At 62.0% G+C, this 56,641-nt stretch carries 51 protein-coding genes and 3 tRNA genes (2 of these 54 cut by a window edge); 30 read left to right on the top strand and 24 right to left on the bottom strand.

The window, feature by feature from the left end:
• The 8 genes from JFN93_RS15740 to JFN93_RS15705 all read right to left on the bottom strand — a co-directional run.
• Positions 1 to 34: the start of a hypothetical protein gene (locus JFN93_RS15740; RefSeq protein ID WP_199385052.1), read on the bottom strand. The gene continues 488 nt to the left of window position 1, outside the view; 34 of the gene's 522 nt are visible here — the first part of the coding sequence; its start codon is at positions 32 to 34; its stop codon lies off the left edge, out of view.
• Between the two features lie 283 nt (positions 35 to 317).
• On the bottom strand, positions 318 to 1,163 hold the full coding sequence (locus JFN93_RS15735; RefSeq protein ID WP_199385051.1) for an FAD/NAD(P)-binding protein: 846 nt from the start codon (positions 1,161 to 1,163) through the stop codon (positions 318 to 320).
• A gap of 91 nt (positions 1,164 to 1,254) precedes the next feature.
• On the bottom strand, positions 1,255 to 2,259 hold the full coding sequence (locus JFN93_RS15730; protein WP_199385050.1) for a 4Fe-4S dicluster domain-containing protein: 1,005 nt from the start codon (positions 2,257 to 2,259) through the stop codon (positions 1,255 to 1,257).
• A gap of 71 nt (positions 2,260 to 2,330) precedes the next feature.
• The gene (locus JFN93_RS15725; RefSeq protein ID WP_199385049.1) at positions 2,331 to 3,248 is read right to left on the bottom strand and encodes a 4Fe-4S dicluster domain-containing protein; all 918 of its coding nucleotides are present in this window, start codon (positions 3,246 to 3,248) and stop codon (positions 2,331 to 2,333) included.
• An 81-nt stretch (positions 3,249 to 3,329) separates the two neighbouring features.
• Positions 3,330 to 3,830 carry a hydrogenase iron-sulfur subunit gene (locus JFN93_RS15720; RefSeq protein WP_199385048.1) on the bottom strand — a complete coding sequence of 167 codons (501 nt, stop codon included), beginning with the start codon at positions 3,828 to 3,830 and terminating at the stop codon, positions 3,330 to 3,332.
• A gap of 190 nt (positions 3,831 to 4,020) precedes the next feature.
• Complete coding sequence (locus tag JFN93_RS15715) at positions 4,021 to 6,018, bottom strand: CoB--CoM heterodisulfide reductase iron-sulfur subunit A family protein (RefSeq protein ID WP_199385047.1); 1,998 nt, start codon at positions 6,016 to 6,018, stop codon at positions 4,021 to 4,023.
• A 9-nt stretch (positions 6,019 to 6,027) separates the two neighbouring features.
• Positions 6,028 to 6,915, bottom strand: coding sequence for a CoB--CoM heterodisulfide reductase iron-sulfur subunit B family protein (locus JFN93_RS15710; protein WP_199385046.1), 888 nt, complete (start codon positions 6,913 to 6,915; stop codon positions 6,028 to 6,030).
• Positions 6,912 to 7,496, bottom strand: coding sequence for a 4Fe-4S dicluster domain-containing protein (locus JFN93_RS15705; RefSeq protein WP_199385045.1), 585 nt, complete (start codon positions 7,494 to 7,496; stop codon positions 6,912 to 6,914). Before JFN93_RS15705 ends, JFN93_RS15710 begins: the two co-directional genes overlap by 4 nt.
• A gap of 504 nt (positions 7,497 to 8,000) precedes the next feature.
• Here JFN93_RS15705 and JFN93_RS15700 point away from each other — a divergent pair.
• The 4 genes from JFN93_RS15700 (at position 8,001) to selB (ending at position 14,084) form a co-directional block, all read left to right on the top strand.
• Positions 8,001 to 9,710, top strand: a complete 1,710-nt coding sequence (locus JFN93_RS15700; protein ID WP_199385088.1) for an ABC transporter ATP-binding protein — start codon at positions 8,001 to 8,003, stop codon at positions 9,708 to 9,710.
• A gap of 69 nt (positions 9,711 to 9,779) precedes the next feature.
• Positions 9,780 to 10,016 carry a GxxExxY protein gene (locus JFN93_RS26225; protein WP_199385044.1) on the top strand — a complete coding sequence of 79 codons (237 nt, stop codon included), beginning with the start codon at positions 9,780 to 9,782 and terminating at the stop codon, positions 10,014 to 10,016.
• A gap of 154 nt (positions 10,017 to 10,170) precedes the next feature.
• On the top strand, positions 10,171 to 11,943 hold the full coding sequence (locus JFN93_RS15690; RefSeq protein ID WP_199385043.1) for an ABC transporter ATP-binding protein: 1,773 nt from the start codon (positions 10,171 to 10,173) through the stop codon (positions 11,941 to 11,943).
• 233 nt (positions 11,944 to 12,176) lie between these two features.
• The gene (selB, locus tag JFN93_RS15685) at positions 12,177 to 14,084 is read left to right on the top strand and encodes a selenocysteine-specific translation elongation factor (protein ID WP_199385042.1); all 1,908 of its coding nucleotides are present in this window, start codon (positions 12,177 to 12,179) and stop codon (positions 14,082 to 14,084) included.
• Between the two features lie 231 nt (positions 14,085 to 14,315).
• Here the strand turns inward: selB and JFN93_RS15680 are convergent, their stop codons facing one another.
• The 4 genes from JFN93_RS15680 to hemH form a co-directional block, all read right to left on the bottom strand.
• The gene (locus tag JFN93_RS15680) at positions 14,316 to 16,265 is read right to left on the bottom strand and encodes a TraB/GumN family protein (protein WP_199385041.1); all 1,950 of its coding nucleotides are present in this window, start codon (positions 16,263 to 16,265) and stop codon (positions 14,316 to 14,318) included.
• A 194-nt stretch (positions 16,266 to 16,459) separates the two neighbouring features.
• The gene (locus JFN93_RS15675) at positions 16,460 to 17,278 is read right to left on the bottom strand and encodes an AAA family ATPase (RefSeq protein ID WP_199385040.1); all 819 of its coding nucleotides are present in this window, start codon (positions 17,276 to 17,278) and stop codon (positions 16,460 to 16,462) included.
• A gap of 109 nt (positions 17,279 to 17,387) precedes the next feature.
• Positions 17,388 to 17,567 carry a hypothetical protein gene (locus JFN93_RS15670; protein ID WP_199385039.1) on the bottom strand — a complete coding sequence of 60 codons (180 nt, stop codon included), beginning with the start codon at positions 17,565 to 17,567 and terminating at the stop codon, positions 17,388 to 17,390.
• The gene (hemH, locus tag JFN93_RS15665; protein ID WP_199385038.1) at positions 17,567 to 18,523 is read right to left on the bottom strand and encodes a ferrochelatase; all 957 of its coding nucleotides are present in this window, start codon (positions 18,521 to 18,523) and stop codon (positions 17,567 to 17,569) included. The genes JFN93_RS15670 and hemH overlap by 1 nt, the downstream gene beginning before the upstream one ends.
• 231 nt (positions 18,524 to 18,754) lie before the next feature.
• Here hemH and JFN93_RS15660 point away from each other — a divergent pair, with 231 nt between their 5' ends.
• Positions 18,755 to 19,540 carry a C1 family peptidase gene (locus JFN93_RS15660; RefSeq protein WP_199385037.1) on the top strand — a complete coding sequence of 262 codons (786 nt, stop codon included), beginning with the start codon at positions 18,755 to 18,757 and terminating at the stop codon, positions 19,538 to 19,540.
• Positions 19,541 to 19,747: 207 nt separating this feature from the next.
• Here JFN93_RS15660 and JFN93_RS15655 read toward each other — a convergent pair whose 3' ends face one another.
• Positions 19,748 to 21,292, bottom strand: coding sequence for a bacteriohemerythrin (locus tag JFN93_RS15655; RefSeq protein ID WP_199385036.1), 1,545 nt, complete (start codon positions 21,290 to 21,292; stop codon positions 19,748 to 19,750).
• Positions 21,293 to 21,584: 292 nt separating this feature from the next.
• On the opposite strand from JFN93_RS15655, the gene JFN93_RS15650 reads away from it, so the two are divergent.
• A complete protein-coding gene (locus JFN93_RS15650; RefSeq protein WP_199385035.1) occupies positions 21,585 to 24,113 on the top strand; it encodes a cation-translocating P-type ATPase in 2,529 nt (842 codons plus the stop codon).
• 32 nt (positions 24,114 to 24,145) lie between these two features.
• On the opposite strand, the gene JFN93_RS15645 is transcribed toward JFN93_RS15650, so the two are convergent.
• Positions 24,146 to 24,349: a hypothetical protein gene (locus JFN93_RS15645; protein WP_199385034.1), complete on the bottom strand. Its 204-nt coding sequence runs from the start codon at positions 24,347 to 24,349 to the stop codon at positions 24,146 to 24,148.
• Between the two features lie 279 nt (positions 24,350 to 24,628).
• Here JFN93_RS15645 and JFN93_RS15640 point away from each other — a divergent pair, with 279 nt between their 5' ends.
• The 10 genes from JFN93_RS15640 (at position 24,629) to JFN93_RS15595 (ending at position 34,497) form a co-directional block, all read left to right on the top strand.
• Positions 24,629 to 25,657 (top strand): energy-coupling factor ABC transporter permease, encoded by a 1,029-nt coding sequence (locus tag JFN93_RS15640; RefSeq protein WP_199385033.1) that lies wholly within the window; start codon positions 24,629 to 24,631, stop codon positions 25,655 to 25,657.
• A gap of 254 nt (positions 25,658 to 25,911) precedes the next feature.
• Positions 25,912 to 26,724 carry a cobalt ECF transporter T component CbiQ gene (gene cbiQ, locus JFN93_RS15635; protein ID WP_199385032.1) on the top strand — a complete coding sequence of 271 codons (813 nt, stop codon included), beginning with the start codon at positions 25,912 to 25,914 and terminating at the stop codon, positions 26,722 to 26,724.
• Entirely contained in the window at positions 26,721 to 27,479 is a 759-nt protein-coding gene (locus JFN93_RS15630; RefSeq protein WP_199385031.1) for an energy-coupling factor ABC transporter ATP-binding protein, read from the top strand. The genes cbiQ and JFN93_RS15630 overlap by 4 nt, the downstream gene beginning before the upstream one ends.
• A 124-nt stretch (positions 27,480 to 27,603) precedes the next feature.
• Entirely contained in the window at positions 27,604 to 29,055 is a 1,452-nt protein-coding gene (locus JFN93_RS15625; protein ID WP_199385030.1) for a carbohydrate porin, read from the top strand.
• 190 nt (positions 29,056 to 29,245) lie between these two features.
• Positions 29,246 to 30,088 carry an SCO family protein gene (locus JFN93_RS15620; protein ID WP_199385029.1) on the top strand — a complete coding sequence of 281 codons (843 nt, stop codon included), beginning with the start codon at positions 29,246 to 29,248 and terminating at the stop codon, positions 30,086 to 30,088.
• Complete coding sequence (ctaD, locus tag JFN93_RS15615) at positions 30,085 to 31,701, top strand: cytochrome c oxidase subunit I (RefSeq protein WP_199385028.1); 1,617 nt, start codon at positions 30,085 to 30,087, stop codon at positions 31,699 to 31,701. The genes JFN93_RS15620 and ctaD overlap by 4 nt, the downstream gene beginning before the upstream one ends.
• Positions 31,698 to 32,300 (top strand): cytochrome c oxidase subunit 3, encoded by a 603-nt coding sequence (locus JFN93_RS15610; protein ID WP_199385027.1) that lies wholly within the window; start codon positions 31,698 to 31,700, stop codon positions 32,298 to 32,300. Before ctaD ends, JFN93_RS15610 begins: the two co-directional genes overlap by 4 nt.
• A 160-nt stretch (positions 32,301 to 32,460) precedes the next feature.
• Positions 32,461 to 32,748 (top strand): cytochrome C oxidase subunit IV family protein, encoded by a 288-nt coding sequence (locus tag JFN93_RS15605; RefSeq protein ID WP_199385026.1) that lies wholly within the window; start codon positions 32,461 to 32,463, stop codon positions 32,746 to 32,748.
• 25 nt (positions 32,749 to 32,773) lie between these two features.
• Complete coding sequence (gene coxB, locus JFN93_RS15600; RefSeq protein ID WP_199385025.1) at positions 32,774 to 33,679, top strand: cytochrome c oxidase subunit II; 906 nt, start codon at positions 32,774 to 32,776, stop codon at positions 33,677 to 33,679.
• Positions 33,676 to 34,497, top strand: a complete 822-nt coding sequence (locus JFN93_RS15595; RefSeq protein ID WP_199385024.1) for a protoheme IX farnesyltransferase — start codon at positions 33,676 to 33,678, stop codon at positions 34,495 to 34,497. The genes coxB and JFN93_RS15595 overlap by 4 nt, the downstream gene beginning before the upstream one ends.
• A gap of 405 nt (positions 34,498 to 34,902) precedes the next feature.
• On the opposite strand, the gene JFN93_RS15590 is transcribed toward JFN93_RS15595, so the two are convergent.
• From JFN93_RS15590 to JFN93_RS15580, 3 genes are all read right to left on the bottom strand, one after another.
• Positions 34,903 to 36,093 carry a glycine C-acetyltransferase gene (locus JFN93_RS15590; RefSeq protein WP_199385023.1) on the bottom strand — a complete coding sequence of 397 codons (1,191 nt, stop codon included), beginning with the start codon at positions 36,091 to 36,093 and terminating at the stop codon, positions 34,903 to 34,905.
• 226 nt (positions 36,094 to 36,319) lie between these two features.
• Entirely contained in the window at positions 36,320 to 37,363 is a 1,044-nt protein-coding gene (tdh, locus tag JFN93_RS15585) for an L-threonine 3-dehydrogenase (RefSeq protein ID WP_236021760.1), read from the bottom strand.
• A 251-nt stretch (positions 37,364 to 37,614) separates the two neighbouring features.
• Positions 37,615 to 37,938 carry a panthothenate synthetase gene (locus JFN93_RS15580; RefSeq protein ID WP_199385022.1) on the bottom strand — a complete coding sequence of 108 codons (324 nt, stop codon included), beginning with the start codon at positions 37,936 to 37,938 and terminating at the stop codon, positions 37,615 to 37,617.
• Positions 37,939 to 38,124: 186 nt separating this feature from the next.
• Here JFN93_RS15580 and ovoA point away from each other — a divergent pair, with 186 nt between their 5' ends.
• Together ovoA and JFN93_RS15570 are read left to right on the top strand one after the other, a co-directional pair.
• Positions 38,125 to 40,230 carry a 5-histidylcysteine sulfoxide synthase gene (gene ovoA / locus JFN93_RS15575; RefSeq protein WP_199385021.1) on the top strand — a complete coding sequence of 702 codons (2,106 nt, stop codon included), beginning with the start codon at positions 38,125 to 38,127 and terminating at the stop codon, positions 40,228 to 40,230.
• The gene (locus JFN93_RS15570; protein WP_199385020.1) at positions 40,227 to 41,363 is read left to right on the top strand and encodes a MalY/PatB family protein; all 1,137 of its coding nucleotides are present in this window, start codon (positions 40,227 to 40,229) and stop codon (positions 41,361 to 41,363) included. Before ovoA ends, JFN93_RS15570 begins: the two co-directional genes overlap by 4 nt.
• Before the next feature lie 320 nt (positions 41,364 to 41,683).
• Here JFN93_RS15570 and JFN93_RS15565 read toward each other — a convergent pair whose 3' ends face one another.
• On the bottom strand, positions 41,684 to 42,718 hold the full coding sequence (locus JFN93_RS15565; RefSeq protein WP_199385019.1) for a GMP reductase: 1,035 nt from the start codon (positions 42,716 to 42,718) through the stop codon (positions 41,684 to 41,686).
• A gap of 380 nt (positions 42,719 to 43,098) precedes the next feature.
• Between JFN93_RS15565 and JFN93_RS15560 the strand changes: the two genes are divergently transcribed.
• The gene (locus JFN93_RS15560) at positions 43,099 to 44,400 is read left to right on the top strand and encodes an MFS transporter (RefSeq protein WP_199385018.1); all 1,302 of its coding nucleotides are present in this window, start codon (positions 43,099 to 43,101) and stop codon (positions 44,398 to 44,400) included.
• Positions 44,401 to 44,597: 197 nt separating this feature from the next.
• On the opposite strand, the gene JFN93_RS15555 is transcribed toward JFN93_RS15560, so the two are convergent.
• The 3 genes from JFN93_RS15555 to JFN93_RS15545 all read right to left on the bottom strand — a co-directional run bounded on the left by JFN93_RS15555 (position 44,598) and on the right by JFN93_RS15545 (position 46,726).
• Positions 44,598 to 45,578: a tRNA dihydrouridine synthase gene (locus JFN93_RS15555; protein WP_236021759.1), complete on the bottom strand. Its 981-nt coding sequence runs from the start codon at positions 45,576 to 45,578 to the stop codon at positions 44,598 to 44,600.
• 90 nt (positions 45,579 to 45,668) lie between these two features.
• A complete protein-coding gene (locus JFN93_RS15550; RefSeq protein ID WP_199385017.1) occupies positions 45,669 to 46,151 on the bottom strand; it encodes an FKBP-type peptidyl-prolyl cis-trans isomerase in 483 nt (160 codons plus the stop codon).
• A gap of 101 nt (positions 46,152 to 46,252) precedes the next feature.
• Positions 46,253 to 46,726: a hypothetical protein gene (locus JFN93_RS15545; protein WP_199385016.1), complete on the bottom strand. Its 474-nt coding sequence runs from the start codon at positions 46,724 to 46,726 to the stop codon at positions 46,253 to 46,255.
• A 236-nt stretch (positions 46,727 to 46,962) separates the two neighbouring features.
• Here JFN93_RS15545 and JFN93_RS15540 point away from each other — a divergent pair, with 236 nt between their 5' ends.
• From JFN93_RS15540 to JFN93_RS15530, 3 genes are all read left to right on the top strand, one after another.
• Entirely contained in the window at positions 46,963 to 47,613 is a 651-nt protein-coding gene (locus JFN93_RS15540) for a YceH family protein (RefSeq protein WP_199385015.1), read from the top strand.
• A 108-nt stretch (positions 47,614 to 47,721) separates the two neighbouring features.
• Complete coding sequence (locus JFN93_RS15535; RefSeq protein WP_199385014.1) at positions 47,722 to 48,024, top strand: DUF2288 domain-containing protein; 303 nt, start codon at positions 47,722 to 47,724, stop codon at positions 48,022 to 48,024.
• 13 nt (positions 48,025 to 48,037) lie between these two features.
• Positions 48,038 to 48,760: a DUF1847 domain-containing protein gene (locus JFN93_RS15530; RefSeq protein ID WP_199385013.1), complete on the top strand. Its 723-nt coding sequence runs from the start codon at positions 48,038 to 48,040 to the stop codon at positions 48,758 to 48,760.
• 163 nt (positions 48,761 to 48,923) lie between these two features.
• On the opposite strand, the gene JFN93_RS15525 is transcribed toward JFN93_RS15530, so the two are convergent.
• Complete coding sequence (locus JFN93_RS15525) at positions 48,924 to 50,156, bottom strand: multiheme c-type cytochrome (RefSeq protein ID WP_328754114.1); 1,233 nt, start codon at positions 50,154 to 50,156, stop codon at positions 48,924 to 48,926.
• A 133-nt stretch (positions 50,157 to 50,289) separates the two neighbouring features.
• Positions 50,290 to 50,838: an RNA 2',3'-cyclic phosphodiesterase gene (gene thpR, locus JFN93_RS15520; protein ID WP_199385011.1), complete on the bottom strand. Its 549-nt coding sequence runs from the start codon at positions 50,836 to 50,838 to the stop codon at positions 50,290 to 50,292.
• A gap of 129 nt (positions 50,839 to 50,967) precedes the next feature.
• Here thpR and serS point away from each other — a divergent pair, with 129 nt between their 5' ends.
• The 8 genes from serS (at position 50,968) to JFN93_RS15480 (ending at position 55,980) form a co-directional block, all read left to right on the top strand.
• Positions 50,968 to 52,236 (top strand): serine--tRNA ligase, encoded by a 1,269-nt coding sequence (serS, locus tag JFN93_RS15515; protein ID WP_199385010.1) that lies wholly within the window; start codon positions 50,968 to 50,970, stop codon positions 52,234 to 52,236.
• Between the two features lie 6 nt (positions 52,237 to 52,242).
• A tRNA-Ser gene (locus JFN93_RS15510) sits at positions 52,243 to 52,328 on the top strand.
• 30 nt (positions 52,329 to 52,358) lie between these two features.
• Positions 52,359 to 52,451, top strand: a tRNA-Ser gene (locus JFN93_RS15505).
• A 69-nt stretch (positions 52,452 to 52,520) separates the two neighbouring features.
• Positions 52,521 to 52,988, top strand: a complete 468-nt coding sequence (locus JFN93_RS15500) for a DUF2155 domain-containing protein (RefSeq protein ID WP_199385085.1) — start codon at positions 52,521 to 52,523, stop codon at positions 52,986 to 52,988.
• A 113-nt stretch (positions 52,989 to 53,101) separates the two neighbouring features.
• Positions 53,102 to 53,178: transfer RNA gene (locus JFN93_RS15495), tRNA-Arg, on the top strand.
• 286 nt (positions 53,179 to 53,464) lie between these two features.
• Positions 53,465 to 54,187 (top strand): SRPBCC family protein, encoded by a 723-nt coding sequence (locus JFN93_RS15490; RefSeq protein ID WP_236021757.1) that lies wholly within the window; start codon positions 53,465 to 53,467, stop codon positions 54,185 to 54,187.
• Between the two features lie 87 nt (positions 54,188 to 54,274).
• Positions 54,275 to 55,468, top strand: a complete 1,194-nt coding sequence (locus JFN93_RS15485; protein WP_199385008.1) for a zinc-dependent alcohol dehydrogenase — start codon at positions 54,275 to 54,277, stop codon at positions 55,466 to 55,468.
• A gap of 38 nt (positions 55,469 to 55,506) precedes the next feature.
• The gene (locus JFN93_RS15480; protein WP_199385007.1) at positions 55,507 to 55,980 is read left to right on the top strand and encodes a hemerythrin domain-containing protein; all 474 of its coding nucleotides are present in this window, start codon (positions 55,507 to 55,509) and stop codon (positions 55,978 to 55,980) included.
• A gap of 146 nt (positions 55,981 to 56,126) precedes the next feature.
• On the opposite strand, the gene JFN93_RS15475 is transcribed toward JFN93_RS15480, so the two are convergent.
• On the bottom strand, positions 56,127 to 56,641 hold the end of the coding sequence (locus JFN93_RS15475) for an amylo-alpha-1,6-glucosidase (protein ID WP_199385006.1). Its footprint extends 664 nt past the window's final position; 515 of the gene's 1,179 nt are visible here — the last part of the coding sequence; its start codon lies beyond the right edge, outside the window; its stop codon occupies positions 56,127 to 56,129.

Here is a 56,641-nt window from a genome sequence, read left to right as displayed (position 1 = left end):
GCGATTTAAGAGAGTCGATCTTGGTTTGTTCCACGGTGGCAACCTCCATATCTGTGGGACCGATAGATGCGACCGGGCGCGTCAAGTATCTGCTGCCAATGGGAGGTTCCCACGGGAGGTCCGGCAGAAGGGGAACCCGGAGCGGATACCATTATCTGGTAAAGACCGATGATGTCAATTGGAAAATGCTAATACTGTATGCGCAGCGGATGGTGAAAACGGGGAGGGGGCAAAGCGTGTAGGAGCGACATTCCTGTCGCGGTTTCACACCGAGTATCGGACGGCGATGTCGCTCCTACAGAACGAGAGATGTGGAACTAGAACTCCTGCGGCATCGCCTTCACCTGGGCGGCCGTGAAGACCGGGCCGTCCTTGCAGACGTAGACGTTGCCGACGTTGCAGCGGCCGCACTTGCCGATGCCGCACTTCATCCGGTTTTCCAGGGTGGTGTAAATCCGGTCGTCGGAGAAGCCGAGTCGCTCGAGAACCGGCAGGGTGAACTTGATCATGATGGGAGGCCCGCACACCAAGGCGACGGTGTTTTCTGCCGAGGGTGCCGCTTCTTCAAGGACGTTGGGCACGAAGCCGACCTTGCCGTCCCAGGCGGGGGAGTTTCCACCCGGATCGACGCACTTTACCAGGCGGACGTCGCTTCGTTCGGCCCATTCGGCAAGCTCCCGCTTGTAGACGAGATCGGCTTCGGAGCGGGCACCGTAGACGATGGTGATCTCGCCGAATTTCTCGCGCAGGTCGAGGCAGTTCCAGATCACGGTGCGCAGCGGGGGAAGGGCGATGCCGCCGGCGACGAAGACCAGGTTCTTCCCGTAGAACTCCTCGATGGGAAACGAGTTGCCGTAGGGGCCACGGACGCCGATCGCTTCGCCGACTTCGAGGCGGCGCAGCGCCTCGGTTACCCGGCCCACGCTGCGGAAACAGCACTCGATATACCCCTTGCGGGTGGGGGCGGAGGCAATGCAGAAGGTGGACTCCCCGGCGCCGAAGGCGGAGTACTCGGCAAACTGGCCGGCCCGGAAGGCGAAACTCTCCCGGGTGGCCTCGTCCTGAAAGACCAGCCGAAGGGTCCGGACGTCGGGAGTCTCGTCCACGATGGCGTCGATAGTGGCAAGGTGGGGAAGGTAGACATTTTTTCCGTTATCGCACATGGGGAACCTTTGTCAGGGCATGGTTGCGCCGGGTCGGATCCGACCGATCCGGCAGATCGGTCGAATTGGACCGGCGCAGTAGCCCAGTGAGTTACTTGGCGTCGATTTCCGCCAGGATGCCGGCGATGTCGATCCCCACCGGGCAGGCGCGGACGCAGCGGCCGCAGCCGGTGCAGAGGGTCTTGCCGAACTTGTCGTTGTAGTACTTGAACTTGTGCATGATCCGGTTGCGATAGCGCTTGTTCTGGACATCGCGTGGGTTGTGCCCCGAGGCGTGGTTGGTGAACTTGCCAAACCCGCAGGCGTCCCAATGTTTGCGCCGGGTCCCCTTTTCGCTGCTCCCTTCGTCGTTGATGTCGAAGCAGTGACAGGCGGGACAGACGAAGGCACAGGCACCGCACCCGGCACAGATATCGGCGAACTTCTCCCAGAGCGGGTCATCGAAATGGGTATCGAGCCAGTTCTTGATCCGCTCCAGGTTGAGTTGCTTCATCTCCTGCTTCGGCGCGGGCAGAGGATCGACGGGGCTCTGTTCGTGAAACAGCCCGGGGTAGTCGGCGGTCAGGCTGCGCCCCTTCTCCGTGATCACCTGGCAAGCGTATTCGTCTCCGGGCAGCGGCGTCAGGAACAGGTCGCTCCCGGCGACGGAGTCGGGAGCCAGGCCGACGGCGGAACAGAAACAGGCATCGTCACCGCGGGTGCAACCCATGCCGATGATGGTGGTCTTCTTCCGGCGCTCCAGGTAGAAGTCATCGAGGTAGTCCCAGGAAAATACGGAATCCAGGATCGCCGGGGAGGCGGCGTCGCACGGTGGCGCGCCCACCAGCACCGTCTCAGGATAATGGGCCCGGTCGACGTCACGAACGGCCATCTTCCCCTCTACCCGCTCGTAGGTGAGGATGTCCTCGCAGACCGGGAAGAAGAGCTCCTTCGCAGAGCGGCGGGGAAGGGCGTCCAGGGTCAGAGCCTCGCCTTTGGAAAGGGGCTCGTAAAGGACCATACTGCCGGAGCGTCGCGGCCCGACGACGAAGATCCCGTCCTGGATCAGTTGATCGACCAGCAGACGCAGGTTGGTTTGAGATATTGCAAAGGTCATAGTCGATTCTCTCTACAAAAGCATTAACCACGTGTCCCCCTCCCGGGGGGAGAGGGTGGTATCGGTGCGAACTACTTGATGAACGACTGGTCGTCGTCTTCCCGGTACTGGTTGAGCGGGCCTTTCTCTTGGGGCGTAGTGCCCGCCTCGTACTGGTACTGCTCCTTCAGCTCCTGCGCCATGCGCCGGTTCAGGAGATTGAGCGGGATGTCCATCGGGCAGGAGCGCTCGCACTCCGCGCATCCGGCGCAGCGTCCTGCCAGATGCATGGCGCGGACGATATGCCAAGCCAGGTTCCCTGCCGGCCGCGGCGACGATTCCACCGCCTGGGGGCGGTTTCGATCGCATAAGCACTGCTCACAGTAGCAGAAGGGGCAGATCTGGCGGCAGGCCATGCAGCGGATGCAGCGGGAAAAATGCTCCTTCCAGAAGGCCCAACGCTCTTGCGGTGTCATCGCTTCGAGGCGGGCCAGTTCCTTCGCCTCCACCGGGTCGAAATCGGGGAGCTGCGGCAGGGTACCGGCAACGACATCGACCCCTTCGGGAGTGTGGATGGTGCATTCCCGGCACTTGGCGGCGATGTTGGCGTCCGAAAGCGGCAGCGAGCGCTCCCCGGCGGCGCTGAAGACCCCGGCGCAGGCGACGCCGATCACCACCAGGTCCTCGCGGTTGAGTTGCGATTCCCCGATCAGCCCGGCCAGGGCGCGCAGGTCACAACCCTTGGCTACAATGGCGGTCTTTCCTTTGGGCACGATCCCCTTTTTCGCCTTGGACAGGAAAAGGGCGAGGTTGTTGACGCAGGCGGGGGAGAAAACGAGTTTCTCGGCATCCTCAGCGCTTTTGGCTACAGCGGGAGAGGCCGTGCCGGGTCGGCGCCCGGCGACATAACCCACCACGGCGGCCACCGTCTGCTCTTGCAGCAGCTTGGCGGCTTCACGGCGGATCGCCTCGGTGACACTGTCGTAGCAATTTTGGTTGATCGTAGTCATTTCAGGCGGTTCCTTTTCTGCTGCACGGCGCCGATCAGACTGATCGGACCGAACCGACGGATCAGTCCGATCCAAGCCGCGTTAGATGCTCTCATAAGCCTGTTGCAGCTCCGGAGTGGTCAGCGTGGCCGACCACTGTTCTTCCTGCTCGAGCTCCTTGAATTCGCGCATCGGGCCCATGGCGCGGACCCGCTCGGTGAGTTCCGTAACCACCTCGACCCACTTCCCACCCTCGGCCGCGGAAACCCAGGAGAACTGGAGCCGGTTCAGATCGACGCCGACGAAGCCTAAGAGCACGCGGAACGCGGCGAAGCGGCGCCGGGCGTGGAAGTTGCCGGCCATGTAGTGGCAATCGCCCGGATGGCATCCCGAAACCAGTACCCCGTCGGCTCCCTTCTGGAAGGCGCGCAGGATGAAGACAGGGTCGATTCGCCCGGTACAGGGGAACTTGAGGACCCGGACGTTGGGCGGGTACTGCATCCGGCTGGTGCCGGCAAGGTCGGCCCCGGCGTAGGTACACCAGGTACAGACGAAGGCAACCACCTTCGGCTCGAAATCGTGTTTTTTCTCTGCTGAGTGCATATGAGTTCCTTACCTAAACGCGCCGACTGCCGAGACCACAAGACCCTTATAAGTCCCCCTTTGCGAAGGGGGATTTAGGGGGATTTGCCTTTGTAAACCGGAGAGGCAAATCCCCGGCCCCCCCTTTTCAGAGGGAGGAGGTACTAGCGGTTCTCGTTGTCAATTGTCCATTGTCAAATGCCCATTACCGCTACAGCGCTTCGATCATCGCCATGATCTGCTCGTCGGTGTAGCCGTCAAGTTCCACGGACTTGGACGGGCAGGTGGCCTGGCAGGTGCCGCAGCCGCCGCAGACACCGGCGTTCACGTTGGCGACGACCTTGACCAGGTTCCCCTGCCGGTCGCGGATCTCCTTCTCCTCCACGGCACCGTAGGGGCAAACCTTCTTGCATTGCAGACAGCCCACGCAGTACTTCTCGTTCACCTTGGCCACCACCGGGTCCCGCTCCAACTGGTCCTTGGAGAAGAGGGTGATCACCTTGGCCGCGGCGGCCGATGCCTGCGAGACGGTGTCGGGTATGTCCTTCGGGCCCTGGCAGGCGCCGGCAAGATAGATCCCCGCGGTGGCGCACTCGACCGGCTTGAGCTTCGCGTGCGCCTCGGAATAGAAGTTGTACTTGTCGTAGGAGATCCCGAGCTTTTGCGCCAAAAGATCTGCGCCGTCCTGGGCCTGGACCGCGGTCGCCAGGACCACGAGGTCCGCCTCGATCTCAACCTGCACTCCCACCAGGGTGTCGCTTCCCATCACCACGATCTTGCCGTCGCGCTGGTACAGGCGCGAGACCATCCCCCGGATGTAGACCGCATCTTCCACCTCGACCGCCCGGCGCCAGAATTCGTCGTATCCCTTACCCGGCGTCCGCGCATCCATGTAGAAGACGTACGCCTGTCCGTCGTGCACCTTGTGCCGGTACAGCATGGTGTGCTTGGCGGTGTACATGCAGCAGATCTTGGAGCAGTAGGAGATTCCCTTTTCCCGGGCGCGGGAGCCGACGCACTGGATGAAAACGACTTGGCGCGGTTCCTTGCCGTCGGACGGACGCAGTATCTTGCCGCCGGTGGGGCCGGAGGCCGAGGCGAGCCGCTCGAAGGTGAGCCCGTCGATGACGTCGGGGATCAATCCGTAGCCGAATTCGCCGTAACCCTTGATGGGGCTCTCCTCCGGCTTGCGATCGATGGAATAGAGCTTGAACCCGGTGGCGACCACCACCGCGCCGACCGCCTCCACGACCAGCGTGTCCTGCTGCTCATAATCGATCGCCTGCGGGCCGCAGACCTTGGCGCAGACCCCGCATTTGCCGCTTTGAAACATGGTGCAGTTTTCCCGGTCGATGACCGGGGTGTTGGGAACGGCCTGGGGGAAGGGGACGTAGATGGCGCTGCGCATCCCGAGGTTCTGGTCGAACTCGTTGGGGATCTTCTTCTTCGGACACTTGGAGGTACAGACACCGCAGCCGGTGCACTTGTCTTCGACCACCGAGCGCGCCTTGCGCCGGATGGTCACCTGGAAGTTCCCGATGTAACCGTCGACCTTTTCGATCTCGGCGTAGGTGTAGAGAGTGATGTTCGGGTGGTTGGCGACGTCGACCATCTTCGGCGTCATGATGCACTGGGAGCAGTCCAGGGTCGGAAAAGTTTCGGAAAGCTGGGCCATGTGGCCGCCTATGGACGGTTCCCGCTCGACGAGGATGACCTCCTTGCCGGCGTCGGCGATGTCGAGCGCCGCCTGGATCCCGGCGATGCCGCCGCCGATGACCAAGGCGCGCTTGGTGACCGGCACGGTGATCGGCGCCAGCGCTTTCCCCCGTTTCACCCGCTCCACCATGAGTTTCACGATGTCCGATGCCTTGGCGGTCGCCGCCTCGCGATCCTCGTGCACCCACGAGCAGTGCTCGCGGATATTCCCCATGTCGCAGAGATATGGGTTCAGCCCGGCGCTCTGGGCCGCCTTGCGGAAGGTCTTCTCGTGCATCCGGGGGCTGCAGGCCGCGACCAGGACGCCGTCGAGGTTGTGCTCGGCGAGCGCCTTTTTCAAAAGGTTCTGCCCCGGATCCGAGCACATGTACTTGTAGTCGCAGGAGTAGGCGACGCCGGGGAGTTGCGCGGCTTCGCCCGCCACGCGTTCGACGTCGACGGTGCGGGAGATGTTCTCCCCGCAGTGGCATACAAAAACACCGATTCTGGACATAGCTTCCTCTTAAATCAATTCCTTATCCATCAGCATCGGCCGCGGATCGACGATGACGCTGTCGAAGCCGAGCTTGTCGTCATCGACCCCCATGGCCAGGGCGGCGAGCTGGGTAATGTAAAAGATCGGGAGGTCGTATTTCTCCTGGCTCCGGTTCTCGATCGCTTCCTGACGGATGTCGAGGTTCCCGTGGCACAAGGGACAGGCGACCATGACGCAGTCGGCTCCGGCGGCCTGGGCCGATCTCAGGATGGCATCGGAGAGATGCAGCACGACGTCGGGACGCGACAGGGTGAAGTTCGCGCCGCAGCACTCCATCCGGTGCGACCAGGAAACCGGCTCCGCGCCCAGCGCCCGCAACAGGTCCTCCATGATGCTCGGGTCCTCGCAGTCGTCGAGCTCGGGGACCTCGGGAGGGCGGGTGAGGAGGCAGCCGTAGTAACAGGCGACCTTGAGGCCGAAGAGCGGCTTTTTCACGCTCTCCTCCAGCTTGGCCAGACCAAGGTCGCGCACCAGGATCTCCAGGATGTGCTTCACCGGCTTCGCGATAGTTGCCGGCCCGGCAATCGCCTTTTCCACCTGGGCCCGCTTTTCGTCATCGACCTTCAGGTGGTGCTGCGTGGTCTTGAGCCGGGAAAAACAGGCCGCGCAGGCGACTGCGAGATCCCCCTCTACCTCTTCCGCCAAAACCAGGTTTTTCGCACAAAGCGACAGGGAGAGGAGCTCGTCCACGTTGTGCGCCGGGGTCGCCCCGCAGCAGAACCAGTCCGGGACCTCTTTCAGCCCGATATTGAGCGCCTTGAAAAGGGCCCGGGTCGAGATGTCGTACTCGCGGCCGGAGGCGTGCAGTGAGCATCCCGGATAGTAGGAGTAGTTTTTCAGCTTCTTGGGCGTCACAGCGCCTCTCCTTTCTTGCGCATCTCCTCGATACGGGAGAAGATCGCCTCGATCTCGTCCAGGTTCCGGTTCTTCTGGTGGAACACCTTGAGCTTGCCGCGGGAGATGAGTTTCGGCCCGAGCAGGAAGTCCTTGAGCAGCCTTCCGCTCCTGAGGTTGAAGACCGCGCCCAGCCGCATTTCGTACTGGCGGCCGTAGGTGCGGATGTTCTCGATGAAGAGACGGTTGGCGAGCTGAACGTAGCTTTCCTTGGAAGGGCCGTCCGCGTCCCAGGAGAGCTTGCGCAGCGCATCCATGATCGCGGCTAAGTTCACCGTGTTCGGGCAGCGGGTGGTGCAGGTCTCGCAGGAGGCGCAGTACCAGATGGAGCGGCCGGCCAGGATCCGTTTACCCTGGCCGAGCTGCAGCAGGCGGACGATGCGGTTGGGCGGGTGTTCCATGAAGGTCGCCATCGGACAGCCGGCGGAGCATTTGCCGCACTGCATGCAACGGCGTACCGACGAGCCGGACAGCTTCTCCACCTTGTTGACGAAGTCGAGGTTGATCGTCTCGTTGGAGAGGTGCATCAACTTGTTTTTCACGTGGACCCTCGTGGTGAGGTGCCGGTCTGCCAGTCTCGCAAGGGGACGGCATCGGCCCCGGTTTGGCTGCTTTTCATGGAAATGCCTGGGGCCGGGGAGGTGGGACGAATGCGGTGGGGACTCCGGCGATGCAGGATGAATCCGTGTTCGTTACGGGCAGCGCGGAAAAAACTGTCGCGGAGTCTACTCCATTTTAAAACAAAAAAGCAAGCACTCTTTTATAAAGGAAGTCTTTGAAAAAGCGCATGTTTTGCGAGAGTAAACACTTTTGTGGCGTAATTAACGCATCGGGATGCCGATTTATTTTAAAACAAACAGCGGTTTGTTTTAAAAGGAAACGGCCGCCGTCAATATTAAGAGCGGTTGCTTTTTGCCGTCGTCTCTGGCAAGCTCCGTCCCGCCCGGTACGGTGGCAAACCCTTTGACAGGGCAAACCAAAACAAATACTATCGGGCCTTTAGCCCGAGGTGCGCTATCGGAGAGATGACCAGACTATACGCCTACATGCGGGGGCTCAAGGGAACCTACCTGTTCGGCGCCCTGCTGCTTATCGCCACCAACTGGTGTGCGCTTGCCATCCCGTGGCTTTTGAAACTCGCCGTGGAGGAGCTGCAGCACCCGCACGCGAGCCGGTTCACCCCCGGCCAGTACGGCCTGATGATTGCCGGCGCCGCCGTCGCGCAAGGGGTGATCCGCGTCTTCTCCCGGACCACGCTCCTCAATGCCGGACGCCAGATCGAATACCTGCTGCGCGACGATCTCTACGGCAAGCTCCTCACCCTGGACCGGGCCTACTACTCGACCTGGCGCACCGGCGACATCCTTTCCCGGCTGGCCAACGACCTCACCAACGTCCGGATGCTGCTCGGTTTCGGCATCCTGAGCCTGATCAACACCGTCGTCGTCTACGCTTCGGCCGTTTTCCTGATGACCCGCATCTCCCCGTTTCTGACCCTGTACGCCATCGTCCCGTTTCCGTTGATGGTGTACATCGTCAAGAAGATCAGCGGTTCCATGTTCCGCCGCTCCAAGGCGGTGCAGGAGTCGCTGGCCAAGCTGAGCACCCGGGTCGAGGAGAACGCCTCGGCCGCCTCGGTGGTGAAGGCATACTGCCGCGAGGATGGCGAGGTGGAATCCTTCCGCCAGGTGAGCCGGGCCTACCTGGAAGCGTGCATGGGGATGGCCAAGCTGCGCGGGATGATGCTGCCGATCATGGCGGCGACCGGGGCCCTGGGCACCCTCATCATTCTCTTCATCGGCGGAAGCCAGGTGATCGCCGGCGAGCTCACCCTGGGCGGGTTCGTTGCTTTCAACGGCTACCTGGCGATGCTCGTCTGGCCGACCATCATGTTCGGCTGGATCCTCAACCTGATGCAGCGCGGGGCGGCGTCCATGGCGCGCCTGGGCGAGATCCTCGACGCGCGGCCCGTGGTGTTGGAGCCGGAAAACCCGGTGCGCCCGGAGCGGATCGAGGGGGAGCTCGACTTCCGCGAGCTCACCTTTTCCTACGAGCAGACACCGATGCTGCGCGGGGTGACCCTCAAGATCGCCAAAGGGGAGCGGATCGGCATCGTCGGCGTGGTGGGGAGCGGCAAATCGACCCTGGTGCGGCTGGTGCCGCGCCTTTTCCCGGTGGAGCGGGGGATGCTCATGATCGACGGGATCGACGTGAATGACCTGCCGCTGGACATGCTGCACAACGCGGTCGGCTTCGTGCCGCAGGAAAGCTTCCTGTTTTCCCGGACCGTGCGGGAAAACATCGCCTTCGGCAAGGAAGGGGCGAGCCTGGAGGAGGTTGAGACGGCGGCGCGGGTGGCGGGGCTTTCCTCCGATATTGCCCGTTTCCCCGACGGGTTCGACACGTTGGTGGGCGAGCGCGGGGTGGCGCTTTCCGGCGGGCAGAAACAGCGGGTGGCAATTGCGCGGGCGCTGATCAAGAACCCCTCCATCCTGATCCTGGACGATCCGCTCTCGGCGGTCGATGCGGACACCGAGGAGGAGATCCTGCGGGGGCTCGCATCCTACTATGAAAAGCGGACCGTGCTGATCGTCTCGCATCGGCTCTCGCCGCTGCGCGGTTGCGACCGGATCATCGTACTGGAGCAGGGGAAGATCGTGGAAGAGGGGAGCCACGAAGAGCTCCTGGTGCTGGGCGGCCGCTACGCGGCGATCCACCGCGAACAGCAACTCAAGGCGGAGATCGAAAAACTCTAAAATCAAAGCGCACCGCAGAGGGCGCGGAGGGACGCAGAGAAAACCTTTCTTAGCCTTAGCTTTCCCTTCGTGGGGGCTGCTTGCTTAGTTGAACCTGCGACGGTGGAGAAGGATAATCAGGGGTTTGTGCTGAACTTCCTTTCTGGGGGTAGTGGCTATGGACAGTCGGTGGATGTGTTGCTGCCGATCCACGAGGCACAGCTTTTGTCGTACTTGAAGCTGAGCGGAAAAAAGCTGGGCTTGCTTCTGAATTTCAACGTCCTTCACCTGAAGCACGGCCTCAAGCGACTGGTAAACCACTTGTAATGCTAAGGCGGCTCGCTTTTGCGGCCATGAAATAGTTCGGCTTGGAATGAAGCGCCGTGGGTGCCATGACCTCCGAACACCTCTAAGAAAATAAAAAAGGTTTTCCTCTGCGCCCCTCCGCGCCCTCTGCGGTGGGCTTTTAAAGGTAACTCCTATGCACTTTGGCGGCATCTACGAAGACGAGATCGTCGGGAAGGTCTACGACCGCAGGCTCATGCGCCGCTTTTTCGGCTATGTCCTCCCCTACAAGCGCCTGGTCCTGGGGTGCCTCGTCGTCCTTCCCTTCATCGCCGCCGCACGCCTGGTGCAGCCCTGGATCCTCAAGGTCGCCATCGACGGCCATATCGTGAAACACCAGATGCACGGACTCCCCGCGCTCGCCGGCTGGTTCCTCTTCGTCATCTTTGCCGAATCGCTGCTCAACTTCGCCCAGGTCTACATCCTGTCCTACGTGGGTCAGAAGGTCATGTTCGACCTGCGCATGGAGCTCTTCGCTCACATCCAGCGGCTTTCGGCCCGCTTCTTCGACCACACCCCGGTCGGGAGCCTCGTTTCCCGGCTCACCAGCGACCTCGAGGTCCTGGGCGAGATGTTTGCCGCGGGGATCGTCACCGTGGTCGGCGACATCCTCGTTCTCGCCGGCATCATCGGGATCATGCTCTGGATGAACGTGCAGCTGTCCCTGGTGACCTTCTCGGTGCTGCCGCTGCTGATCTGGGTCGCCTTCAATTTCCGGAACCGGATGCGTACCTCGTTCCGGCAGGTCCGGGCGCGCCTGGCCAACCTGAGTTCCTTTCTCACCGAAAGCATCGGCGGGATGATGGTAGTGCAGCTCTTCAGCCGCCAGCGCGCCGAGGCGGCAGAGTTCCGGAGGCTCAACGAAAGCTACCGCGAGGCCAACCTCCCGGTCATTACCTGGGACGCCGCACTCTATGCGGTGGTGGAAAGCCTCTCCTCGATCGCGGTGGCCCTGATCATCTGGTACGGCGGCGGCGAGATCGTCCACGGCACCCTTACCTTCGGTGCCCTGGTCGCCTTCATCCAATACATCGAGCGTTTCTTCTCCCCGATCCGTGACCTCTCGGCCAAGTACTCGGTCATGCAAGGGGCGATGGCGGCGCTGGAACGCATTTTCGGGATGCTGGACCAGGAGCGGGAGTCCGACGCGGCGGGGGAGCAAAAGGAAACGCAGCTTCCCGCTTTGCAGTCCATTTCCTTCGAGAACGTCTGGTTTGCCTACAAGAGCGAAGACTACGTCCTGAAAGGGATCAACCTCGACATCAAGCGCGGCGAAAAGATCGCGCTGGTGGGGGAGACCGGCGGTGGGAAGACGACGGTGACGCGGCTTTTGGCCCGGCTCTACGAGGTAAACCGGGGCCGGATCGCGATCAACGACCGGGACATCCGGGAGTTCTCCCTCAAGGCGCTGCGCAGCCGGATCGGGGTCGTGCTCCAGGACCCGTACCTCTTTTCCGGGACGCTTGCTTATAACATCTGTCTGGGGGACGAGCAGGCGCGGGCCCGGATGGAGCGGGCGGCGGCCGTGGTCGGGGCGGACCGGTTCATCAACCAGCTTCCCGGCCGGTTCGACTACGAGGTCCGCGAGCGCGGGGTGAACTTCTCGGCCGGCGAGCGGCAGTTGATCTCGTTTGCCCGGGCCGTTGCCTTCGACCCGGAAATCCTGGTCCTGGACGAGGCGACCGCGAGCGTGGACCCGGCGAGCGAGCGGCTGATCGAGGAGGGGCTCCAGGCGTTGATGGAAGGGCGGACGACGCTCGTGGTGGCGCACCGGCTTTCCACCATCCGTGACGCGGACCGGATCGTGGTCATTCATCACGGCGAGAAGGCCGAAGAGGGAAACCACGCCGAATTGATGGCGGCGCAGGGACTCTACTATCGCCTGTACCAGCTGCAGTTCAAGGATTGATGGCTATCGTTTCCAGGGTGGACCTTGGGAACGGGTAAGCCGATTAAGTCCCCCTTTGCGAAGGGGGATGTAGGGGGATTTGCCGTTGAAGGTTTTGCGCCATCTCCCAAAGCTTCAGAAGCAAATCCCCCCAGCCCCCTTTTTCAAAGGGGGGAGTTTGAAGTAACTTCGTTCCCAGGCCAGACCCTGGGAACGAGGAATTCGACCCTATTTCCCCCCTTTCCGAGGACCTCATGAAACACCTCATTCTCGGCACTGCCGGACATATCGATCACGGTAAGACCTCGCTGGTCAAGGCGCTTACCGGCATCGACACCGACCGACTCAAGGAGGAGAAGGCCCGCGGCATCACCATCGAGCTCGGTTTCGCCCACCTGGAGCTCCCGGGCGGCCTGCAGTTCGGCATCGTCGATGTCCCGGGACACGAGCGCTTCGTCCGTACCATGGTCGCCGGCGTCGGCGGGATGGACCTCGTCATGCTGGTAATCGCCGCCGACGAGGGGATCATGCCCCAGACCCGCGAGCACCTGGAAATCTGCCAGCTGCTGGGTGTGAAACGGGGCTTGGTGGCGCTCACCAAGCGCGACATGGTGGAAAAGGACTGGCTCGACCTGGTGACCGAGGAACTGCGCGAGTACCTGGAGCCGACTTTTCTGGCCGGGGCGCCCATCATTCCGGTGTCGTCGCGGACCGGTGAAGGGATCGACGCGCTCAAGGCGGAACTGGCGCGCCTGGGGGCCGAGGCCGAGCAGAAACGGGAGGATGCTCCCTTCCGGCTCCCGGTGGACCGGGTCTTCACCGTCACCGGGTTCGGCACGGTGGTAACCGGTACCCTCCTTTCCGGCGGCATTTCCGTGGGGGACGAGGTGGAAATCCTCCCCTCCGGCATCGCCTGCCGGGTGCGCGGCGTCCAGTCGCACGGCAAGAAGGCCGAGCGGGGCGGGGCCGGCGAGCGGCTGGCGGTGAACCTGCAGGGGGTGGACCAAACCGAGGTGCAGCGCGGCGACGTGGTGGTTCCCAAGGGTATGTTCCGTCCCACCCGCGGGGTCGACGTGCGGCTCGATTATCTCGCCTCGGCGCCGAAGGAACTGAAGCACCGCTCGACCCTGCGTTTGCATTCGGCCACCTACGAGGTCGCCGCCAAGGCAGTTCTTTTGGAAGGCGACGTCCTCAAGCCGGGGGAGAGCGCCTACGTCCAGCTTCGGCTGGCCCATCCGGTCCTGCTTCTTCCCGGCGACCCCTTCGTGCTCCGAAGCTATTCGCCCCAGGCGACGGTCGGGGGAGGGCGGGTGCTCGACCCGTTCCCGCCGGGGCGCCGGCGGCGCTCCCAGGAGGCGCTCCGGCTCCTTTGCGCCTTCGAAACCGGCACCGACCAGGAGCGGATCGAGCTGATGGTGGCCTCTTCGCTGCTTTCGGGAATCTCCATCGAAGAGATGGTGAACCGCTCCGGCTTTGCCGCCAGGCGGATCGAAGCCGCGCTGACGCCGCTGCTGTCGGCGGGGAGCGTGCTGCAGGTGGTGCGCGAGCCGCGCATCTTCCTGGGCCGGGATGCCTTCAATGCGTTGAAGAAGCGCCTGGCAGGGGAGATCCGGAGCTATCTCAACGAAAATCCGCACCAGGAAGGGATCGGCAAGGAGGAGCTCAAGTCGCGCATCCCCAAGCGGAGCGACCAGCGCTTCTTCGGCCCGTTGCTCGCCGCCTTGGAAAAGGACGGCGAGGCGATCGCGGACCGCGAGCTGGTGCGGCTTCCGGGGCGGCAGGCGGGCACCGAGGATCAGGAAGGGATGCTGGAGCGGATCGAGGCGGCGCTGGTGGCGGGCGGGATCGAGCCTCCCACCATCAAGGAGCTGGGCGATGCCGTCGGCTTGGGTGAAAAGAAACTCCTGGAGCACCTGAACGTGCTGAACCGCGCCGGGCGGGTGGTGAAGGTGAAGGGCGATCTATTCTATGCACCAGCCCCCCTGGCGGAGATACGGGAGAAGCTGGTTACGCACCTGAAGGAAACCGGTGAGATCACTCCGCCCCAGTTCCGGGAGCGGACCGGGCTGTCCAGAAAGTACATGATCCCGCTTCTGGAGTACTTCGACCAGGAAAAGGTGACCATCCGCCTGGGAGACAAGCGGGTTTTGCGGAAGGGATAGGATTGTGGAAAGCCCACCGCAGAGGGCGCGGAGGGACGCAGAGGGAAATTTTTGAAATGTCGCCACGTCGTCCCCTCCCCTTCAAGGGGAGGGACAGGGTGAGGATGGTGGGGTACGTAAAAAGCAAATTCTCCCCAGCCCCCCTTCGCAAACAAAGGGGGGAGTTTAAGGTTGATTGCGTACCAGTCGTAGGGTGGGCAGCCCCCTGCCCACCGTCCTTCCTACAGTGACCTACCAGATGTAATCCTTGGCGATGTCCCGCTTGTCGCGGCCGAAGAGGATGTGGAAGATCCGCAGCTTCTTCAGGGTCAGGGGCGAGAGGCTTCCCAGCGGCAGATACACGATTCGCCGGCCCAGCCGGGCCGCGAGCTGCTTGATATAACTCCGGGGCGGCTTCGGCGCGGCATAGATCACGTCCTTTTCCAGGGAGTAGTCGAGCGCCGCCAGCAGAAGCTTCTCCCCCTTGGTCAGCGCGAACCGGTAGTCCGGATCGCTCCAGACGTCGCTCATCCGCCGGGGCGGATAGCTCAGGATGAATCCGCCGTACTCGCAGCGCGATATCCCCGGTCCCACGATGTTCCCCGCCGGCTCGGTAGCATAGAAGGCCATGTCGGACTCCTGGTCGTGCTCGCCGTGCCAGGTCATGCAGTAGGGAAAGCGCGTCCTGCCCCGATCCTCGTCGAAGATCACCACCACGCACCCCACCTCGCTTTTCACCCGCCGGTTCTCCCGAACGTAGATCCTCTTCTCGTGCAGGTTGCGCAGCGTCTCCCGCATGTCGATCCCGTCCAGCATCGACGTGGTGAACGGCTCGCTGCGGCTTTGTTCCTCGCTCAGCTGCCGGGCGCCGACCTTCTTCAGGTTTTTCCCGTAGGCCTCGATGGTGATGTCTTCCGGCGGATAGGAACAGATGCCGCTGGGATCGAAGCCGTCGATCCATTCCCCGGGCCGGGCCTCCCGCTTGCGGTTCAGCATCTTCAGCCCGTTGAGCCCCTTGCTCTTGCGCTGCTCTTTGGGGCGGAACCGGATCTTGCGGGCGCCTCCCCAGAGGTCATCGGCGGAAACCCGCAGCGTCGGCAGGTCGGTCGCGTCCTTTTGCCACGGGTAGAAGGACGCCAGCCGGAAGAAGGCGTAGGCGAAGTTGTCGTCGACGCAGCTTCGCGCCGCGGCGAGCATCTGGAACAGGTCGGGGAGAAGCATGCTGCCAAGGAGCGCGTAGTTGCGGGCAAAACGGAAGAAGGTGCGTTTCTGCCAGAACTGCACCTGTTCCCCGGTCTCCTGGGCGTAGTGGCGGGCCGCCTCCAGAAAGAGGCAGAGGAAGGCGCGCTGGCGGTCCGGCATCACGCCTTCGGGACCTAAATGGCGCGCGCTGCGCTGCACCGATTCGTCGAGGACCGCCCGCTCGGATACCTCCTTCTTCCCCCCAAGGATCAGCTCGAAGGCATGGAAGCTCTTGCGCAGGGTCGCCCCCGAGGGACGTTCCTCTTCGGGAAGCGGAGAGCGGCGCAGCTCGTAGAGCGCGGACAGGAACGGGTGTTCCGCCAGGATTTCATGGCAGCATTCGGGATGGAGATTGGAGAGCGAGACGTCGCCGCGCTTCACCCGGCCGTGCGGGAAGGCGAGCGGCTCGTGGAACAGTTGGGAGATCCGTTCCAGGTGGTACATGCCGCAGATGAAGAGGACCCGTTCGTGGGTGGCGGAGAGTTGCTGCAGCCGGTAGGCCATTCCCCGTTCCCGGCGTTGGTCCTCGATGGCGGGCGGGGTCCGGCGGGCGACCTGCACCACCTCGTCGTAGTAGGGCTTGAGGCCGATCCGCTGAACCGCATAGGAGTCGGGGAAGGACTCGGGATAGCTTGGGTAGCGGTCGATATCGACGTCGACCAGATGCAGCGGGACGTCGTGCTCCAGGGCGAGGCGGGCACCTTCGACGAGCGGGTCGGCCGGCTCGATGATGAGGAACACCGTCTGGCCGCCGGCGCCGTAGGCGAGGATGGAGAGTTCGGGAAGGCGCCGCACGCCGCGCAGGAATTGCGCCTCGATGGTTCCCGGGAGCTCGATGGCGACGCAGTCCGGCCGGACCCGGTCGAAGGCCTCCCGGACCAGGTGGGCGAACTCCATCCGGTAGTGCAGGATGGGGAGCGCGTGGACGTTGCCGAAATTTTCCAGGTGTAAAAGGGACATAGGTTAAATGGTTTGGGCCGGGAAAACCCCATCCTCACCCTGTCCCTCCCCTTGAAGGGGACGGGACCTGAATGGGGCGGAATCTCCACGTTTTGGGATCTTCAGCTTGTCCCGCTTCCCACGCTTCCTCTCCTTCAAACGCCACGCGCGAAAGCGCGAGCTTGCGACGGACAGGGTGAGGATGGGGTTTCCAATTACCGCAGATACCGCAGCGCCTCCTGGCCGAGGACCCGCTCCACGGCGAGCGGCAACAGCTCCTTCTGGCTCCGTTCGGTCGCTACGGTCATCTTCATGGCATAGCGGGCGATGTTGATCCCGTCGCGCACCGAATACGGCTCGTCGGCAGCATGACCACGCTGCAAAAATTCCACGACGTACTTCAATACCGAAGTCGTGGCGAAAGGGAGATTCTCCTTGAGGATCGCCATCTCTTCGTCGGCCTCGGGGAAGTCGATATAGATCTGGGGCTGGAGGCGGGAGTGAATGTATTCCGGTACCTCGAAGGTCGAGGAGTCCTCATTCATGGTGACCACGATCCGGAAATCGGGGTGCGCCTTGATGCGCAGACCGGTGATGATCGATTCCACGTAGCGCCGGTCGTCCAGAAGCGGTGCCAGCGAGGCCCACGCCTTCTCGCTCATCCGGTTCCCCTCGTCCAGGATCAGCACACCGCCGCGCAGCATCGCGGTCACCAGCGAGGATGCCGCGTACTGGATCGAGCCTTCCGGCCCCACGACCGGGGTGATGATCAGGTCTTCCGGGCGGGTATCCATGGTTGCCTGGAACAGGTACACCTCGCGGTTCAGCCGCCGCGCCGCGGCGTAGCCCAGCGTCGTCTTCCCCACCCCGGGCTTTCCCACCAGGCGCGGATTGAACGGGAGGTCCCGCTCGTCGATCACCATCCAGGCTGCCAGAAGCTGCTTCAGCAATTCATCGTTCCCCACCCAGTGCAACGGCAACTCGATCGGGTTGGCGAGGGTCAGGGAGATACCGTCGATCTCGATCTTCTTCATCTTCTCTCCGTAGGAAGGGGACACCGTAAGGGGACAGGCACCTGCGGAGCCAGTCCTCTTCAGATTTCCCTTTAAAAGCGAGCGGCCCCTCACATGGGGGGCCGCAGGTTCAGCGATTCATTTCGTGGCAGTACATCATGGAGAGCCGGGCACGGTTTTCGAGGCAGCTCATGCAGAGCTCACCGGCGTCGTCCCACATCTCCTGGGCGAGCCATTCCCCGGCTTCCCCGTAGAGGGTGCGCGGCTCGTTTTCGTCGAATTCGGCCTTACAGATGGTGCAGGTTTTCACTATTTCTCTGCCTTTTGCACCAGATCGGCCAGGCAGGCAAGGAAGCGGGGCGAGTTGTTCAAAGACTCCGAGCGCACGAAGCGCTCGATGCCGAGCTCCCGTGCCTCTTCCGCGTACTGGATGTCGATTTCGTGCAGGGTTTCGATGTGGTCGGACACGAAGGAGAGCGGGACCATCAGGATGTCCTTGCACCCCTGCGCGGCCAATGATTTCATCATGTCCCCGGTGGAAGGCTCCAGCCACTTCACCTTCCCCACCTTGGACTGGAAGCAGAGCTGGTGGGGGGCTTGGTCGCCGATCCGCTCCATCACCAGGCGCACCGTCTCCTGGATGTGGGCCAGGTAGGGGTCCCCCTCGTCGATGAACGACTGGGGCAGCGCGTGGGCGGAAAATACGATCTGGACTTTCTTCGGATCCGGGAAGGCCGTCAGTCCCTGCTGGACCTTCTCGGCCAGCGCCTCGATGTAGAGCGGGTGGTCGTAGTACCGGTCGATGTAGGTGACCGAGAACTTGACCTTGGATTCCTTCAGGATGCGCTGCAGCTCGTTGACGCTGGAGCCGGTGGTAGCCCGGGAATAGTGCGGGTAGAGGGAGAGGGCGACGACCTTGGAGATCCCTTCCTTCTTGATTGCCGAGAGCGCCTCCAGGGTGGAGGGGCGGGAGTAGCGCATGGCGACGAAGGATCGGTATCCCGGCCCCAAAAGTTCCTGGAGTCCGCGGCCCTGCGCCTCGGTCAGTTCCCGGATCGGGGACTTGCCGCCGATTTCGCGGTAGTACCCTTCGACCTTCGGTGCCCGCTTCTTGACGATGCGCCGGGCGATGAACGGCTGCAGGAAGGCGGGGCCGATCTTCATGATGTCGCGGTCGGTGAAGAGGTTGAGCAGAAACGGCTTCACTGCGTCGATGGAGTCGGGTCCCCCCATCTGGAGCAAAAGGAGGGCGGTCTTCTCGGACATGGGCACCTCTCGGGATATGGAATAGCCCGAATGTAACAGAAAATGAAGTTAAGGAGAACAGGTAAATGGTTATGCACCCTTGAGTGATTGGCGGGGACTGGCATAGCAGATACCGATGCTCCTCCTGTAACTTATGCATTGCAAAAGGTGCGCTCATTTGTAGTATTGGAATGCTTTAATTGCGGAGTTCCCGATTCGGGAGCTTCAGCCCAATGCCCAAAGGAGAGAGCCATGATAACCCAGCGCACCGTTCCCCAAGCCAGAAAATCCCGCTACGGCTGGACTCCCGATCTTCCCGACAATCGCGACAAGATGTACGGGGCGATCCGGCCGCTTCCGCCGCAGCTGCCGACCCTGGTCGATCTGCGTCCTTACTGCTCCCCGGTGGAAAACCAGGGGGAGCTGGGGAGCTGTACGGCAAACGCCCTGGCCGGCGCGTTGGAATTTCTGGAGGTTAAGGACAAGGTTCCCTACCTCGAGATGAGCCGGCTCTTCATCTACTACAACGAGCGGGCCGTGGAGGGGACGGTCAACTCCGACTCCGGTGCCATGATCCGGGACGGCATCAAGACCCTGGCCAAGATCGGGGTCTGCGCGGAGCCAAACTGGCCCTACAACATTGCCAGCTACACCAAGAAGCCGCCCAAGGGATGCTATACCGAAGCGGCCAAACACCAGATCCTCTCCTACGCGCGCCTCAACACCGTCGACGAGATGCGGGCCTGCCTCGCCTCCGGGTTCCCCTTCGTTTTCGGTTTCTCGGTCTACGAGAGCTTCGAGTCGGCGCAGGTGGCGAAGACCGGGACGGCTAACCTGCCGGAGCACGGGGAAAAGCAGCTGGGAGGCCATGCGGTGATGGCGGTCGGCTACGATGACGCGAGCAAGCGGTTCATCATCCGCAATTCGTGGGGGACGGGGTGGGGGATGAAGGGGTACTTCACCCTCCCGTACGCCTACCTCTCGGATCGCAACCTTTCCGACGACTTCTGGACGATACGGAGAGGTGAGCTGATGTAACGAGACGGCGCCGGCGGAGCGGACCGGTGCTGCGGGAGCCCCTTTCCGGGGCGCGATTTGCGTGCCGGTCTAAAGCGGTGGTTTGAAGTCCCCCTTTGGCAAAGGGGGGATCAAAGGACTGATCCAGGTTTGGGGGATAACTGAAAAAAAACGGGGGATGCAGCATCAGCTGCATCCCCCGTTTGCGTGTAAATCCTGCCGGTATTCTTACCTGATCCCGTTCGAGGTCAGGTGACTGGTATAGCGTTTGTCTTCTCCCTTGATATGGCGCACCAGCCAGTCCTGAAGGAAGGTGACCACGTCGTGGGTGAGCAGGGTTTCGCCGGAATTGAACTTTCTCTGGAGCTCAAGCACCTGCTGCACCAGGTCCTTGTGGAGCTGGCAGTGGCGGGATTCCTCGGGGTACCCGGTCCGGCGGAAGAAATCCTCCTCCTGCCCGAAGTGCGAGCCGGTATATTCGATCAGGCGCTGCAGCACGGAGCCGATGGCGTCTTTGGACCTTTTCTGCTGCATGGCATCGCTCAGCTCGTTCACCATGGCAAAGAGTTTCTTGTGCTGCTCGTCGATGGTCGGGATAGAGACGCTGAAGCTGGAGTCCCATACCATGGCGTCGGTGAGCTTGAAGTGGCTCACCAGGTCATGCAGTTCGTCCACCTGCTGGGCGAGTTTGTCGGTGGCGGCGCTGGTCTCGCGGGCGCTGGCGACGTTGTCGCCGACTACCGAGGTGATGAGCTGGATGTTCTGGGTGATCTCGTGGGTGGTCGCGGTCTGCTCCTCCGCGGCGGTGGCGATCTGGCTGATCTGCATGGTCAGGTCGTTGATCATGCCGAGGATCCCCTCAAGCATCTCGCCGGAGCGCTGGGTCTCCGCGGTTCCCATCTTGACCTGCTCGACACCTTCGGACATGGAGCCGACCGCGGTCTTGGTCTCGCTCTGGATGGAGCGGATCATCGAGTCGATCTCTTTGGTTGCCTTCGTGGTCCGTTCCGCGAGGGCTCGCACCTCGTCGGCCACGACCGCGAAGCCGCGGCCGGTCTCTCCGGCGCGGGCGGCCTCGATGGCGGCGTTCAGCGCCAGGAGGTTGGTCTGGTCGGCGATGTCCTCGATGGTCCCGGCAATGGCCCCGATCTGGTCCGAACGCTGGCCCAGCCCGGCGACGGTGGTCGAGGTGGAGACGACGCGGTCGGCGATGTTTTCCATGAGCCGGGAGCTTTTTTGTACCGTTTCGGCGCCGGTGGTGGTTTCCTCGGTTGCCTTGTGGGCGTTCTCGGCGGCAAAGAGGCAGTTGCGCGCGATGTCGCTGGAGGTGGCGGACATCTCTTCGCTGGCGGTGGCGATGGTGCTCGCCTGCATGGCGACATCTTCGGCGGCCTGCGTCATGGCGTCGGTGGTGCTGCGAACCAGGGTGACGGAGTCGCGCACCAGGTCGGTGACGGTGAAGAACTTGCGCATGGTGGTGTTCCAACCGTCCATCATGGTATTGAACGCGGAGCCGAGCCGGGCCACCTCGGGGTTACCGTTCACCTCGACACGTACCGACAGGTCGCCGGCAGCCGCGCGTTCCAGGGCGGAGACCACTTGGCCGAGCCCTTTGCCGGATCTGCCGCGCCCCAAAATCGCGTTGAGCAGAGCGGAAAGAAACAGCAGCACGATCCCGACTCCGAAGGCGACCGGAATGCTGCCACTGTTGAAAACCGTCACGAGAATGACGGCAAGCAGGATGAGAGCACCATTGAAAAATACCAATAACATCAGTTCCTCCTGAAGCCTTACTGGGTTTAGTTCCCTTTACTGGAGGTTTCGACCTGACGAGCATCAAACTTGAGACATTTTTACATTAACGTTTAGTGATAGAATTGGAAAGAAACGTTTTGGCTTTAATTAGTTCAACATCCTCTCATCTTTGTGTTTTTTTGACATACCAGTGACAAATTGTCCCATGCTCTTCTCAACAACTCGTAACTAACAGGAATTAACGCTACGGAAGCGTCAGTTAAAACCTACCGGACCGCCATCTTCCGGTCCGAAAATGCGAGGAAGCGTAATGTCCGGATCGCTCGAAGGTGAAACTGCAACGGGTCTTACCGAGGAGCAGGCGGAGCGCCTGCTGCTGGAAAACGGCTACAACGAGCTCCCTACCGCCGGGAAACGCAGTGTCTTTGCGATCGTTGCCGGGGTTGCCACCGAGCCGATGTTCCTGCTGCTCGTGGCCTGCGGCACCGTCTACCTCATTTTGGGGGACGTGCAGGAAGCCCTCATGCTCCTCGGATTTGTCCTGGTGATCATGGGGATCACCTTTTTCCAGGAGCGGAAGACCGAGCGGACCCTGGAGGCATTGCGCGATCTTTCCAGTCCGCGGGCCCTGGTGGTGCGCGAAGGCAAGCAGCGGCGCATTCCGGGGCGCGAGGTGGTGGTGGGGGACCTGGTGGTCCTGGCGGAGGGGGACCGCGTTCCCGCCGACGGTCTCGTCCTTTCCACCTCCACCCTGAGTGTCGACGAGTCGCTTCTGACCGGAGAATCGGTACCGGTTCGGAAGTTCGCCGAGGAGGGGAGGGGGGCGGAAGAGGCGAAAGTGTATTCCGGTTGTCTGGTGGTTCAGGGGCAGGGGGTGGCGCGGGTAACGGCAACCGGTGTCGATACGGCGCTGGGGAAGATCGGGAAAACCATTGCCGTGCTGGAGGAGGAAGACTCCCCGCTCAAACGGGAAACCGGTCGCCTGGTCCGGCGGCTGGCCATGGTCGGCAGCGCGCTTTGCGTCGTGGTCGCCATTGCCTACGGCATCACCTACCGGGACTGGCCCGGAGGGATCCTCGCCGGGATCGCCTTGGCGATGGCCGTGCTCCCAGAAGAGTTCCCGGTGATCCTGACCATCTTCCTCGCCATCGGCGCTTGGCGCATCGCGCGGCGCGACGTACTGACCCGACGGATCCCGGCGGTGGAGGCGCTCGGTTCGGCGACGGTTCTCTGCGTGGACAAGACCGGGACCATCACCCAAAACCGGATGGCGCTGAGAAAAATCTGCGCCGGAGGGGTCGCGGTGACCCCCGATCCGGAGCGGGCCGAAGGCGATCCGGATGACCGGCACGTGCTGATCGAGTTTGCCATGCTGGCCAGCCAGAAGGAGCCCTTCGACCCGATGGAGCACGCCATCCGGGATTTCGGCAAGGTCTACCTGGCGAGCACCGAGCACCTCCACGACGACTGGCTCCTGGTGCGGGAGTATCCGCTCTCCCGGGACCTGCTCGCCATGTCGCACGTCTGGAGGTCCCCGGAGGGAGAGGACTTTGTCATCGCCGCCAAGGGGGCCCCCGAGGTGGTGGCGGACCTTTGCCATCTGGATGCTGCGGCGACCGCCGGCGTGGTGGCCGATGCCAATGCAATGGCCGACGAAGGGCTGCGGGTGCTCGGGGTGGCCCGGGCCTGCTTCACCGAAAAGACCCTGCCGGCCGGGCAACATGACTACGACTTCGAGTTCCTCGGCCTGGTGGCTCTCTCCGACCCGATACGGCCCCAGGTTCCCGATGCGATTGCCGAATGCTATGCTGCCGGCATCCGCGTCATCATGATCACCGGCGACTACCCGGGTACCGCGCTTTCCATTGCCGAGGAGATCGGGCTGCGGCCGTCGGACCGGGTGGTGACCGGCCCGGAGCTGCAGGAGATGGATGATGCGGCACTCGCGACGGCGGTAAGCGAGGTCAGCATCTTCGCGCGGATGGTCCCGGACCAGAAGCTGCGCCTGGTGCAGGCGCTGAAGTCCCGCGGAGAGGTCGTGGCGATGACCGGCGACGGGGTGAACGATGCGCCGGCCTTGAAGGCGGCGCACATCGGGATCGCGATGGGAAAACGGGGGACCGACGTCGCCCGCGAGGCGGCCGACCTGGTCCTTTTGAACGATGACTTCACCTCGATCGTAGCTGCGGTGAAGCTGGGGCGGCGGATCTACGACAACCTGAAAAAAGCGATGTCCTATACCATAGCGGTCCACGTACCGATCGCCGGCCTGTCCCTGGTGCCGGTACTGGTCGGCTGGCCTTTGATCCTCATGCCGGTGCACATCGTTTTTCTGGAGCTGATCATCGATCCGGCCTGCTCCATCGTCTTCGAAATGGAACCGGAGGAAAGCGATGTGATGTCGCGCCCGCCCCGCGCGCCGGACGAAAAGATCTTCACCCGGCGCACCTTGATCCTGAGCGTCCTGCAGGGGCTGAGCGTCCTGGTGGTGGTGCTGGCGCTCTTCGCTGGGGCATGGTATCGGGGGCTAGGGGAGGCGGAAGCCCGGGCGCTCGCGTTCACCATGCTCATCGTCGCCAACATCGGGCTGATCATGGCCAACCGGTCCTGGCAAAGGACGATCGCGGCGACCCTGGGAACGGCGAACCGGGCTCTTTGGTGGGTGACCGGGGCCGCGCTCGTCTTTTTAGCCCTGGTGCTCTACACCCCGGTCCTGCGGATGTTGTTCCATTTCTCGCTGCTGCACGTACACGATCTGGTGGTCTGCCTGGGGGCGGGGGTGCTCTCGGTACTCTGGTTCGAGCTCTTCAAAAAGTTCAGCCACGACAAGCGTGGCTGAACGAGGTGGGATGCAGATTGCGGCGAATGAAGCTATTGATTGGTGGATTTGGCGAGGCTCTGCAGCACGCGCGGGCTGGGAAGCCAGGTGGGGCGCGCTTTGGCGAGGTGGCGGGGGGCGGGGCGGAAGGTGTCGCGGTCGGCTGCGGCGTGCCCGGCCCTCGATCCCATTTGCATGACGAACCCGCAGGAGAGGATGATCGCAGCCAGTACGATTCGTTCGGATAATCCCTTCATGTCAGCCTCCTTCTTATTCATTTTGGGGGAACAGACAATTAGTATCCTTTCAGAAACGTCCGGTGACAGAAAAGCAGAAAATATTTTAATGTGCAAGCTTTTATAGTCAAGAAAACTTTTTTTTCTCAATCACGCTACTGAACGAGCAATCGACATACTCACCGGAGGGCAGCTCAGACTGCTTTCACCTTGACAGTCAGTACACCCTCTGGATATGCTGTGCCACGGCCGTTTCCGGGACGTTCCCGCGCTCGGCCCGGTGGATGAGGAGAACCGGTCATGCACATGGCGGATGCGCTGCTATCACCGGCGGTCGGAGGTACGATGTGGGCTACCTCGGCGGCAACCCTTGCCTATAGCTCGGCAAAGCTGCGACGTGATTTCGACGAGCGCGTTCCGCCCCTGATGGGGGTGCTCGGCGCGTTTCTTTTCGCGGCGCAGATGATCAACTTCACCATCCCCGGGACGGGATCCAGCGGCCACTTGGCGGGTGGAATCCTCCTTACCATCCTGTTGGGCCCGCACGCGGCGTTCCTCAGCATCGCCTCGGTCCTCGTGGTCCAGGCCCTGTTCTTTGCCGATGGCGGGCTGCTGGCGCTGGGGTGCAATATCTTCAATATGGCTTTCGTCCCGGCCTTCATGGTGTTTCCCCTTTTTCGGAGGCTTGCCGGCAACGCGCCCGGCCGCCTGCGCCTCAACGTTGCGATTCTCGCCGCGGCACTCGTCGCTTTGCAGCTCGGCGCGTTCGCCGTCGTCCTGGAGACCACCTGCTCCGGCATCGCGACGCTTCCGTTTGCTTCCTTTCTCCTGATGATGCAGCCGATCCACCTGGCGATCGGCGTGGTGGAAGGGCTGGTAACCGTTGCGGTACTGGGGCTGGCTCAAAAGGCGCGGCCGGACCTGTTGCGGGGATCGCTGGAGGGACGTTTCGATCTGGGGGGCAAAAGGGTCCTCCTTGCGTTTCTGGTGGCCGCACTCCTGGTCGGGGGCGGGCTTTCCCGTTATGCGTCCGTTCTCCCCGATGGGCTGGAATGGGCGGTCGGGAAGCTGACCGGGAAAACCGAGCTGGAAGCTTCGAGCGGGGTCCACGCCGCGCTGGGCGCCGTTCAAAACAAGACCGCGCTTCTGTCCGGATACCAGCTGCCGGCACCGGCGCGGAAAGAACCGGGCCCGGCATCGGAGAAAGCGACCGCTGCCGGAAGCGGCACCGGAGTGGCCGGCGTCGTCGGCGCCGTCTTGACCCTGGCGGTGGCTTGTTTCTGCCCCTATCTCTTCCGAGGTCGCCGGCGCACCAAACCTGAAATCTAAATCGGCTCCGGCTGCCCTGAGCGCCACCTCTCCTTTTTTTGTGGGAGCGCCATTCCTGGCGCGATCCGCCGGTGGCGGCGGCAGCGGTTGTGGTTGATCGCGCCTGGAAAGGCGCTCCCACAGGGTTGGCCGCAAAGGTCCCACACACCGAAAGAAATAGTCGTTGCGCCACGGATGTAGATCCAGAGTGGGGCTCCGCAAGGTGATGGGTGACTCCCACCCAACTTTTCCGCACGTATACCGGAATCTTCTCTATGACCTCGATTGAGGGGGCTCTCCTCGACTTCAAACGCCTGGACCGGCTGGCCGCCGGCGATACCGCGCTGCACCGGCTCGATCCGCGCGCCAAGGTGATCGTCACCTTCGTGTTCATCGTGACGGTGGTCTCCTTCGGCAGGTACGAGCTCTCCGCGCTGGTCCCCTTCTTCCTCTTCCCGGCCATTCTCGTCGGCCTCGGCAACCTGCCGGCCGGCTACCTCGCCCGAAAGGTCGCGCTCCTCTGTCCCTTTGCGCTGGTCATCGGGCTTTTCAACCCGCTGTTCGACCGCGCCGTGGCGCTCCAGTTGGGGCCGCTGGCGATCAGCGCCGGTTGGATCTCTTGTGCCTCGATCGTGGTCCGTGCCGCCCTCACCGTCGGCGCCGCCTTCGTGCTCCTCGCGCTCACCGGCTTTCCGGCCATCTGCAGCGCGTTGGAGCGGCTGGGGCTGCCGGGGATGTTCGTGGTGCAGCTCCATTTCCTGTACCGGTACATCTTCGTCCTGGGCGAGGAGGGGGGGCAGGCCTCCCGGGCGCTGGAACTCCGTTCCTTCGGGGCCAAACGCCCGTCGCTCGCCACCTACGGCAGCCTGGTCGGGCACCTTTTGCTGCGCACCTGGCTTCGGGCGGAACGGGTGCACCGCGCCATGCTGGCGCGCGGTTTCAGCGGGGCTTTTCCCACCCGCACCGTCGGGCGTTTCGGTATGGCGGAGGCGGCCTTCGTCGCCGGCTGGACCGCGTTTTTCCTTTTCCTGCGATTAAACAACGGCGCGCAGCTTCTGGGCTCGCTTTTGACCGGACACTTTTCATGAGCCACCACATCGTTGAAGTTAAGAATCTGCGTCACGTCTATCCGGACGGAACCGAGGCCTTGAAAGGGGTCTCCTTCCGGATCCATCATGGCGAATCGGTTGCCATCATCGGGGCCAACGGGGCCGGAAAATCCACCCTCCTTCTGCATCTGAACGGCTACCATTCCCCTACCGCCGGCGAGGTCCGCATCGGTGACTTTCTTTTGAGCAAAGGAACCCTGCCCGGCATCCGCCGCACCGTCGGGATGGTCTTCCAGGACCCGGACGACCAGCTCTTCATGCCGACCGTCTACGACGACGTCGCCTTCGGACCGCTGAACCTCGGGCTCAACGGAAACGAGCTGGAGCGCTGCGTCGCCGACGCCTTGGAACGGGTCGGAGCCGCGCATCTGGCCGCAAAGGCGCCGTACCATCTCTCCGGCGGTGAGAAAAAGCGGGTCGCCATTGCCACCGTGCTCTCGATGTCCCCCGACATCCTGGTGCTCGACGAGCCCGCCAGCGGGCTCGACCCGTACGCGCGGCGCCAGCTGATCGGCCTGTTGAAGGAGTTCCGCCACACCAAGATATTCACCAGCCACGATCTGGACCTGGTGCTGGAGCTGTGCCAGCGGGTCATCCTGTTAAAAGAAGGGGAGGTCCGGGCGGACGGCCCGGCCGCGGAAATCCTGCGGGACGAGCGCCTCCTGGCTGAGTGTCGTCTGGAGGTGCCACTGTCGCTGCAGGGCTGCCCCATCTGTGGCAAGCGGCAGGGGTGACGGGAAAGTAGCAGCACGCAGCAACTACCTTATTGATGAGTGCCGGCCCGGTAACCTGTGCCGGCATTTTTTTATTGAAGCTAGCAATGCCTTTGCCGATACGGCAATGAAGGAGGGATTCGCTATGAGGAAAATCGCGGCGGCACTGGTTACCGCACTGACTCTTACTGTTGGTGCCGTAACTCCGGCCTTGGCACTCAAACCAGAACTCACCATTCCCGATAAGGTTTCCCATACTCATAAGTCCTGTCAGGAGATCACGCGGCTGGGGAAGAAATATCATGTGGAGGCCCTCTTTTCGAAAGAGTTCGAAGAGGGAAAGTGCCAGCTCTCCCGGATGGATGTCGCCATCGCGGTTCAGTTTCTCACCGAAAAGATCGCGGAACGGGTTGCCAAGGAGGGACCTGAGGCGGTCGACAAGGAAGACCTGGCCCTGCTTGCCGACCTGCGTGAGGAGCTGCGTTCCGAGCTGATCCTGGCTCAGACCCGCGCCTTCCAGAATCGTTACACCGAGCTCGGCACCAATCTGCATGCCCTCACCAAGAACATCACCATGAGCGGCGGCATGACCGGCGTGGTGCAGGGGTCGGTCGGGAACAATTCCCCCGCCCTTTCCGAAGCTCCCGACTATAACGGAGAGCGCAAAGACCACGTCGACGTCGTCGGCAGGGCCGACCTGGTCTTCAACTTCAAGATCACCGACACCATGATCGCGGTCATCGACGTTGAAGCGACCGGAGGCCGGGGGATCGACCCGCACGTGCCCAACTACTCCATCCTTAACAACGTGCCGATGCTTCCCACCGATACCGTCCGCTTCCGGACCGCGTGGGTGGAGCAGTCGCTTTTCAACGAGCGCTTCGTCTATACGGTCGGCAAGATCAACCTCACCGATTATTTCGACAGCAATGCCGTAGCCAACAACGAAAACACCCAGTTCCTCGCCGGTGCGTTCACCAACGATGCCGTACTGGGCGCTCCACTGCCCGGGCCCGGTCTCCGCGCCACCTACCGGCCCACCGAAAACGTTTCCTTCTCCCTGGGATATGGCAGCGGGACCACGGACAAGGACGGCCAACCCATCGCCTCCGATATCGTCGACCATGGCTATGGCATTGCGGAGCTGGATTACAAACTGAAGCTCGGTTCGCTGGACGGAAATTACCGCGCCTGCGGATTCATGGACGGCTCGGTCGGTATTGCTCCGCAAGGCCCCAACCACGCGCTGGGAACCGGGCTCAGCGTCGATCAGCAGCTGACGGAGAAGCTGACCCTTTTCGGGCGCTACGGCTGGCGGGACCACGACCTCTACCGCACCGTCGCGGCATGGAGCGGCGGACTGCAGTACCTCGGCATCATACCCACGCGTGCCGACGACATCCTCGCCTTCGCCTATGGCCAGATCCAGATCAAGGGCGCTCCGGCTCAGGAAAAGCTCATCGAGGGGTACTACCGGATCAAGGCCACCGAACAGGTTGCGGTATCCCCCCACCTGCAGTACCTCATCGATCCGCTCGGCGACACCACGGTGCACAACGTCCTGGTCGCCTCGCTGCGGGTCCAGCTCACCTTCTAAATGTCCCCGAAGTCGTAGGGTGGGCAGCTCTCTGCCCACCAGTCCCCTCCCGGCCATTCGCCGTGCCGGTGGGGATGGGGTCTCCATCCTGCGATCCGCGATAACCGTCAGGTCGAGCCCGCCTGGACAATACCGAATCATCTTTTATAATTAGCGCCGCACTTGAATACCTCTAATTGGGATAACCAGCATGACTCGCACCTTAAAACTCCTCCGCGCGGCAGTGATGTCGTTGCTGATATTTCCCGGAACGCTCCTTGCGCACGAACATGGCAAAGGCCATCCGGCCGCATCCGGCCCGGCGGCGGCAGCCACCGCGGAGGCCGGGGTAGGGCTGGATGAGAAACTCGGGGCCCGGATCCCGCTCGACCTCACCTTTCGCGACGAAACGGGAAAGCAGGTGCGGCTCGGAGAGCTGATCACCGGGCCGACCATCGTCGTGCCGGTCTACTTCGGCTGCAGCAACGTCTGCAACTTCCTCCAGGGCGGGCTCGCCCGGGTCCTCCCCTCGGTGAACTTCAAGCCCGGAACCGACTACCGGGTGATCTCGGTCAGCATCGACGAGACCGAAGGGCCGGAGATCGCTTCCCGCTTCCAGAAAACCTACCTCACCGCCATGGACGGCGCTTTCCCGGCGGCCGGGTGGCGCTTTCTCACCGGCGATGCGACAAACATCCGCAGGCTGACCGATGCGGCCGGCTACCGCTTCAAGCGCCAGGACCACGATTTCATCCACCCGGTGGCAAGCTTCGTGGTCACCGGTGACGGCATGATCGTGCGCTACCTCTACGGCACCACCTTCATGGCGAAGGATCTCACCTTGGCGCTGATCGAGGCGCAGCGGGGCCAGGTCGGCGCCACCATCCGCAAGATGGTCGGCTACTGTTTCCGGTTCGATCCCGCCACGCGGAGTTACCAGTTCAACCTCTTGCGCGTCAGCGCAACGGTCATCATCCTTTGCACCGGCAGCTTCCTCGCCTACCTCGTGTTCGGGGGCAAAAGCCGCAGACGGAAAATTTCGGGGGAAAAATGAGTTTGCCCGCCACCTCGTCCGACGGGTTCTGGAGCGATACCGGCAAAACCGGCATCGCTTCGTGGATCTTTTCGACCGACCACAAACGGATCGGTCTTTTGTACCTGTACTCGGTGCTCGGTTTCTTCCTGGTGGGGGTGCTCCTGGGAGTCCTGCTCCGCCTGGAGCTCATGGCGCCGGGGCGCACCATCATGGGGCCCCAGACCTACAACGCGACCTTCACGGTCCACGGGGTGGTGATGATCTTCCTGTTCATCATCCCGAGCATCCCGGCCTCGTTCGGCAACCTGGTGATGCCGATCCAGATCGGGGCGCGCGACGTCGCCTTCCCGCGGCTCAACCTGTTCTCCTGGTGGCTTTACGTCATCGGGGCGGTGATCGTGCTGACCGCCCTCTTTACCGGCGGCGGTCCCCCCGATACCGGCTGGACCTTCTACGTTCCCTTCAGCGCCAAGACTGGCACCAACGTATCCCTGGCCGTCCTGGGGGTTTTCGTGCTCGGCTTTTCCTCCATCCTCACCGGGATCAACTTCGTCACCACCATCCACCGGCTGCGTGCCGAGGGGATGACCTGGGGCCGGCTCCCGCTCTTTGTCTGGTCGCTCTATGCCACCGCGTGGGTCCAGATCCTCGCTACCCCGATCATCGCGATTACCCTCGTCCTGGTATTCGTCGAGCGGGTCGTCGGCACCGGGCTCTTCGACCCGTCGCGCGGCGGCGACCCGATCATGTTCCAGCACCTGTTCTGGATCTACTCGCACCCGGCGGTCTACATCATGATCCTGCCGGCGATGGGGGTGATCTCGGAGATCATCCCGGTCTTCTCCCGAAAGCCGATCTTCGGTTACAAGATGATCGCCTTTTCCAGCCTGGCGATCGCGGCGGCGGGCTCGGTGGTGTGGGGGCATCACATGTACACCAGCGGGATGAGCGACACCGCCATCCTGGTCTTTTCCTTCCTCACCTTCATCGTGGCCATCCCTTCGGCCATCAAGGTCTTCAACTGGGTCTCCACCCTCTACAAGGGATCGATTTCCCTGGAGGCCCCGATGCTCTTTGCCCTCTCCTTCGTGCTCCTCTTCTCCATCGGCGGGCTGTCCGGACTGGTGCTCGGGGCGGCGGCGACCGATATCCACGTGCACGACACCCACTTCGTGGTGGGGCACTTCCATTACGTCATGTTCGGTGGCACCGGCTTCGCCTTCTTCGGTGCCCTGCATTACTGGCTGCCGAAATTCTACGGACGCCGCTACGCCGAGAAGCCGGCCCTGGTGGCCTGGGCGCTCATGTTTGTCGGCTTCAACATCATGTACTTCACCATGCAGGTGCTCGGAATCCGGGGGATGCCGCGCCGTTACTACGACTACCTCCCCGAGTTCGCCCGTCTGAACCTGGTGGCGACCATCGGGAGCTGGATCCTGGTGCTGGGACTCATCATTCTCCTGGTGAACCTGTTCCGCGGACTGTTCCGCGGTGAAGCGGTCGGCGCCAACCCCTGGGGTGGGGCGACTTTGGAATGGAGCATTCCGACCCCGCCGCCGACCGAGAACTTCGAGGAGGATCCGGTGGTTACCCACGGACCGTATGACTTCAAGGGGGCGGGCAAACCATGAGCCATCCGGAACACAAAGACTACACCGGCGCCAAGTTCGGGATGTGGCTCTTCCTTTTCACCGAGTTACTCCTTTTCGGCGGGCTGTTCATCCTCTACGCGACCTATCTGACCCGTTATCCGCAGCAGTTCGCCGCGGGTGGCAAAGAGCTCAACGTGGTCTTCGGGACCGCCAACACCGTCATCCTCCTGACCAGCAGCCTTTTTGCCGCGATGGCGGTGACCTCGGTGCAGAAGGGGGACCGGACCACGACGCTGCGCCTTTTGGGGCTGACGGTGCTGTGCGCCGCGATTTTCATGGTGAACAAGTACTTCGAGTGGAGCGCGAAGATCCACCACGGGATCTACCCGGGATCGCCGCGCCTCGGTTCGGCGCCGCTCGGGGAGTCGGTCTTCTTCGGCCTGTACTATGTGACGACGGGGCTGCACGGTCTGCACGTGCTGGTGGGGGCGGGGCTTTTGAGCTGGATCGGGATGAAGGTGAACCACGGGAAGATCCATCAGGGCGATTTCGTCACCCTCGAGAACGGCGCCCTGTACTGGCACCTGGTCGACCTGGTCTGGATCTTCATCTTCCCCCTGTACTACCTGATTCTCTGACCAAGCTGACCTGTCGGAATCAACATCCTTCTCCGCCCTGAGGTCCCCTCCCCTTCAGGGGAGGGACAGGGTGAGGATGGGGTTCGTGGGGTGGCAGGCGTTCCCTCACCCCCACCCTCTCCCGGAGGGAGAGGGCCCAATGGAAAGTAGGAGCACTGACATGAGCACCGAAGCCGCACACCATATCTTGAGCTACCGCAAACTGACCGCGATCTGGGGCGCCCTGCTGGTCCTGACCGCGCTGACGGTCCTGATTACCCGGGCCGAACTCGGCGCGCTGAAGGTCTGGGCCGCGCTGGCGATCGCCTCGGTGAAGTCGGGGCTGGTCATCGCCTTTTTCATGCACATGAAATACGAAAGCCGGCCGTTCCGGATCATCCTCTTCGTGGCCCTGGTCACCCTGGCCATCTTCATCGGGTTTACTTTCTTCGACGTGCTGTACCGCTAGAGGGGCGAGTGTGGAAAACCAGCTGATGACAACCAATCAAGCCATCGACCCCGTCTTCGTCTTCATCCTCGGGGCCTGTCTCGTGCTGCTCATCGGGATCACCGCGGCGATGATCACCTTCGTGATCCGCTATCGCCGGTCGCGGGCGCCGGAGCCGACCTCCCAGGTGGAGGGGAGCTTCTGGCTGGAGATCGTCTGGACCGCGCTGCCGACCGTCCTGGTCCTGGTGATGTTCTACTACGGCTGGTCCGGCTACCTGGCGCTGCGCCGGGTCCCGCCCGGGGCGCTCAAGGTGAATGCGACGGCGCGGATGTGGTCCTGGAATTTCCGCTATGAAAACGGCAAGTCGAGCAACAAGTTGATGGTGCCCGTCGGAAAGCCGGTGGTGGTGTTGCTGGAGTCGCAGGACGTGATCCACGGCTTCTACGTTCCGGCCTTCCGGGTCAAGCGGGACGTGGTCCCGGGCATGAAGAACCACGTCTGGTTCATGGCGCCCAAGGCCGGAAGCTTCGATCTCTTCTGTTCCCAGTACTGCGGCAAGGGTCATTCCGCCATGATCACCACCATCGAGGCGGTGCCGGAGGCGCAGTTCAACCACTGGCTCAACGAGGAAAAAGAGGAAGGGAAAGAGAAGGGGCACAAGCTCGACGGCGCCAAGATCGCCCAGGAAAAAGGGTGCCTTGGCTGCCACTCGCTGGATGGTACGACGGGGGCGGGACCGAGCTTCAAGGGGATTTACGGCACCAAGGTGAAGGTTACCCGGGACGGCAAGCCGATGACGGTCACCGTGGATGACGCCTACCTGCGGGAGTCCATCACCGCACCCGGCGCGGCGATCGTGGACGGCTTCCAGCCGATCATGCCGACCTTCGGCGATCTGACGCCGGATGAGGTCGGTGCCCTGGTCGAATACATCGAGCACGTGAAATGATCGCGACCCTCTCCCGACTGTTCCGAGCCCGGCTGGCCTTGATGAACGGCATCGCCGCGCTTGCCGGGGTGGTGCTCCATCCCCGGCCGGGTGAGGCCGTACTTGCCGCCCTGGTGTTTGCCGGGGTGGCCCTGATGGCTGCCGGTGCCTCGGCGCTGAACCAGTACCGGGAACGCGATCTGGACCGGCTCATGCTTCGGACCCGGTCCCGGCCGCTGCCGACCGGGGAACTGGGTCCCGGCGAAGTCGCGGTCCTCGGTTGCGGGTTTGCCGGGGGCGGCTTCGTGCTGTTGCTGATTGCCGGAGGTACGTTGCCGGCCTTTTTAGCGCTGGCGGTCCTGCTCTGGTACCTGTTGGTCTACACCCCGCTCAAGCGGCGGACCCCGTTTGCCCTGGCCGTCGGGGCGCTTTGCGGCGCGCTTGCTCCGGTCATCGGGTGGAGTGCGGCCGGAGGCAGCCCCGTTGATTTCCCCCCCGTGCACCTTGCGGTGCTGTTGTATCTGTGGCAGGTGCCCCATTTCTGGCTGTTGCAACGCCGGCACGCCGATGATTACCGCCGGGCCGGTTTCCCCCTTTTCGATCCCGCGTCGCGGGGGGTGAACCCGCTGCCGTTTTTCCTGCTCTGGATGCTGGCGCTCATCTGTACCGCGCTGATGCTCCCCGCCTTCGGACTGGTCCGTCACGGTGCGGCTCTCTGCTGCGCCGGGCTTTGTGCCCCCCTCGCGGTCGCCTTGTTCCGGCGCATGGAGCCGGCCCTCTTCGCCTACCTCAATCTTTTTCCCCTCCTCCTCACCGTCGCCTTGTTTGTCGGAAGGTAGATTTCGGCTGTCCTTTTCGGTACCGATTCGACTACAATGGCGAGAACGCCACCACCGCCCGAGGGTTGCACGGCGAAATCAGCGATTACAAGGAGTTAGGATGAGTTCCAAGGGACACGGGCCCCAGCCCGCCGCTCAGAAGGAAAAGATATGCAAGCTGAAGAAAGACGGAAAACTGGAAGAGATAGCGAAATTGTCGATGCGGCCGATTGTATATTGCAGCAAATGCAGGCTCGAAGCAGACAACCCGTCCGTCTTGTGCAACCCACGAGCGCTTAAGCAGAAATGATCGGGACGGGATTGGACCCGTTCTGGAAATAGGAAAAGAGAAAAGGCGGCCCGGAAAACCGGAGCCGCCTTTTTTATCGCGCCTTTTTAGCATAGAGTGGGCAACCCGTGCCCATCCTATGAAATCACCCCGAGCTCTTTCCCTACCTTGGCGAAGATCTCCAGACCCAGGTCGAGATCCTCCCTCGAGTGTGCCGCGCTGATCATCACCCGGATCCGCGCTTTTCCCTGCGGCACGGTGGGAAAGCCGATCGGCATGGCGAAAAGCCCCGGCTCCCCATCGAAGAGCTTTCGGGAAAACTGCTGGGCCAGGCTCGCCTCCCCCAGCATCACCGGGGTGATCGGCGTCGCGCTGGGCCCGGTGTCGAAACCGGCGCGGCGCATCCCCTCCTTGAAGTAGCGGGTGTTCTCCCAGAGCTTATCCACCAGTTCGCTCCCCTGTTCCAACAGTTCCACCGCCGCGAGGCAGGCCGCGGTGTCGGCTGCGGTCACCGCGCTGGAAAAGAGAAACGGGCGCGCCTTTTGCCGGATCCAGTCGATCACCAGTTTTCTCCCGGCGATGACCCCGCCGACCACCCCGAAAGCCTTGGAAAGGGTGCCGATCTCCAGGTCGAATTTTCCGTTGAGCCGGAAGTGATCCACGATCCCGCGGCCGCTTCGACCCACCACCCCTTCCCCGTGGGCATCATCCACCATGGTGATGATCCCGTGCTGCTCGCACAAGGCGTGCAGGCGGTCCAGCGGAGCGATGTCGCCGTCCATGGAGAAGACCCCGTCGGTAATCAGCATGGCCCGGCGGTATTTCCCTTTGTGTGCCTTGATCGCGCGCTCCGCATCCTCCACGTCGCAGTGCTCGTACACCACGATCTCGGCCGAGGAGAGCCGGCAGCCGTCGATGATGCTCGCGTGGTTGAGCCGGTCGGTGAAGATGATGTCCTCTTTGCCGACCAACGCGGGGATCACCGCCTGATTGGCGCAGAAGCCGGACTGGACGTAGAGGGCATCTTCCACCTCCTTGAATGCGGCAAGCCGGGTTTCCAGCTCGCGGTGCAGCTCCAGGGTGCCGGCGATGCTGCGCACCGCCGCCGGGCCGGCGCCCCATTTTTCCAGCGCGGCCTGGGCGGCCGATTTCAGGCGGGGATGGTTGGCAAGACCCAGGTAGTTGTTGGTGCAAAAGTTGAGGACCTTCTTGCCGTCGACCACCATCCATGCCCCGCAGGCCGAACCGATGGTGCGGATGGTGGTCCTAAGCCCCGCCTCCTGCAGAGTCCTCAGCTCATCCTCGATCCAGGAAAACTTGTCGGTCATTTCAGCTCCTTATTCTGTATCATCCAAACGGCTGGTAACTCCCGTCCCCATCGAGACAGCGATGCAACAACCGGTGCCTTGCTTGGGGGAGCGCCTTTCCCGGCGCGAACCGCCGAAGGCGGCAACGGGGTAAATTCGCGCCTGGAAAGGCCCGGTAGGCTGCTACTTGCTCATCAGGACAGACCCTGCCGCGGCAGGAAGGTCGCTCCTACTTTGCAGGCCCAGGTCACGCCCCTTCCGTCCACCTTAAGATCACCTTCCCCGAATTCCCGGTCCCCATCACCCGGAACCCCTCCTCGAACTCGGTGTAGTGGAGCCGGTGGGTGATGACCGGCGTGAGGTCGAGCCCGATTTTGATCAGCGACTGCATGAGATACCAGGTCTCGTACATCTCCCGGCCGTAGATCCCTTTGATGGTCAAGCTGTTGAAGATCACCCGGTTCCAGTCGATGGCCATGTCGTGCTCCGGGATCCCCAAAAGGGCAATCTTTCCGCCGTGGCACATGTTTTCCAGCATGGTGTGGAAGGCGCTTTCGTTGCCGGACATCTCCAGCCCGACGTCGAAACCCTCCTTCATCCCCAGTTCCCGCACCACCTGTGCGACGCTCTTCTCCTTGATGTTCAAAGCCACGGTCGCTCCCATCTTCTTGGCGAGGTCGAGGCGGTACGGATTGACGTCGGTGGTGACGATGTAACGGGCCCCGGCGTGACGGGCGATGGCGGTGGCCATGATCCCGATGGGGCCGGCCCCGGTGATCAGCACGTCCTCGCCCAGCACCGGGAAGGCGAGGGTGGTGTGGGTGGCGTTGCCGAAGGGGTCGAAGATGCTGAGGACGTCGAGCGGAATGGTCGGATCGGCGTGCCAGACGTTGGTAACCGGAATGCTGACGTATTCGGCGAAGGCGCCGGGGCGGTTGACGCCGACGCCGCTGGTGTCCTTGCAGAGGTGCCGGCGTCCCGCCAGGCAGTTGCGGCACCGCCCGCAGACGATGTGTCCCTCGCCGGATACGATGTCGCCGACGTTGAGGTCATAGACGTTGCTCCCCATCGCGGCGACCCGGCCGACGAATTCGTGCCCGATCACCATCGGGACCGGGATGGTTTTCTGCGCCCAGGCGTTCCAGTCCCAGATGTGCAGGTCGGTGCCGCAGATGGCGGTCTGCTCGATCTTGATCAGGACGTCGTTGATCCCGTACTCGGGGATGGGCACCTCGTCGAGCCAAAGGCCCGGCTTGGCAAACTTTTTCACCAAAGCCTTCATCGTCTTCATGACATCCTCCACTTCCCGGGCGGTCCGCAGCCAGCTAGGCAATTGTTCGGCGGATGCATAAAAATAACGCAGAGATAGCATCAGTCAATGTGAAGCGAAAATTTTCATTCTTATTAAAAGTGAGCGGATGTCAGTACCGTCCGTTCCCGGTCAAGGGGAAGCCCCGGAGGGGAAGGACACTAGAAATCAGAAAGGGGCACAGCAAGCTGTGCCCCTAGGCGATTGATCAATTTCGGGCCGGGATCGCTGGCTTAGTCCCGGCCGCTGAGTTCGCCCCATTTCCGGCCCAGGTCGTCGATTCCGGAACGTTTGAGATCGTCAAAGGACATCACGATCCGCAACTCCACGGTCGCGTTGAAATTCAGAAACCAGGGCTCGGCCAGTGCCGGTATCTTGGAAGGTTCGGTCACCTCGGTGACCATGATGACGCTGCGTTGCCCATCCTGCTCAGTGAAATACACCGCCTCGGCGCGGGCCTCTTCGACGATCCGGCTGATGAGGCTTCCGCAATTCCCCTTCCGTACCGCTTGATTGAACTGCTCGTTGGGGAACTTGATGTTTAATAGCATACGCATGGTTGATTCCTCCTTTGCTATCTGCTCCGGTGGGATGCCCGCGGTTCGGCCGGCAGTGACAGCCCACCGGATTGCTGACTCCACTATACGCCCCGACACTAAAAAACGGGGGCGCAATGTAGTACCGGACAATTGTGCTAAAATCGGTGGACGGTGTTCTAATGAGCGGAAGGGAGGCAGCATCTTATGGATCTGCGCAAGACACGCACGACGATTCTAAGCGAAGGCGACCCGGAACAGAAACGCCAGGAAATCCTTGAATACTTCCACAAGACCTTCGACATCGATGAAAAGCTCTACGACACCCTCAAGGAGGACGCGACCTTCTACCTGAGGGCGGACCGGCTCCGGCATCCGTTGATCTTCTATTTCGGGCACACCGCCACCTTCTTCATCAACAAGCTCACCATCGCCCGGGTGATCGACCAGCGGATCAACCCGCGCTTCGAAGCGATGTTCGCGGTCGGGGTGGACGAGATGTCCTGGGATGACCTCGACGCCACCCACTACGACTGGCCGGCGCGCAGCGCGGTGAAGGAATACCGCGACGCGGCACGCACCCTGGTCGACGGCCTGATCCGCAAGCTTCCGCTCTCGCTCCCGATTACCTGGGAGAGCCCGTGGTGGGCGATCATGATGGGGATCGAGCACGAGCGGATCCACCTGGAGACTTCGTCGGTGCTGATCCGGCAACTCCCGATCGACCAGGTGAAGCCGGACCCGTTCTGGGCCATCTGCAATGACACCGGCGAGCCCCCCGCCAACGAACTCATTCCGGTTTCCGGTGGGAAGATCATCCTGGGCAAGCCGATGGACCATCCGCTGTATGGCTGGGACAACGAGTACGGAAGCCATGAAGCCAACGTCGCCTCCTTTGCCGCCTCCAAGTGCCTGGTATCCAACCGGGAATTCCTCTCCTTCGTCGAAGACGGCGGCTATCGCGAATCCCGCTGGTGGACCGAAGAAGGGTGGAACTGGCGCAACTTCCGGGCAGCCGAGTACCCGCTTTTCTGGGTGAAGCGACCCAACGGGTGGGGGCTGCGTACCATGCTGGAGATCATCGACCTTCCGTGGAACTGGCCGGTCGAGGTGAACTACCTGGAAGCAAAGGCCTTTTGCAACTGGATGGCGGCAAAGACCAACCGGGCGATCCGGCTGCCGTCCGAGGACGAGTGGTACCGGTTGCGGGACCTCCACGACATTCCGGACCAGCCCTATTGGGACAGCGCCCCGGGGAACATCAACCTGGAATACTGCGCCTCCTCCTGCCCGGTGGATCATTTTCCCTTCGGGAACTTCTTCGACATCGTCGGCAACGTCTGGCAGTGGACCGAGACCCCGATCTATCCCTTCCGCGGCTTCAACATCCACCCGTGGTACGACGATTTCTCCACGCCGACCTTCGATACCCGGCACAACCTGATCAAAGGAGGCTCCTGGATCTCCACCGGCAACGAGGCGACCCGGGACAGCCGGTACGCCTTCCGGCGCCACTTCTTCCAGCATGCCGGTTTCCGGTACATCGAAAGCGCGGCCCCGGTCGAGGTGCACCAGGATCAGTACGAAACCGACGCCCTCGGGTCCCAGTACTGCGACGCCCATTACGGTGACGGGCACTTCGGGGTCGCGAATTTTCCGAAAGCGGTTGCGGAGATCTGCCTGGATCTGGTAAAGGGAAGGGCGCATCGCGCCGCGCTCGACGTCGGCTGTGCCGTGGGGCGGGCGAGTTTCGAACTCGGCCGCGGCTTCGACAGCGTGGTCGGCCTCGACTTCTCGGCGCGTTTTTTCCAGCTTGCCGTGCGGATGCGAGACGAAGGGTACCTGCGCTACGCCTTGCCGGAAGAAGGGGAAATTGTCTCCTACCACGAGGCCACCCTCGCCGGGCTCGATCTGGAAGCCGCCCGGGAGAAGGTCCGTTTCTTCCAGGCCGATGCCTGCAACCTTCCTGAAAAGTACACCGGCTACGACCTGATCCTGGCGGCGAACCTCATCGACCGGCTCTACTCGCCGCGCCGGTTCCTGGAACTGATTCACGAACGGCTCAACCCGCAGGGCCTGCTGGTGATCGCCTCTCCCTACACATGGTCCGAGGAATTTACCCCGAAAGGGGATTGGCTGGGCGGCTTCAAGGAGGCGGGCGAGAATGTCACTTCTCTGGAAGGGCTGGAGCGGGTGCTTGCGCCGCACTTCCGCAGACTGGGCGAGCCGCGCGAGGTGCCGCTGGTGATCCGCGAGACCCGGCGCAAATACCAGCACATCATCTCCGAGCTGACCGTATGGGAGCTTAAATGACCTACGATTTCGACACCGTCCACGACCGGCGCGGCACCTCCAGCATCAAGTGGGAGCGGTATCGTCCCGACGTCATCCCGCTGTGGGTGGCCGACATGGATTTCCGTTCGCCGCCCGAGGTGATCGACGCGCTCCAGGCGCGGGTGGAGCACGGTATTTTCGGCTACACCTCCGCGCCGGAGTCGCTGGTGCAGGCGGTGCTGGAATCGGTCCGTTCCGAGTTCGACTGGGAGGTGAAAGAGGAGTGGCTGGTCTGGCTCCCCGGACTGGTTTGCGGGCTGAACGTCACCTGCCGTGCGGTGGGGAACCCGGGGGACCAGGCGCTTACCTTCACCCCGATCTATCCCCCCTTCTTGTCGGCGCCACCCCTGGCCGGTCTCGGGCTGGTAAAGGTCCCGCTCGCGGAATCCGAGGGGCGCTGGGGGATCGACATCGAACTCCTGCAGCAGGCAATCACGCCGCAGACCCGGCTGCTCATGCTTTGCAACCCGCACAACCCGGTCGGCAGGATGTGGACCGAAGCGGAGTTGAGCGCCCTCGCCGCAGTCGCCGCGCAGCACGACCTGGTCATCTGCAGCGACGAGATCCATGCGAGCCTCGTGCTGGAGGAGGGGGGCCGGCATCTGCCGATCGCCATGCTATCCGAAGCGGTGGCCCAGCGGACCATCACCCTGATGGCCCCCAGCAAGACCTACAACATACCGGGGCTGGGCTGCTCGTTGGCGATCATCGCCAACGACACCCTGCGCCGCTCCTTCCGCAAGGCGATGGCGGGGATCGTCCCCCACGTGAACCTGCTCGGCTTCACCGCTGCGGAGGCGTGCTATCGGCACGGCGAGCCGTGGCGGAGGGAACTGCTGGAGTATCTGCGGGGGAACCGGGGCCTGGTGGAGCGGGAAGTGGGGCGGATGCCGGGATTTCGGGTCGCCCGGGTCGAGGCGACCTACCTCGCCTGGATCGACGCCCGTGGCGGTGGGATCGACGACCCCGCGGCCTTTTTCGAGCGGGCCGGGGTCGGGCTCAACGACGGGGCCGAATTCGGCCTTCCCGGCTTCGTGCGGCTCAACTTCGGCTGCCCGCGCAGCACCTTGCAGGAAGCCCTGCACCGGATGGTGCAGTCGGTGAACGGGTAAGTCGGCGTCGCACCCCAGCCGGCTTCGCAACAAAAAAGGCCATTCCTGTCCGAAGGAGTGGCCTTTTACATTTGAGGCAATGCCTAGGTTGTAGGAGCGACATTCCTGTCGCGATTATCGGCCCGACGGGCGCAGCATGCTGCGCCCCTGCCATGAGAGTGGCATAAAGCCCCAGAGCGAAATCCCGAGCCGTCTCGGCAGAGGGCGCCATCCCCGGTGGGAGCGCCCTTCCGGGCGCGATGACACCAAGCGCCCCCCCTATATTTTCCAGACCGCGTCGCGTTTCGTCCCTCCACGCGACCTACGAGGTGTCGCAGTCCCTAGTCGAAGATCCGGTTTTCCTGCTCCTGGACGCGGATGAAGGTGGTGCGCTTGGTGAGCTCACGCAGCGCGGCGGCGCCGACGTAGGTGCAGGCCGACCGCACCCCGCCCAGGATGTCCCGCACCGTATCATCGATCGGCCCGCGGTAGGGGACCTCGACGGTCTTTCCTTCGGAGGCGCGGTAGGCGGCCACTCCGCCGGAATGTTTCTCCATCGCGGTCCGGGAGCTCATTCCATAGAAGACCTTGAATTGCCTCCCGTTCCGTTCCAGGATCTGCCCGCCGCTCTCGTCGTGGCCCGCGAACATCCCGCCCAACATGACGAAATCGGCTCCCCCGCCGAATGCCTTGGCCACGTCCCCCGGGCAGGTGCATCCCCCGTCGGACATGATCCTTCCGCCCAGGCCGTGGGCGGCGTCGGCGCACTCGATCACCGCGGAGAGCTGCGGGTAGCCGACCCCGGCCTTGACCCGGGTGGTGCAGACCGAGCCCGGGCCGATGCCGACCTTCACCACGTCCGCCCCGGAAAGCAGCAGTTCTTCCACCATCTCCCCGGTAACCACGTTCCCGGCAACGATGGTCTTGTCGGTGAACTTCTCGCGCACCTTGTAAACGTGCTCCACGAAGCTCTCCGAATAGCCGTTGGCGACGTCGATGCAGATGAATTGGAGCTGCTCGTGCCGTTCCAGAATCTCCGAGAGCAGCTTGAAGTCGGCATCGGAGGTGCCGGTGCTGACCATGATGAAGGGAAGAATGTCCGGGTGGGAGTTAAGGAAGTCGTCCCATTGCTTGATCGAGTAATGCTTGTGGATTGCGGTCAGCAGGCGGTGGCGCGCCAGCGCCTCGGCCACTTCGAAGGTCCCGGTGGTATCCATGTTGGAGGCGACCACCGGAACCCCGGTCCATTCCCGCTTGCTGTGCATGAAAACGAAGGTCCGCAGCAGGTCGACCTCGGACCGGCTTTTGAGGTTGGACCGTTTGGGCCTGATGAGGACGTCGTTGAAACCAAGCTTCACATCGCTTTCGACAAACATGGATGGTTACCTCATAGCAGTAGGTGATCGAGTATGTAGGGAGGCAGCATCCTGCTCCCATCATTTCTTAATTCATCGGATACTACAGACATAGTATGAGCGCCTTTTACAGTATCTGAAAAATACTTTCCAACAAGCTCGACCCCAGTCCATTCTTGTAGGAGCGACATTCTTGTCGCGATTGAGTTTTTCTGGATAAGCAAGATAGCGTCTTACCCTGTGGGAGCGCCTTTCCAGGCACGATCATCCACAACCGTTGTTACCGCCTCCGGCGGATCGCGCCCGGAAGGGCGCTCCCACAACTTTCCCCCTCGCTCTCAACTCCCGCTTTACCGCACCGATCTCCCTATGCTAGAGTGCCGCGCCAAAAGGGGGAGCGAATGCCTGAGCAGTACCGGATGCGTCGCCAGCGCTGGATTATCTTCGGCATCCTTGCGTTGAGTTACATCCTCGCCTATTTCTATCGAGTCTCCCTTGCGGTCGTTGCCGGCGACATCTCCCGCGAGCTGCATCTCTCCCCGCAGCAGCTGGGCTCCCTTTCCAGCATCCTCTTCTATGTCTATGCGGCGGCCCAGATTCCGCTCGGTCCGCTCATCGACCGGCTGGGGGGGCGGCTGGTGATTGGCTGCTCCGGCCTCCTCACCACCATCGGCGGCATCCTCTTCTCCCAGGCCACAACCATCGCAACGGCTCTGGGCGGCCGCGTACTGATCGGCGTTGGCACCGCCTCGGTGCTCATGGCCACGCTCGCGATCTTCAGCCGCTGGTTTTCCCAGCAGGAATTCGGCAAGGTCTCCGGCCTTATGGTCGCGATCGGCAACGTCGGGAACGTCGCCGGGACTGCACCTCTGGCGCTCGCGGTTGCCGCCATCGGCTGGCGGGATTCCTTCCTGACCATCGGGGTGGTGCAAGGGGTAGCGGCGCTGTTGGTGCTCGCTTTCTTGCGCAATCGCCCGCCGGAAGGCATGCATACCGGTGCGGAGCACGATGATGCCGGGCCGGAGGAGATGCTCCGAGCCTGGAAAACGATATTCACCACCTTGGATTTCTGGCTGGTCGGACTTGCAGCTTTTGCATGGTATGGGGCGTACTTGGCGCTGCAGGCTCTGTGGGGCGGGCCGTACTTGATGGAGGTGCTGAAGTATTCGCGGGTGGAAACGGGGCGGATGCTGATGGCCACCTCGGTGGGGTTCATCACCGGCAGCCTGATGATCGACAGCATCGCCCGAAAGGTGCTGTATTCCTATCGGAAAACGCTCCGTTACGGGCAGATCGGTCTCTTCGCATTGATGCTGAACTTCCTGGGAATGGCGGAGCGGCTGCCGGTCGGCGTGCTCTTGGTGCTCTTCTTCCTGATCGGGATCTGCGTATCGAGCGGGGTGATGATCTATCCGATCGTGAGGGGATTGTTTTCGGTGCGGATCGTGGGGACGGCGCTGACGTCGCTGAATTTCTTCGTGTTGATGGGGGCGGCGACCGCGCAGCAGGTGATGGGGGAGATAATCGGGGCGGTTCGGAAGCTGACGCCGGGGGATGCCGCCGCGGCGTTCCATGCCGGATTCAAATTCCCGATCGGCTGCCTGGCGGTGGCGATTGTGCTGTTCTTCTTTTCGAGGGGCGACGAGCCGGTTACCAAACCCCATCCTCACCCTGTCCCTCCCCTTGAAGGGGAGGGGACGTGAGGTCGGCTTCCCACTGCTAGGATGCGGCCTGGTAACGGAGGGATTTCCTCCGGGGCCGTAGGGCGCAGCATGCTGAGCCCAGATCGTTTCCCTCACCCTCGCCCGTAGCAACCCCGCGCTCTTGCGCGCAACCCCGGCGGGCTAGGGGGGAACGGGTTTTGGGTTGTGGATGGTCAACTGTCCATTGTCTATTGAACCTACAGCTCTCCGAACTCCTTTTCGAACGCCTCCAGGGTTTTCGCCCGTTTGAGCTGCTTGAGCTCACGGTCCATTTCCGGATCTTCTACATTGGCGACGACCCCTTTCATCTTGCATAAGACCTGCATGTCTCCGCAGAAGAGCTTCCGGCAGCCCGGGAGCAACCGTTCCAGGTACTGCTTCAGCATCGCCTTGCGCTCGACCAGGTCCGGCTCCACCGTCGCCTTCCCCCGCAGCCGTTCAAAGAGCATCGGCTCGCCGATCGCCCCCCGTCCGATCATCAACCCCGCCGCCTGGGTCCGTTGCAGCACTTCCAGCCCGTGTTTGGCGCTTCTGACGTCGCCGTTGGCGATGACCGGGAGGTTGGTCTGCCGCACCACTTCTGCGGTGATGCCATGGTCCGCGCTCCCGTTGTACGCCTGCTTCACGGTGCGCGGGTGCAGCACGATGAAATCGACCCCCGATTTCTCGAAGAGGGGGAGCAGGGAAAAAACCTGGGAAGGATCGTCGTAACCGGCCCGCAGCTTCACCGAGAAGGTCCCGGTGACCGCCTGCCGCAACGCGGGGATGATCTCTTCCAGGAGATCGGGGCGCTTCAGCATCCCTCCGCCGGTGAGCCCGCTGGTCATCCTCCCGTAGGGGCAACCCATGTTGAGGTTCAGGTGCACCGCCCCCGCCCGCTGGGCGATCTCCGCGGCGCTCACCAGCGCTTCCTTCCCGTGCCCGATGAGCTGGACGACGAGCGGCACGCCATCCTCAACCGCCGCGATTTCCTTGAGGTCCACCGGCGAAAGGCGCTTCTTTGCCGCCACCGGATTCACCCGCATGAACTCGGTGAAGACGACGTCGGGTCTGACCCATGAGATGAAGGTGGCGCGGAGGGCGCGATTGGTGAGCCCCTGCATCGGGGCGAGCATCAGCGGGGTTTCTCCCGACGGCCAGGGGAGGGGGGTGCTGCGCAGGCGATTCGGTTGGTTCATTACGGTCCCACAAATAACGCGAGGCGGCCGAAAGGCCGCCTCTAGGATTCATTTTCCAGGTGTCGCTGTCCAAGGGTGCTGCACCCTGAACTACACGATCTCCACCAGCTCGAAGGTGTAGGTGATGTCTTCGCCGGCCAGCGGGTGGTTGGCGTCGACGGTGATGGAATCTTCGTTTACTTCGACCACGGTCACCTCGACCGGCTCGTCGTCTTCTCCGGTCAGTTCCAGCTCCATCCCGACTTCCGGGACCAGGTCGCCGGTCAGCTGGGAGCGGAGGATGGTGAAGACTTCCTCCTCGTCGTACTCACCGAAAGCGTCTTCGGCGGGAATGACGACGGTTTTCGACTCGCCGGGAGCCATGCCGATGAGTGCCTCTTCGATCTGGGGGAAGAACTCCTCCTCGCCTATGGTGAATTCCAGCGGGCCATGCTCGCAGCCGCAATCGTCCTCACACCCGTCGTCGCAGCAGTCGCCGTGGTCGTGGCCGTCCGTCGTATCGAATACCGAGCCGTCTTCCAAAGTACCGGTGTAATTGATCCGGACCTTATCCCCTTTTTTTGCAGTTGCCATGTGCTAGTTCCTTCTTTTTGAAATGTTTTACCGATGGGTGGAATGGTACGTGTGACCGTCGCCGGAGTCCAGCAAAATCTGCGTTACGAAATGTATACGCGCTACCGGGCCAGCCACTCTTTCATCAGCTTTTTAGCGGCGAAGTTGTAGCACTGGAAGTAGCTGAGGATGGTCAGGATGAAGCTGAAGAAGACGATGCTGAGGATGACCGGCTCGTTAGGCATCCGGTACATGAAGATGATGTAGAAGACCACGATGAACGCTTTTACCACGTCGGCGAAGCGCGCCTTCTTGGTCAGCTTGTTCAGCTCCTCGGCGCTAATGTCCGAGGCGCTGGCTGCGAGGTCACGGTTCGCCTCGGCAAGGGCGAACCGGCGGATCGGGTAGAAGAAGAGGAGCTGAAGCACGAAAGAGATGAGCACCGCATTCATGAAGTTGGAGCCCCGCCCGATCGCCTGCAGTTTGGCCTGGAAAACGACCCCCATATAACCGAGCAGCAGCACCAGCAGTATCTGGACCACCGAATAGATCTTGATCGTATTCGCTATCTTCTTGAAGTTGTGACTCACGGGCATGCGCTCTCCTGTTTGGTTATGGTGTCTGCCCGGCTCCAGGGCGCTGACAACATAGCAAAATAAACGGACATGTACAATTACAAACCCCGTTTGTTACTCTCCCTGCGCTCTTGATGCAGCTTGCCCGGGCGACTTTGCCGGGGAACCGGCACCGAAGCATTAAAAAGCATGCGCGCGACCTCGGTTCTTTGCTATAGTGAGCCCCTTCGAACCGAAGTAGCTGAAAGGAGTGGTGGATGGAGATCATGCTGAATGAGACGGAGGTTCGGGTTCTTGGCTCCCTGATCGAGAAGGAGCTGACGACTCCGGAGTATTATCCGCTTTCCCTGAATGCGCTGGTGAACGCCTGCAACCAGAAGTCAAACCGCGATCCGGTGCTGAACCTGGACGAGGCTGAGGTCATGAAGGCCCTCGACTCGCTCCGTTTCAAGCAGCTGGCGATCCTCTCCGGGGCCGGTGGGCGTGTTTCGAAATACCGGCACGCCCTGGTGGAGAAATTCCGCTTCGGACCGGCGGAACTGGCCGTTTTGTGCGAGCTTCTGGTCCGGGGGCCCCAGACCGTTGGCGAGCTGCGCACCCGCTGTGAGCGCATGGCTCCCTTCCCCGACCTCGCGGCGGTGGAGGCGGTTCTGGACGAGTTGGCCGAACGAACCCCGCCGCTGGTGACCAAACTGCCGCGGCAGCCGGGGCGCAAGGAATCGCGCTACTGTCATCTCTTCTCCGGGGAACCGGATCTGGAGGCGCTGGATGCGGCCGCTTCGGCCGAGGCGCCGCGCCCGCGAAGCGATGAGGAAATCGCGCAGCTGGAGGCCGAGGTGGCGCAACTGCGCCAGGAGATGGCCGAGCTGCGCCAGCTGGTGGCGGATTTCCGGAAGGAATTCGAATAGAAAACCTGCACACGGATTAACGCGGGGAGTGGCGGATGACATCGGGTTCGATCTGGGGGCGATCCGTCGGTTTTCGCCGTTAGCCGTGTGGGATAGCAAAGGAGAGTTATGAAGGTTTCCCAGGAAGAGCTGGCCAAGCAGATTGACGTTACCGACTGGTTTACCCTCCGGGCGCACCTGGAACGCGGGGGGCTGATCCTGGTGGATCGGATGCTGAATCTCACCGAGGTGGGCTTTGCCGTCGCCTCGGACGACGTACAGCTGATCGAGCGCTGGATCGCCTCCGGCATGGTGGGCAAACCGACCGCGGCACAGATCGAGACTTGGGACCTGGAGCGCACCAGAGCTTTCGCCTGCCTGATCACCTCCCCTTATGTCCTGATCCAGGAGGCTCCCACCGAGAACGAGTAGCAAGGAGGGTTGCATGCAAGAGGAACAAGTTCCGCCATCCTGTTCGCGCTGCAGCGCGGTCTGGCAGAAAAACGGCACCACCAACTGCTGGAGCGGGGACCCGGAAACGGCACCGCCCCGGCCCGGCAACTGCCCCGCCGGCAGTTTCACCGAGATCGTCGAGGACGCCTTCGAGGTCATGAAGGGGGAAAACGAGGACGCCAAGATCGCCTTCGTCGCGGCACGGGTGGAAGGGCTCTGCTATCAGCCGGTCCCGGGGACCGACACCATCAACGCCCGGTGGACCCGCGTCGAGGACACCATCGCCTTCGCGCGGCTGATGGGGTATGAGAAGATCGGCATCGCAAGCTGCATCGGACTGCTCGACGAGTGCGAACGCCTGGTGGCGATCCTGAAGGCCCAGGGGCTGACGCCGCTGAGCGTCTGCTGCAAGGCGGGGAGCTTCGACAAGATGGAGCTGGGACTTGCCGAAAGCGACAAGGTCCGTCCCGGAACCTTCGAGCCGGCCTGCAACCCGATCGCCCAGGCGGAGATCTGCAACGAGCTCAAGACCGACATGAACATCATCCTCGGGCTGTGCGTCGGGCACGACATGCTGTTCAACAAGCACTCCAAGGCGCCGGTCACCACCTTGGTGGTCAAGGACCGGGTCACCGGCCACAACCCCGCCGCCGTCCTCTACGGGCAGAACTTCTATTACAAGCGGCTGCAGAAGGGGCCGATGAAGATCGAGTAGCGCACAACCTGATCGGGTCCGTTTCTTATGCCGGGTGCGAGGTTCCTGATCTCCAATATCCAGATAACCCTTCCGCAGCTGCCCGACCCTGTGGGCAACAAAGGTATCAAAAAAAGGCGGTGGCCCACAAAAGCCACCGCCTCTTTTTTTAGCGTTTCCGGCTCTATTTCAGCCGCTTCTCGCGGCGCAGCCGATCGGCGTCGTCCTGGATTCGGGCCGCGGCCTCTTTCATCTTGGCCCACCCGTACCATTGCATGTAATCGGGGTTGCTGTGGAAGGCGCCCTGGAAGGCGCGCTGCCGGTATTCCAGGAACATCAGGTAGAGCTCCTGTTCCGCGCTGCTCTTGGCCTCGTAGAACTGAAGCAGGTCCGGAGCGTACTTCCACCCTTCCGGTTTTTTCAGGAGACCCTCGTCGTAGAGCGCCTTGACCGTCCGGATCGACTCCGCGAAGATCCGGTCGGCATCCCGGATCACCTCGTCGCCGATGTTGAGGTTGGCCTGAGCGAAACTCTTCGAGTGGCACGCGGAACAGGCGGTCAGCATCTTCTCCCGGTCCCGGTCGAACTCCTCCTTGGTCAGCCTGGCTAACCTTGCCTTTTGGATGGCCTCGAACCGTTCGGTAGGTTTGCCATTGTCATCGAGTACTCCAATCGCTTTCAGGATCGTGACCCGGTCGAAGAGCCAATCGCCGTCCTCCTCGGGCATGCGCAAGGCGAGAAAGCCCCAGGCGGTTTCGACCGCGTGGGAGCCGTCCGGCATGTGGCAGGTCTGGCAGACGGGGGCGCGGCCGGTGGTCGGCTCGATGGCCCAGATCGTGCCGTGCTTGGAGGTCTGCCACATCTCCCACTGCGGGTGATCGAATCCCATGTGGCAGGTCTGGCAGGCGCGCGGGTCTCGGGCCTCGGCAACCGAGAAGGAGTGGCGGGTGTGGCACGAGTCGCAGGCGCCGGACCCGTACCGTTTCAGGTCGGCAGCCGGCTTCTCGCCGACCTTGTGGCAGGCAGAGCACCCTTTCATTCCGCCGCCGCCAATGTAGGTGGGCTGGTGGGTGATCATCGGCATCGCCTTCATGGCAAGCCAGGCCGCCGAGTGCTTTCCTTTCCGGTACTGGGCAACCCGCTCCGGATGGCATTTGGCGCAGGTTTCCGGAGTCGGCAGGGTAGCCTTGGCGGCGTCGTTTGCGGACTTGTGCGCTAAGCCGTGACAGGAGGAGCAGTCCAGTTTCTTCCCCATTTTTCCGGAGAGGAACTGTTTGACGATGCCGGGGGTCACCTTTTCATGGCAGGAAATGCATTCGGACTTGGTTGGTTTGGCAGCGGACTGGGCCGAGTAAGCGGTGGGGGACAGCAAAGTGGCAGTGGCCAGGGCAACAAGCAGGGAAAATCTGTTTCTCACTAATGCCTCCTTCATTATCTGATGGCTCCAGGACCGATGGAACCGGTTGTATAGGCGCTGATACAGGCATTAAAGACTAGCTGAGGAGAGGGAACTGTCAAAGACGCGCGGGAAATAAGGGTGACCGTAGCAACTAGGCCGGGGCGGGGGAGGCTTTGAGTACCGCTTCGGGGGTATGAACCGCACCGGTGCGGGAAAGGACGCTGGAGTAGAGAACGAAGCTTTCCACGTTGAAGGGGGGACAGCAAAACTGGCGGTGTTCGGCTTCGAGGGATTCTGTTGCCGACGCAGGAGTACCGTGCAGGCGGGCCAGGGTGACATGCGGCGAGAAGCGGCGTTCTTCCGGTGGAAATCCTGCTTCAGCGAGGGCGCCCTGGATATTTTCGTAGAGCTGGAGCAGGGGAGGGGAGGGGTCGATTCCAACCCAGATGACGCGGGGGTACTTTCCGGGGGGGAAGTGGCCGACGCCGCGCAGCACGAGGGGGAATGGGGCAAAGACGACCCGCTCCAGGCACTGCTTGATTATCGGTACTTCCTTCGCGTCGACCTCCCCGAGAAAGCGCAGGGTCAGGTGAATCTGTTCGGCTGGGACCCACCGCGCGCCGGGCAGCTGCGTGAAAATACCGGCTACCGCTTCTTTTAGCTCCCGGGGAAGATCGACCGCCACAAACAATCGGGTCATCTTTGACTCCAGTTTAGGCAACAATTTCGGTTTTTATTACTCACAGACGCTGCACAAAAAAAGTTGACTAACGAAAAATCAAATGTTAAAGAGTCTATCTTTCGTGAAAGCAAAGTAAAGGCACCTCTCATGCTCGATGCACGTTATCTCCGCGAAAATCTGGAAGCTGTAGAGGCCCGGCTGAAAAGCCGCGGCGAAGGGGTCGATCTATCCGGCTTCCGGCAGCTGGACGAGCGTCGTCGGGAACTGCTCCAGCAGAGCGAGTCGCTCAAAGCACTGCGCAACAAGGTGACTGAGGAAATCAGCCGCCTGAAAGATAAAAGCCAGGCCGAAGGTCAGAAAGCCCAGATGCGGGAAGTTTCCCAGCAGATCAAGGGGCTGGACGAGTCGCTGCGCCAGGTCGAGGAGGAGCTGCAGAATTTCCTCCTGACCGTCCCCAACATCCCGAATCCGACCACCCCGGTCGGCAGGAGTGAAGCGGACAACGTCGTGGCTCGCACCTGGGGCGAGCCGGGCAACTACAGTTTCGCGCCGAAACCCCACTGGGAGATCGGCGAAGAGTTGGGAATCCTGGACTTCGAGCGGGGGGCGAAGCTCACCGGGGCGCGCTTCACCCTGTACAAGGGACAGGGCGCTCGGCTGGAGCGGGCTCTCATTAACTTCATGCTCGACCTCCACACCCAAGAGCACAATTATATTGAAATGCTTCCTCCCTTTATGGTAAACAGGGAAAGCATGACCGGGACCGGACAGCTCCCGAAGTTTGAGGATGATCTCTTCCACCTGGAAGGGGTCGATTACTTCCTCATCCCGACCGCTGAAGTCCCGATCACCAACATACACCGCTCGGAGATCCTGAAGGGATCGGATCTGCCGATCTCCTACGTCGCCTACACTCCGTGCTTCCGAAAGGAAGCGGGGTCCTACGGCAAGGACACGCGGGGGCTGATTCGTCAGCACCAGTTCAACAAGGTCGAGCTGGTCAAGTTCACCTCCCCCGAGACTTCCTATCAAGAGCTGGAGAAGCTGTTGGGCAATGCCGAGGAAGTGCTGCGGCGGCTCAACATCCCGTACCGGGTGGTGGAGCTTTGCACCGGTGACATCGGTTTCTCCTCCGCCAAGACCTTCGACATCGAGGTCTGGCTCCCGGGGCAGAATTGTTATCGTGAAATCTCCTCGTGCAGTAACTTCGAGGATTTTCAGGCCCGCCGCGCGGGCATTCGTTTCCGGCCGGACGAAAAGGCCAAGCCGGAATACGTACATACCCTCAACGGATCGGGCCTCGCAGTGGGCAGGACCGTCGTGGCGGTGCTGGAAAACTACCAGCAGGCTGACGGCACGGTGCTGGTACCGGAAGCGCTCCGGCCTTACATGGGAGGGGTCGAGAAGATCGGCTAGGCTCTTGGAGGAATGGCCGAGTGGTTTAAGGCGGCGGTCTTGAAAACCGTTGAACGAAAGTTCCGTGGGTTCGAATCCTACTTCCTCCGCCATTAGATAGCAGGACTCAGCAGGACACCCGAGGAGAGATGGCCGAGTAGGTCGAAGGCGCTCGCCTGCTAAGCGAGTATACTGGGAAACCGGTATCGAGGGTTCGAATCCCTCTCTCTCCGCCACTTTTTGCTACTCACTTTCCTTTCCGGGCAACCGGAGAGGGGTTAGACCGGACAAAAACTTTGCTTTTCGTGAAACGGCTGTTGAACCTGCTGGTTGTCCTTGCCGCGGCGCTTGCCGTCGCTGGATGCAACGAGCCGAAGAAGCCCGAGCCCAAGCAACAACCTCAGGTAGTCAAAAAAGAATCGACCGTGGTTGTACCTCCCGCCGTAAAAGGGAAGTGGAAGGCGGTCAAGATCGAGATCACCGACAAGATCTCCAAAAAGAGTACCGTTCTGACGGTTGGGATCGGCTCCAAGGAGAAGATCCCGGGATCGGATCTCACCATCGAGGTGGAAAACTTCCTCCCGCACTTCGTGATGGAAGGAACCACCCTCACCTCGGAATCGAACGATCTCAAGAACCCGGCGGTGCAGATGCGCATCAGCCAAGGGGGAAAAGAGATCTACAAGGGGTGGCTGTTCAAGCTTTTCCCGACGATTCACGCGTTTCAGCATCCTCAGTACGGATTTGCCCTGGTCGGATACATTCCGGCCTGAAAAAGCCAAAAATCAAGATGCAGGGCTTGACTTGATACCCTCACTTGTTGTACTATCTGTTTTCTTCAGTCAGCAAAGACTGGATAAAGATTTGCCTTAGTTAACGGTAGTTTGCGCCCGTAGCTCAGCTGGATAGAGCACAAGACTACGAATCTTGGGGTCGGGCGTTCGAATCGCTCCGGGCGCGCCAATTACCAAAACAAAGCGAAAAGAAAGGCCCTTCCCCGCAAGATGGAAGGGCCTCTTTTTTTATTCTGGGCCGGATTCCTCCGCCGGCCAGGTCGCATCCTTTCGACCGGTCCCACCACCACCGCCCGCTCTCTGCGGGCTCTCCGCCCGTTTCTCCCGCACCACAAACCACCATCAGCTCCCAAAACCATGCCTCCGGCGCATTGCATTCTAAAGTTGTTATGTTAGCTTCCTCTAATTGTTTCTGCGGCCAGGGATCCAACCTACCCCAATGAAGGAGGATGAGAATGGAGGCAACCCAGACTCGCCCGATGGGCGGGAAGCAGAAGGAAATCAATGTCGGGCGCACCGAACGGAATGCGTCCATGGTCGGCGGGGCGGCCCTCGCCCTTTCCGGGCTCACCACTATCGCCAAAAGGCGTCTTCTCCCGGGGCTGGCGATGATGGCGGCCGGCGGGATGCTGATGTACCGCGGCAAAACCGGGCACTGCGACATCTACGAATCAATCGGGCTCGATACGGGAGGTTCCGAGGATCACGGCCTCACCGTGGAGAAGTTTTTGACGGTGAACCGGTTGCCCCAGGATGTCTACGAGTTTTGGCGCCACTTGGAGAACCTGCCCAGCTTCATGCGCCATCTCGCGAGCGTGGAGGTCACCGGGGAAAGGACGTCGCACTGGAAGGCGGCCGGACCGGGAGGTATCTCGGTGGAGTGGGATGCGGAAATCGTCGAGGATTATCCGGGCCAGCTGATTCAGTGGCATTCGGTAGGGGATGCGGAGATCCCGAACGAGGGGTTAGTCGAGTTTCGGGAGGCGCCCGGCGGTCGCGGCACCGAGGTGAAGGTGACGATCCGCTACTACCCGCCGGGCGGGGCGGCAGGAAAAATCGCGGCCAAGGTGGCGCATGCCCTCAACGCAATGGAGATCGAAGAAGACCTGAAGCGGCTCAAGCAGATCCTCGAGACGGGAGAGACCGCGACCGCGGCACGGAGTAACGGGCACCACTAGCGGCGCCACAAAGCAGCAATCCTGAATCATTCTCGGGTCCTCAGCGCACTCTGCGGTGCGCCATGAGCAATATGCAAAGGAGGAGCTATGAAGGCGGTATGCTGGCACGGCAAGCACGATATCAGGGTCGACAAGGTCTCCGACCCCGAGATCGTCAACCCGCGGGACGTCATCGTAAAGGTCGCCTTGACCGGGATCTGCGGCTCGGACCTCCACCTCTACAACGGGAAGATTCCGACCATGAAGCCGGGCGACATCCTGGGCCACGAATTCGTCGGCGAGATCGTGGAACTCGGCTCGGCAGTGACCAACCTGCAGCGCGGAGACCGGGTGGTCGTCCCGTTCCCGATCTCTTGCGGCGACTGCTGGTACTGCAAACAGGGGCTGTGGTCGCTGTGCGACAACTCCAACCCCAACTCGTTCCTGCTGGAAAAGATGTACGGCGACACCGGCGCGGGGATCTACGGCTACTCCCACCTCTATGGCGGGTATTCCGGAGGGCAGGCGGAGTACGTCCGGGTCCCCTACGCCGACGTGGGGCTGGTAAAGATCCTGCCCGAGCTGTCCTACGAGCAGGTCCTCTTCCTGACCGACATCTTCCCGACCGGTTACCAGGCTGCCGAGAACTGCAGCATCAAGCCGGGTGACACCGTGGCGGTCTGGGGGTGCGGACCGGTTGGGTTGATGGCCATGAAGAGTGCTACGCAGCTTGGCGCAGCCAACGTGATCGGCATCGACCGTTTTCCGGACCGGCTGGAAAAGGCGCGCGCCAACTGCAATGCCGAGGTCATCAACTACGAGCAGGCCGATGTCGCGGAGACCTTGCACAACCTCACCGGCGGTCGGGGTCCCGACGCCTGCATCGATGCGGTGGGCATGGAAGCCCAAGGGACCGGGCTTGAGGCGGCCTACGACAACGTGAAGCAGACCCTGAGGCTGGAAAACGAGCGCCCGATCGCCTTGCGGCAACTGATCCGGGCCTGCCGCAAGGGTGGAACCATCTCCATCCCCGGCGTCTATTCCGGTTTCGTCGACAAGATGCCGATGGGGGCGGTCTTTGCCAAAGGGCTCACCATCAAGACCGGACAGACCCACGTCCACCGCTACGTGCGCCACCTGATGCAACTCATCCAGCTGGGCGAGATCGACACCACCTTCATCATCACGCACCGGATGGCACTGGAGGAGGCGCCGGGAGGTTATCGCCTGTTCAACGAGAAAAGAGACGGCTGCATCAAGATCGTTTTGAACCCGAAGCTGCAGGCGGGTGCCTCGGCTTAAGGGAAGCGGGAGCGGGGACGCTCCGAAAGGAGGAGACCATGGCACAGCAACTTTTCGAACTGCTGAAAAAAGACCACCGCCAAGCCGAAAAACTGATGACCCAGATCGACAGCGGGTCGGAGGAGGATCGCGAAGAGCTCTTCGTAACCCTGCAGGACGCGCTGGAAAAGCACATGGCAATGGAGGAGAAGCACTTCTACCCGCAGCTCAAGAAGATCAAGGAGATGAAGGACCTGGTCGAAGACGCCCTGGAGGAACACGAGAAGGCAAAGAACTTCCTTTCGCAGCTCGAGGAGATGGATGTCGATGATGACGAATGGATCTCCACCTTCCAGGAGATGCGGGAAGGGATACTGCACCACGTCCAGGACGAGGAAAAGAAGGTATTCCCACGCTGCAGCGACTTCATGAACCAGCAACAGCTCCAGGAGATTGCGGATAAGTGCCTGCAGATGAAGGAAGGGACCATTCCACAGGCCTCCAAGGGGGGCGGCGGTAAAGGGAAGAAGTAACCGAGGCTGAGGCGGGGAGAAAAACCACGTCGCGGCAGCAGTGGAAAGGCGCGGACTAGGTGAAACGGTCGGCGCCTTTTTGCGTCAGCGTGGTGTAAAATCCGGCCCCACCGAGGTGCGATGGAGCTTGCGCCACGACGGCCGTATCAAGCAAAGAGCGGTTCGTTGAACAAAAGCGCCCGATAGGCAAGCACGTACAGGGCGGCATTCCAGGACTGGCGCGCCATCCCCATCGGGACGCCGGTTTTGCCGTGAAACCATTCGTTGAATTCCCACTGGTTGACCTGGCACGCCTGGGCCAGTTTTACCAGTTCGCTCCAGGCGAGCCGCTCCTTGCCGAGCTTCGCGAGCAGCAGGATCCAGAACCCGCCGACAAAGGGCCAGATGCCCCCATTGTGATACTGCCACGGGAGGTTTTGGCGGTGCCGCTGCATGTACTGGCGCCACAGGGGGGAATTGGGCGCGATGGGTTCGCCGACGACGCGGATCGGATACGGTTCGTTCGCCTTCATGGCAACGAGCCGCTGGACTGCGGCCTCGGCGCAGGAGGGGGGCGCCACCCCGGTAAGATAGGCGAGGATGTTGCCGAAGATATCGAGTTCCTCGCCCCAGACGGAGAGGTTGACGAAACTCAGAAAAAAGGGGGTCGGTTTGCAGCGCT

The sequence above is a fragment of the Geomesophilobacter sediminis genome (assembly GCF_016458275.1).
Classification (GTDB): domain Bacteria; phylum Desulfobacterota; class Desulfuromonadia; order Geobacterales; family Geobacteraceae; genus Geomesophilobacter; species Geomesophilobacter sediminis.
The sequence above is the reverse complement of the archived record's forward strand: the minus strand, read 5'-3'. Positions and strand labels throughout refer to the sequence as shown.

Coding starts and splice junctions, on each gene's coding strand:
- JFN93_RS15605 (WP_199385026.1), top strand. CDS start 32,461: ATGAGCACCGAAGCCGCACACCATATCTTGAGCTACCGCAAACTGACC.
- cbiQ (WP_199385032.1), top strand. CDS start 25,912: ATGACCTCGATTGAGGGGGCTCTCCTCGACTTCAAACGCCTGGACCGG.
- JFN93_RS15490 (WP_236021757.1), top strand. CDS start 53,465: ATGGAGGCAACCCAGACTCGCCCGATGGGCGGGAAGCAGAAGGAAATC.
- JFN93_RS15680 (WP_199385041.1), bottom strand. CDS start 16,265: ATGTCCCTTTTACACCTGGAAAATTTCGGCAACGTCCACGCGCTCCCC.
- JFN93_RS15535 (WP_199385014.1), top strand. CDS start 47,722: ATGAAGGTTTCCCAGGAAGAGCTGGCCAAGCAGATTGACGTTACCGAC.
- hemH (WP_199385038.1), bottom strand. CDS start 18,523: ATGTCCGAGAAGACCGCCCTCCTTTTGCTCCAGATGGGGGGACCCGAC.
- JFN93_RS15560 (WP_199385018.1), top strand. CDS start 43,099: ATGCCTGAGCAGTACCGGATGCGTCGCCAGCGCTGGATTATCTTCGGC.
- JFN93_RS15715 (WP_199385047.1), bottom strand. CDS start 6,018: ATGTCCAGAATCGGTGTTTTTGTATGCCACTGCGGGGAGAACATCTCC.
- JFN93_RS15650 (WP_199385035.1), top strand. CDS start 21,585: ATGTCCGGATCGCTCGAAGGTGAAACTGCAACGGGTCTTACCGAGGAG.
- JFN93_RS15540 (WP_199385015.1), top strand. CDS start 46,963: ATGGAGATCATGCTGAATGAGACGGAGGTTCGGGTTCTTGGCTCCCTG.
- JFN93_RS15550 (WP_199385017.1), bottom strand. CDS start 46,151: ATGGCAACTGCAAAAAAAGGGGATAAGGTCCGGATCAATTACACCGGT.
- JFN93_RS15580 (WP_199385022.1), bottom strand. CDS start 37,938: ATGCGTATGCTATTAAACATCAAGTTCCCCAACGAGCAGTTCAATCAA.
- JFN93_RS15610 (WP_199385027.1), top strand. CDS start 31,698: ATGAGCCATCCGGAACACAAAGACTACACCGGCGCCAAGTTCGGGATG.
- JFN93_RS15730 (WP_199385050.1), bottom strand. CDS start 2,259: ATGACCTTTGCAATATCTCAAACCAACCTGCGTCTGCTGGTCGATCAA.
- JFN93_RS15720 (WP_199385048.1), bottom strand. CDS start 3,830: ATGCACTCAGCAGAGAAAAAACACGATTTCGAGCCGAAGGTGGTTGCC.
- JFN93_RS15570 (WP_199385020.1), top strand. CDS start 40,227: ATGACCTACGATTTCGACACCGTCCACGACCGGCGCGGCACCTCCAGC.
- JFN93_RS15645 (WP_199385034.1), bottom strand. CDS start 24,349: ATGAAGGGATTATCCGAACGAATCGTACTGGCTGCGATCATCCTCTCC.
- serS (WP_199385010.1), top strand. CDS start 50,968: ATGCTCGATGCACGTTATCTCCGCGAAAATCTGGAAGCTGTAGAGGCC.
- JFN93_RS15625 (WP_199385030.1), top strand. CDS start 27,604: ATGAGGAAAATCGCGGCGGCACTGGTTACCGCACTGACTCTTACTGTT.
- selB (WP_199385042.1), top strand. CDS start 12,177: ATGAAACACCTCATTCTCGGCACTGCCGGACATATCGATCACGGTAAG.
- JFN93_RS15725 (WP_199385049.1), bottom strand. CDS start 3,248: ATGACTACGATCAACCAAAATTGCTACGACAGTGTCACCGAGGCGATC.
- JFN93_RS15655 (WP_199385036.1), bottom strand. CDS start 21,292: ATGTTATTGGTATTTTTCAATGGTGCTCTCATCCTGCTTGCCGTCATT.
- JFN93_RS15640 (WP_199385033.1), top strand. CDS start 24,629: ATGCACATGGCGGATGCGCTGCTATCACCGGCGGTCGGAGGTACGATG.
- tdh (WP_236021760.1), bottom strand. CDS start 37,363: ATGAAGACGATGAAGGCTTTGGTGAAAAAGTTTGCCAAGCCGGGCCTT.
- JFN93_RS15735 (WP_199385051.1), bottom strand. CDS start 1,163: ATGTGCGATAACGGAAAAAATGTCTACCTTCCCCACCTTGCCACTATC.
- coxB (WP_199385025.1), top strand. CDS start 32,774: ATGACAACCAATCAAGCCATCGACCCCGTCTTCGTCTTCATCCTCGGG.
- JFN93_RS15690 (WP_199385043.1), top strand. CDS start 10,171: ATGCACTTTGGCGGCATCTACGAAGACGAGATCGTCGGGAAGGTCTAC.
- JFN93_RS15630 (WP_199385031.1), top strand. CDS start 26,721: ATGAGCCACCACATCGTTGAAGTTAAGAATCTGCGTCACGTCTATCCG.
- JFN93_RS15555 (WP_236021759.1), bottom strand. CDS start 45,578: ATGAACCAACCGAATCGCCTGCGCAGCACCCCCCTCCCCTGGCCGTCG.
- JFN93_RS15565 (WP_199385019.1), bottom strand. CDS start 42,718: ATGTTTGTCGAAAGCGATGTGAAGCTTGGTTTCAACGACGTCCTCATC.
- JFN93_RS15660 (WP_199385037.1), top strand. CDS start 18,755: ATGATAACCCAGCGCACCGTTCCCCAAGCCAGAAAATCCCGCTACGGC.
- ctaD (WP_199385028.1), top strand. CDS start 30,085: ATGAGTTTGCCCGCCACCTCGTCCGACGGGTTCTGGAGCGATACCGGC.
- JFN93_RS15590 (WP_199385023.1), bottom strand. CDS start 36,093: ATGACCGACAAGTTTTCCTGGATCGAGGATGAGCTGAGGACTCTGCAG.
- JFN93_RS15675 (WP_199385040.1), bottom strand. CDS start 17,278: ATGAAGAAGATCGAGATCGACGGTATCTCCCTGACCCTCGCCAACCCG.
- thpR (WP_199385011.1), bottom strand. CDS start 50,838: ATGACCCGATTGTTTGTGGCGGTCGATCTTCCCCGGGAGCTAAAAGAA.
- ovoA (WP_199385021.1), top strand. CDS start 38,125: ATGGATCTGCGCAAGACACGCACGACGATTCTAAGCGAAGGCGACCCG.
- JFN93_RS15700 (WP_199385088.1), top strand. CDS start 8,001: ATGCGGGGGCTCAAGGGAACCTACCTGTTCGGCGCCCTGCTGCTTATC.
- JFN93_RS15530 (WP_199385013.1), top strand. CDS start 48,038: ATGCAAGAGGAACAAGTTCCGCCATCCTGTTCGCGCTGCAGCGCGGTC.
- JFN93_RS15545 (WP_199385016.1), bottom strand. CDS start 46,726: ATGCCCGTGAGTCACAACTTCAAGAAGATAGCGAATACGATCAAGATC.
- JFN93_RS15485 (WP_199385008.1), top strand. CDS start 54,275: ATGAAGGCGGTATGCTGGCACGGCAAGCACGATATCAGGGTCGACAAG.
- JFN93_RS15595 (WP_199385024.1), top strand. CDS start 33,676: ATGATCGCGACCCTCTCCCGACTGTTCCGAGCCCGGCTGGCCTTGATG.
- JFN93_RS15620 (WP_199385029.1), top strand. CDS start 29,246: ATGACTCGCACCTTAAAACTCCTCCGCGCGGCAGTGATGTCGTTGCTG.
- JFN93_RS15480 (WP_199385007.1), top strand. CDS start 55,507: ATGGCACAGCAACTTTTCGAACTGCTGAAAAAAGACCACCGCCAAGCC.